Source organism: Asticcacaulis sp. P2_B1, assembly GCF_056404915.1.
Map to the genome: position 1 here is coordinate 170374 of NZ_JBFUDD010000004.1, position 57671 is coordinate 228044.

Consider the following 57671-nt stretch of genomic DNA (forward strand, 5'->3'; position numbering starts at 1 on the left):
GGCGAAGTCATCTATGCCCTGTTTATAGAGAAAGCCCTGGATGCGCTGGCTCAAGACCGGTTCGCGGGCATCCTTGTCCCACCAGCTATAGTCGACGGACCAGTTGCTGGCGACGCGCCAGGCGTCGTAGCCGAATTGACTGGGTTGGCCGTCCCAGCCGATGGCCGGGGTGCCGTCGAACAGGCTGCGGTCGGGCGCCAAACCGGTCTCCGGCCCGGTCACCTCGGTGAAAAAGTCGCGGCTGACGTCGGCGGCGCGCGCCCAGAAGGCACGGTCCTCGACCGGTCCCCAGCGCGCCCACAGCTCGTAAAAGGCCGGCAGGTGATAGGAAGCGTCGCTGCCCGGGATGTTGGTTTCGGGGACGAAACGCACCATGGCGTGGTCTTCGTCGACCATCGGGCCGACCGTGACGGTGTGCGGGCTATGGCTGGGATGGTAAGGCGGCCAGGGCTTGCCGTCCTTGGCGGCCTGGGCAGCGGCCGTGCGATTATTCGGGCTGGGCCAGGGTTGGTCGGGCTCGACGAAGGGCGGGTCTTCGGGGTGGATGCGGAAGGGCGTAGTGCCGGTCAGGAGCGCATGGTGGCGCATGCCGCGCAATATCTTGTCGGCTTCGGCCTGATAATCATAGATTCCCTGGCCGTTACCCCAGCGGTGAGCGGCGAAATAGAGGGCCATGACGAAATATTCTTCGCCGTCGGGGGCGGCGCCGGTGGCGCGCGGGCTGCCGTCCGTCCCCATCGACCAGGCGAAATAGCCAAGCGACGGGTTTTGCGGATCGGTGGTCAGCATATAGGTGTGGGCCCAGTTCCACAGGGCGTCGAATTCACGCTTCTTGTCCAACTGCACGGCGATCATCATGCCGTAGCTCATGCCTTCGCTGCGGGCATCGTTGTTGGCCCAGTCGGTAACATAGGCCAGGGTGCCGTCGGCATTGGCGCCGGTTTCGAAATAGATGCGCTGTTCCTGGCCGTCGCCGTGGAACAATTGTTGGAAGGCCGTGTCGATACGGGCCTTGGTTTCGGCCGGGGTGTGGCCGAGGCGCTCATTGAACAGGTTATGGTAGGTATGGGTTTTGTAAGCGCCGGCGCCGTCGCCGGGGAAACTGGTGGGTTGGGCGTTGGTTGGGGCGCAAAACAGTGCGGTCAGGAGCGCAAAGGTAGCGCTAACATTGATAGTTAGGCGGATTTTGGTTGGCATATGAGTCGCTCCGGTCCCTGAAATGGCGCCCTATTGCGGGTTAAATCCCGCCTTGGCGGCGGCGCCCTGCCCTTTCATGGCATAAAATGGTCCGTACCGACAGCCTTGTCTGTAACCCGCGGCGCCTTTCGGACGTATTCAGACACGGTTAAAGGTGGCTTGGAGCGGACAAATGGACGAAAAATTGGCTTTCCGGCGGGCCGCTGCGACCGATTTCGCCGCCGTACTGAACCTGGCTTGCCAATTGGCCAGCCATATCGAGGCGGATGCGCCTGCCCTGTCGCCGCGGCAGTTCGAACAGTTTTATCTGGCCTCAGGCGCGCCGATGCAATTGCTGCTGGCCGTCGCCGGTACGCGCGTTTTGGGGATGGTGTCATGGATACTGACCCATGAGCTCTACAGCGCCGAGGCACGGGCCTATATCAGCGATCTGGTCATCGATCCGTCGGCGCGCGGTCGTGGTGTCGGCGCGGCATTGATGGGCGAAGTCGCGGCCCGGGCCGGAGCAAAGGGCGCGGTCAAGCTAGGTTGGGAGGTATGGCGGCACAACGCTACGGCCAAGGCTTTTTACGCACGCATCGGCGGTCATGTCGACGATGAAGCCTTGCCGTACGTGATGCGTATGGAGGGCGCCAGATGATCCCGCCCGTCGAAGCGCGGCACGACCTGACTGCGGACGAGATCGACGCAATCGAAGACCGGCTTTACGACCACAACAGCCTGGCGACAGGACGACGCGATGCGCAGGGCCTTGGCTTCGTCATCCGCGATGCAACCGGCCGGATTACCGGCATTGCGGCAGGCTATTCCTGGTCGGGCATCGCGGAATTGAAACAGATGTGGGTCGAAGCTGACAGTCGCGGCCGCGGTTACGGTCGGGTCCTGCTCGAGGCTTTCGAGACGGAGGCCCGGTCCCGTGGTGTGGGGCGTATCTGGGTGGCCAGTCATGACTTTCAGGCGCCGGGCATGTATGAAAAAGCGGGCTTTACGCGGATGGCGGCCTTCGATGGCTGGCCTGAAGGGCATGTTAATGTCATCCTTTGCAAGGTGCTGGACGACCAGGTAAATCGGCCCCTTGCACCGTCGCCGGGTTGACGGCAAAACGTTCGGCAACACGTCAGGAGCTCCCATGACCATCTCAGCCCGACTTATCGTCTTCGAAGGCAGCGTTTCGGACCGCAATCCGCGCGGGATCGGCGGCGCCAAAGCGCTGGGGGCAGCCATCGCGGCGCAATATCCGGTGCAAGCCGTGCCGGTGGGCGAGGCGCCGTACAGCTATGCCACGGATTGGACGGCGGCTTTAGAGGCCGGTGGAGAGGATCTTCGCCGGTTGGCGGAAGCGTTGGATCGCGTTCAAGGCGCCGGCCAGACGTCGATCCTGACCGCGGCGCGCTGTGCCGCTTCGGTCGCCACCTTGCCGGTCATCGCCCGGCACCATCCCGACGCGGCTATCGTGTGGTTCGACGCCCATGCCGACAGCAATACGCCGGCTTCTTCGAGCACGGGTTATCTCGGCGGCATGGTGTTGTCGGGCGCCGCCGGTTTGTGGGACAGCGGTCACGGCAGCGGGTTGGACATGGGCAATGTCATCCTGGTCGGGGCGCGGGATATCGATCCGTATGAACAGGCGCTGATCGATGCCGGCCGGATTGGGCATATCGCGGTCGGGCCGGATACGGCGGCCGAGTTGGAGGCGATGATCGCCGGCCGTCCGGTCTATATCCACCTGGATTGCGACGTGCTGGAACCGGGTTTGGTGCCGACCGAATATACGGCGCCCGACGGTTTGACGTTCGAGGGTTTAGGGGCATGTATGGAGGTTCTGGCGCGCGGCGAGGTTTTGGGGCTGGAAATCGCCGAGTTCGAGGGCGATGACGGCGAGGCATTGCTGGACGGCCTGCAACCGTTGCTGTCGCGGCTTGTCGGCGCTGCGCCAAATGGGGGATGATATGCGGGTATTGTATGGACTTGTCGCGCTGACTTTCGCAAGTTGGGCCGGTATGGCGACGGCGGCGACCTGTCCGGCGGACCTTAGACTGGCCGTGCTGGTTGCGCATGCGCCCTATATCTTGACGGGTGCGCCGCAGGTAACACCGGACCAGGTCGCGGCTGTCAAGGAAGACTATCTCGATATGCCTGTAAGGGACATTGCCTGGATAAAGGGTGGGCCGTCCCCGGCGCCGGTCGTTGTGCGGTCCTATATTGCCGATGACAATGTGCCGACCAAAGCCGACCTCGACGATGCCGCCGGCCGGCCGTCGCTCATGTTCCTCGTCCGTCCCGAAAGCGATGTTCAGCAACGCTTCTATTTTGCGGGGAACGACTCCTTGCAGCCGATAACACCGGACAATGTGGACGCCGCGCGGAGCGAAATTGCCCGCCAGGCTACCGTCCTGGCAGCGTGGCAGCCAGATACGGCTTTGCCGCATTATGCCGAGGTGCAGCAATTGATTACGCAGTTGGCTGCGATCAGGACCTTGGACAAGGATGCTTACGACAGGCAGCAGGCCGTTTTCGCCAAGCTGGAGGCGCTCGGCATGGATGCTGTTCCGGCCATCATTGCGCAAATGGACGACCGGCGCAAATTGGCAGACCCGGCTATGGCATTGGTCAATACGTCCCCCGATGCCTTCGAACCACAACGCCTCTACGGACCCGACACCATCGTCGATGCTCTCGCCGCGGTGCTCAATCAGATCACCTGGGACAGCTTCAATTTTATCTATAACGGCGGTTCGGACCGCGAACGCGACGAGGCCGTGGCCGGTTGGCGGATCTATGCGAGTATGCTGAGGTGTCCGGGTGTGGCGAAGCCGTAAAGGCGGCGCTTTGCGTCAGTCCCAGTCTTTCAAGCTTTGCAGGCGTTCGGGCGGAGGATTGGCCTTGGCTTCGGCGGCCTTGACCTTTCGGCCCTTCAAGGCGAAAAGATCGACGACCATGCAGATAAGTTGCGGACCTGCATAAAGCGCACCGGCGCCCCAGGCCAGAGGGCCGCCATTGGCAAAGCCGAAGGCCGCGACGACCCACATAATGGCCAGGGAGACAGCGTGGGCGATCAGGATGCGTTCCAGGTTATCGCCCATGCCCTTACATATCCAAAGCACAAGGCGGCTAATCAGGGCTGTAGCTATCAGCGCGCCCGCGAACCATGCCATGTTGTTTCCCCCTTAGTTTCGGTGGATTACTGAAGCAGGTTTTTCGGACGAGTCAATTACGGCCAACGACGGAAGGAATATATGCAATTAGTAAGGCGCCACCGAAACGCTCCACCAAGGCGGTGCCTTTACCCAAGCCGCGCGGGACACCCCATTGGATATCCCGCGCGCCGGCCAACCTAAAGTTTGCCCTCGGCAAGTAGCTCGCGCGTCCGCTTCAGCGTCGACATCAGCGCCGCCTTGTAGCCGTTATCACTGTCGAACAGCGTCTGTTCCGCCTGTTCTTCCGGGCCTCCGGGTTGCTTGTCGCGCAGGCCGAGGAAGCAGTAGAACCGGAGTTGCAGCGTGCCGTTCGTGTCTTCGAACAGTTCGTTGATAATGGCGCCTTCGCGTGGCCCGGTCGCCTGGAAGAAGGTCACCTTGCTTTCGGGCTCGAAGGTGATGATTTCGCGCAGGTCCGTCCCCGCGATGGTGGCCTCGCGCACGATGTGCGTCGCGCTTTCCTCGACGACATCGCAGCGGGTGCACAGATTGGGCGGCAGAAACAGGCGGGCGTCGCGGGCCTTCCATACCAGCCCGGCCCACACTTGCGAACGGGTGAGAGGCGCCTGGCCTTCCGGATTGACCGGGACGATTGCTGTTGAATAGATCATGGTCTTGGTCCTTTTTTGCGGTTGAGCATCTGTTCCGGTCAGGCCGGCTGATTGGCCGCCTCGGCGATTTGGCTCGCGAAGGCACGGTAGGCATGCAGCGGGCGGCCCAGCAGTTGGGTGAGCCGGTCGCGGTCACCGGCTTCCGGGATCATGCCGTCGGTGGCAAAGCGCTCCGCCATCAGACGCATTTCATAGGCCATCCACTTCGGCATGAAGGTCGCCAGGTTCTGTTCGAAGCCCGACGGATCGTCACCGCCGTAGGCGACCGGGCGATCCAGGACTTCAGACCATAGGCTCGCGATATCCGAACCGGTCAGTGTGTCGGGTCCGACCAGGTTGATCGTATCGATCGGCAGGCCTGCAGGGGCCCTTTCGCGGCGGATCAGTTCTATGGCGGCGACCTCCGCGATGTCCCGGGCGTCAACCATGGCCACGCCTTTGCCGCCGATCGGCATGGGATAGACGCCATAATTCAAAATGACGTCCTTGATCATGTGGTCGTTGTCGATGAAATAGGCCGGACGCAGGATGGTGGCATTAAACCCCATCTGTTCGAGCATGCGCTCCGCGCCGGCCTTGACCGCGAAGTGCGGCACGTTCACGAACCTGTCGCTGTGGATGACCGAGACATAAACCACGCGGTCGACACCCATTTCCTTGGCAATATTGAGGGTGATGAGCGCCTGGGTGAACTCGTCGGCCGCCACCGCGTTCAGGAGAAAGAGGGCCGAAACGCCCTGGAAAGCCTTGCGAAGCGAGTCGATGTCGAGCAGGTCGCCTTGCACGACCTCCACACCGGCCGCAAAATTGGCCTTCTGAGGATCCCGGACGAGGGCGCGCACAGTGGCGCCGCGCGCCAGAAGTTGATCGACGACCTGACGGCCAACGCGGCCGGTAGCGCCTGTAACAAGAATAGTCATTGGAAAGTCTCCATTTCAAAGTTGCTGACACCCCGTCATTTAATGGTTCACACATGATCCGATAGGCGATATATTTGGACACATCGTCTCATGGATGGAACACATGGATCTGCTGGCGCTCGCTGATTTCAACCTTGTCGCCAAGCACGGCGGGTTCGGACGGGCAGCACGAGCGGCCGGGCGCCCGAAGGCCACCCTGTCGCGCCGGGTCGCCGACCTGGAAAGCAGTCTTGGTTTGCGGCTGTTCGAACGCGGCGGCCGCACGCTGAAACTGACCGAGGAAGGACGGCAGCTTTTCGAGAGAACGGCCGCCCTGTTGACCGACCTCGACGAGACAGCGGTCGCTATCGCCTCGGGCGGCGACCGCCCCCGCGGCAGACTGCGTATAAGCGCGCCGCTGCTGTTCTCACAAACCGCGATGGGTAAGCTTGCCGCCAAATTCGCGCTGAAATATCCGGAAGTCCAACTGGAAGTCACGACCGAGGATAGAGTCGTGGATATGGTCGAGGAAGGATACGACCTGGTCATCAGGGTCAATCCGAGCCCGGATGAAAGCCTTGTGGGCCGGGTCTTTCTTCGTGATCGTCAGGTCGTCGTAGCCAGCCCGGATCTGCCGCGACCGGCGCATAACCAACCCGTCCCGGCCATCCTACGCGGCTTGGGGCCGCAGTCGAATATTTGGGACGTGATAACCGCAACCGGCCCGTCTAAACTGCCGGTCAATCCGGTGATACGCATGTCGGGGATGATCATGGTCAGGGACGCGGTACGCGCGGGCGCCGGCATCGCCCGCCTTCCCATCTCTCTCGTGAGCCAGGATATAGACAGCGGAAGGCTCGTCCACTGGGGCGATGCCGACTTGCCGGAAATTGCCCTGTGGACCTTATACCCGTCGCGGCGGCTTCTAAGCTCACGTGTCTCGGCTTTCCTGGACCATTTAAGAGAGTCATTTCCTCACGGCACACCCGAGGAATTGGCGGCATTCCTGGAGGAGTAACAAAAGCTCGCGTTTCAGGAGATAGGGTATTTCAGGTGCTGGCGAACGGCCCTTCAAAGAGATCGACGACCAAGCAGATAGGTTGCGGACCGGCATTGAGTGCGCCGGCGCCCCAGACCAGCCCCCCACATCCCACGCAATGGCCAGGGAGACAGCGTGGGCAGTCAGAATGCGCTCCAGATTATAGCCAACGCCTTTGCATTTCCAAAGCATAAGGCGATTATCCCCCGGCATGGCGTTGGTGGATCAGTATACCGGCTTGAGGGATCGTAAGAAGGTCCGGCGTCTGTGGGCGGGATGGAGAGACGGCACACGCATCGATATCCTGTTCAAGCCCAGCGGCGATTTCGGTGAAGGGGCTCAGTACGAGGACTATTGGGGCCGCTACGAGCTTGTGGTGTGGCTGCCCAAGGGCTGATTGGTCCACGAACAAAGGCAGGGCCCTGATCCGCTCTGAAGCGGCAGCGCCTTTGGCGGAAACAGGTGCTTCCGCAGCGGATTCGCGCTATCAGGAAGGTTGGGCCGTACGCCAACCCAGGAGATACCATGAAAATCCTGATCCTCCCGTGTCTTGCTCTGAGTTTTGCGTTGATGGGCGCGGCGCCCGCGCCGGAAGCCAAGTGGGAGCCCATCTTCGACGGCAAGACGCTGAACGGATGGACGCCGAAGATCGCCGGCCACGCGGTGGGCGAGGACCCGCTGCACACCTTTGTCGTTGAGGATGGTGTCATCCGGGTCTCGTATGCCAATTACAACAACAAGTTCGGCGCGGAATACGGCCATCTGTTCTGGAAAGAGCCGCTGCACGCCTATCGCATTCGCTTCGAATACCGCCTGTTCGGCGACGCCTTGCCGGATGTCAAAGTATGGGAGGTCAGCAATTCGGGCGTAATGATTCATGCCCAGGCGCCCGAAACCATGCGCCGCGAACAGGCCTTTCCCGTCAGCCTGGAATTTCAAATCCTGGGCGTTCCGCGTCCCGAGCAAGAGCCGACCGGCAATCTCTGCACCCCGGGCACGACCGTCGTGGTCGACGGCAAGCGCGACCCGCGCCACTGCATTCTGTCGTCTTCACCGCTGCTGCCGGTGGGGCAGTGGACGCAGGGTGAAATCGAGGTTCTGCCCAGCGGCGAGATCACTCATTTCGTCGACGGCAAGGCGGTATTGCACTATTCCGCGGCCGAGTTGGACCCGGAAGACAACGACGCCAAGCCCTTGATCGCCGCGGCAGGTGGCGCGCTTCAACTGGGTCAGGGCTATATCGCGCTGCAGGCGGAAGGCCAGCAGATCGAGTTCCGCAATATAGAGCTGCAGCGGCTCGATTGAGCGGCGTTCCAGTTTGATCCGGGATATGACTTACTGATAACAGATGGGCCATGACCCAAAAGCACTCACGACGTAGTTCTTCCCATCCGTGGATCGATGCGGTTTGGCAGACCGTGTGTCTGACAGACGGCGTCTACCGGGCGACACCCGATGGGTCGTGGGACCTCATTTACAGGGTGACTCCCGATGGGCCACCCGTTATCTTCCTGACCGGACAGGGCAAGGAACCCATCGACGTGCCTTATGTTGCCGGCGAGCACGCCGTTGTCATCTCATTCGCCGCCCATGTCTATGTCACGCAGGACAAGCCGACGCCGGCCAATGGCGGGTTGCGATTTCTGCCGATGGGCGAGGACAGTTTTGTGCTTCATGGCGTGGAACTGCCCTTGCCGAGCTTTCTCAACGCCGAACAACTCACCGATAAGATGTTGGAAGCCAATCTGCTGCAATCCGACGACCTGGTCGCCAAGGCCTTTACCGCACAGCCAAAGGCCGCGTCGAAGCGATCCGTCCAGGCACATTTCAAGAGGGTCACCGGCATCACCCAACAGGATTTTCAGTTGATCCGCCGTGCGCAGGAGGCTGTGCGGCGGCTGAAGGCCGGTGACAAGCCGGCGGCCGTTGCGGCCGAGCTCGGTTTTACGGACCAGCCGCACATGGTCAAATCCATCAAAAAAATCATGGGGTCCCTGCCTTCGAATCTCGAGGCCGTTCACAAGATCTGACATCTCCCCCTGGTCAAGCTGCGACCATCGGCATGCCCCAGAAGTGCGCCAGTCGGGCGATCTCGGCATCAAGGCGCGTTGTCGCGGGTAGGTCCGCTTCGGAGGCGGCTTCAAGCGTGACGCGGCCGGATTTTGCTCCGAGGGTCTTTTTCCATGAACCGGCGAGACGACCGTTCAGCAGGATGGTGGGGCCGAAAAGGTTGAGCGCCGGGTCCGGCGCGCCGGGGCGAAGATCGTAGGCGGAGCGATCCTTATAGCCGACGAGGATTTCATCGAAGGGCGACAAGAGGCGCAGCACATCACCGTCGGGAAATGGGCCGGGCTGGCTTTCGGCGTGCGACAGGTACGGCATGCCATTGAACATGCGCTCAACTAACACCTCGCCCGCCAACCGGATGGCTTCACGCGCCACGGTCAGGGTAAGGCCTGACCACCAGGCGAAATCCGCTTCCGTGGCGGGACCGTGGCTGCGGAAATAGCGTTCCGCCAGGGTCTTCAGCGCCATATCGCGGTCGGGCGTATTGGACTTTGCCGGCGCCAGCCAGTCGTCCAGGAGCGCGAAGGTCGGTTGTTTGCCGCGGTGCTTGGCGAAGCAGATCAAACCCGATTGGGCCCAGAAGTTGAGAATCTGAATCCCCACGCCGTCGGCTGTTGCGATTCCGTCCTGCTCGAGCCCTGCATAGATTTCGGGCCTGGTCAGGGGACCGTTGCTCAAGATGGATTCGAGTGCCTTGCGGGCATGATCGAGGGTCGTTTGACCGTGGCCAAGTCCACGCAGAAGCGAGCGGACGCGGTCGTTTTCGCGGGCACCGGTCAGGTCGAGCATCCAGCGCAGATCGGCGGCCGGCACGAAGTGGATCGTGCCGCGCATGGGCCAGGTACGGATAATCTGCTTGTCCGCGATGGCGCGGGTGACGTCTTCGGCGGTCAAGCCCGGCGATCGCTGGCCGATGGCCCATAGAGACGCGCCGAAATCCTGAGCCTGGACCGCGCCGAACCACTCGACGACCTGGGCCGCGGAGGCCGGCGGGGCACCGGTCAGGCGTTGGTGACGGCAGCGTATTTGGGCAATATCAGATGACATTTGTGGCCTTTGCGGCGGTGATCCGAGCGGACTACCTCTAGCAAGTTTTGGGGTGACGAGCAGCAGATGATCTATCCCCTGATGGTCGAAAAGAACAAGCGCAGGTCGGCCACCAGCACGTCGGGCAATTCCATCGCCGGGAAATGACCGCCATCGGAACGGGAGGTCCAGTGGGTCAGCGCGTTTTGCGGATCCAGAAGCGGGCGTGTCAGGTCGTCGGCGTTGAACGCGATCACCCCCTTCGGCGTGCTTGTCTGCGCACCCCAACCCATGGCCCTGAAGCTCTCCCAGATGGCATGGGCCGATCCCGCGCCTCCGCCGCCGAACCAGTAGGTCGAGGCGATGGCCAGGAACTGGTCGAGGTCGACCGCGTCTTCGATGAGCGCCTTATCCGGATCGGTCCAGGCCGCGAATTTTTCCGCAATCCAGGCGAGCTGACCCGTTGGGGAATCATGAAGCGCAAAGCCGAGCGTTTTGGGTCGCGACGATTGAATCGCGAGATAGCCGTTGCGGTTATCCATGCCGGCAAATCGCTGGGCAAGGTCGGCTTTCTGCGCGTCGCTCAGGTCGCTTCGCGCCAAGGCGGCGTCCTTCATGAAGGAGGCGACGGCGACGGCCGTGTCGCTGTCCGTTCCGGTATGCAGGCCGATGACACGCCCCGCGGCGAGGGTATCAAGCTGGCCCGCGACGCCGGCACCCATGTCGGTGCCATGAACGGCAAAACGGTCGTAGCCGAGGGCCGAGACAAGCGAGAGGGTCGCCTGGGCTACCTTGGCCATGTTCCAGCCGGGGGTCGTGGCGGCCGGCGACAGCCCGAAACCCGGCATGGTCGGCGCGATCACATGGAAAGCGTCGGAAGCCTTGCCGCCATGGGCGACAGGATCCGCCAGCGCGTCAAAAATCTTCAGATATTCCAGTCCACAGCTCGGCCAGCCGTGCAGCAGGACAAGCGGTACTGCATCGGGTTCGGGCGAACGGATGTGGAAGGCGTGGATGTCCTGGTGGTCGTGCGTGAAGAGAACCTGGTCGAAGCGATTGATGGCCGCCTCATGTTTGGCCCAATCGAATGCCGCCCACCGGTCGGCGAGTTGATGAAGATAGCTGCCGGGAATGCCGCGTTCCCAGCTATCGCCGTCGGGCTCAACCGGCCACCGTGCGCGTTGAAGGCGGGTCTTCAGGTCGGCAAGCTGGTCTTCCGGAATCGAAAGGCGGAAGGGTGCGGGCTTTGTCATGGCCATGGTCTCCTGGGTATGGGCCGATGAGGCGCCGGCGCCGGTCAGGAAGGCCGTCACGGCCAGGGAGCTGGTAAATTGGCGGCGGTTCATCGGGCTCTGGCTTCTGTTGCGATGAACAGACTATAGAGCCCGAGATGCCGGGTTTATTGTAAAAATACGCAGAGTTTGCCGGTCGAGAAGCCTGGGCGAGATTTGGGGGCGGCTCAGTTGGGACGGGCACGGCGAAGGTTATCGAGCGCCCAGGCGCCGGGGCCGGCAAAGGCCAGGTAGAGGAAGATGAAACAGAACAGGATGGCGGGCTCGCCCATATTAAGGGCCGGCCAGAAGCCCGACGGGGCATGGGCCATCCAGTAGGCGGCGGCCATCTCGCCCGATGCGATGAAGGCGGCGACACGGGTGAAATAACCGAAGGTCAACAGCAGGCCGGTGATCGCCTCGATTGCGCCGGCGGCGAGCATGATGGCGGGCAAGGGATAGGCTACCCCAGGGATCGCCGCGGGGAATTGGAAGAACTTCATGGTCGCGTGTTCGAGAAACAGCAGGGCTGTCACGATCCGCAAAACGGCCAGGACGCTCGGCGTCCACTTTTCGATGTTTGACATGGTCTTGCTCCTGATGGGGGGGGTCAATGGGCAGGTGGATGGGCGGGAGAGCTGCCGAAGCGGAAGCTGGAGGCGGTCAGCCCGCCGAACAGATCGGTCTGGTGATAGGTGACGGCGCCCGGTTCGTCCTCGGCCGCGCCGACGGCGACCATCAACGGGATGAGGTGGTCTTCGCGCGGGTGGGCGGCGCGGGCGAAGGGCGCCTGCTCCCACTCGAGCAGGCGCTGGGTGCGGGCATCGGGCGCCCCCTGGACGAGCGTCTCCTGAAGCCAGGCGTCGAAACGGCGGGAGGGTTCATAGCCGCCCGGGCCGCGAATTTCCCGCAGGTTATGATAGCTGAGGCCGCTGCCGACGATCAGGATGCCCTCATCGCGCAAGGGCGCCAGCGCCCTGCCGACGGCAAGGTGCAGCGCGGGATCGTAGCCGGCGTCGAGAGACAGCTGGACGACGGGAATATCTTCGTCGGGATAGAGCGGCTTCATGATGCTGAACGTGCCGTGGTCGAAACCGCGGGCGGGATCTCGCTGCGCCGGAAGGCCCGCCGCGTGCAAAAGCTGCTCCACGCGCTCGGCAAGTTCCGGCGAGCCCGGCGCGGCATAGGTGATGTGGTAGAGGTATTCCGGAAAGCCGACATAGTCGAAGGTCATGCCCGGCCTGGCGCCGGACGAGACGGTGAAGCCCTCGCCTTCCCAATGGCCCGATATCACCAGGATGGCCTTGGGCGCGTTGCCGAGCTCGGTCCGCATGTCGACCAGCGACTGCTCGAGCCGGTCGAAATTGCGGCGGAATTCGCCGGTCGTGTACGGCCATGGACCGCCGCCGTGGCTGATGAAGTAGGTCGGGAGGCGAGAATGAGTCACCGGTTTGGTCCTTGCAGGGCAGCGGGAAGATACGTTGACCGCACAATCGACCTTTCCCGCATGTTGATCAACGTGCCTTACATTGATGGACCATTTCCTATATGTTGATGATTCATGGACACCTTAACCAGCCTGCGGGTCTTCTGCGCCGTGGCCGAGCTCAAAAGCTTCACGGCCGCGGCAGAGCAGCTTGACCTGTCGCCGGCGATGGCGAGCAAACATGTGATGCGCCTGGAAAGCCGGCTGGGTACGCGATTGTTCAACCGGACGAGTCGCCACGTCAGCATGACCGAAACCGGTACGCTGTATTTCAATCAAACCCGGCAGATGCTCGAAGGGCTCGACGAGGTCGAAGCGGCCATCAGCCAGGTTACGGGAACGCCGCGCGGCACGTTAAAGCTCAGCGCTCCGGTGTGGATCGCCAATACCCTGGTCGCGCGCATGCTGGCCGAATATCATCAACGCTATCCGGATGTGTGCCTGGACATGGATTTCAGCGGCCGGATCGTCAATCTCGTCGACGAGGGCTTCGACCTGGCCCTGCGAGCGACGGCGCCGGAAAGACTCGATCCCGGCCTTATCGCGCGCCCCCTGACCAAGATCGTTTTTCATCTCGTGGCTTCGCCCGCCTATCTGTTGCGCACCGGCCGGCCGGCGGCGCCAGGCGATCTCAATGGCCACGCCTTGCTGTTGTATAGCGGTATGAATTCCAGCGGCAGCTTGAGCGTCGACGGTCCGAACGGTCCGGAAACAGTGAAATTCAGGCCGGTGATGCGCAGCGAGAACGAGACCATGCTGCATATGGCGGCGCTGGAGGGCATGGGGCTGGTTTTTCTGCCGGAACTGATGATCCAGCCGGATATCGCCGCGGGGCGGCTGGAGACGGTGCTGCCCGGCAAGGTGAACTTCACGGCGACGCTCCACGCCGTCTATCCCAGCCGGAAATATCTTTCCGCCAAGGTCCGCACCTTTATAGATTTCCTGTCGTCGCGACCGAACCTGGGCCCGGAGACCGACGGCGTGTGATGGCGCGGGCACGATCCATGAACTACCAGATGATGGCGCCCAGCAGGCCCGGATCGGTCACCGTGGCGTTCAATACGGTGATGATATTGCCGCCGCCAAGGTCGATGGTGACGTCGGCGCCGGATTGAAGCAGGACAGCTGTCAATTGGGCGTGGTAGGGGCTGAGGTCGATCAGATCGCCTTCCGCAGCGGAAAAGTCGGTGATGACGTCGGCGCCGCTGCCCAGGCCGAACATGAAGGAGTCGCCGCCCGCGCCGCCGGTCAAGTGGTTGGCGCCGCTATTGCTCATCAGGGTATTGCCGCGGCTGTTGCCGATGGCGTCGATATTGCCGGTCCCCGTCAGGCCCAGGCCTTCGACATTGTTGCCAAGGGTAAAGCTGATCGAACTGAAGACTGTGTCGGTGCCCGAATTGGTGTATTCGGTGACCGTGTCGCCGGCATTGTCGACATAAAAGATATCATCACCCTTACCGCCGCGCATGTTATCAGCGCCTTTGCCGCCATCGATAACATCATTGCCGTCGGCGCCGCCCAGGGTGTTATTACCGGCGTTGCCGGTGATGTGATTGTCCAACGCATTGCCTGTGCCGAAACGAATACCGGTGCCGGTGAGGATCAGGTTCTCGATGTTGGCGCCTAAGGTGTAGGTGCCGTTGATCGCAACCGTATCATTGCCGGAATTGCCGTATTCAGTGACGACGTCGAGCTTGTTGTCGACATAGTAGCGGTCGTCGCCCTGGCCGCCCTTCATGGTGTCGCCGCCCTTGCCGCCATCGAGCGTATCATTGCCCAAACCGCCGCCCAGGCTGTCATTGCCCTCGCCGCCGATCAGCTTGTTATTGCCGTCATTGCCGATAAGGGTGTTGTTCAGGGTATTCCCCGTGCCGGCGGTGTTACCGGTGCCGGTCAGGGTCAGTTTTTCGACATAGGCACCCAGGGTATAGGTGCGTGCGCTGATGACCGTGTCGCTGCCGCCGCCGTTTAGCTCGGTCACGACATCGCTCGAGCTGTCGACATAGTAGGTGTCGTTGCCGGCCCCGCCGGCCATCTTGTCAGCGCCGGCGCCACCGTCCAATGTGTCGGCGCCAAGACCGCCCAGGAGGGTATCCCTGCCGCCGCCGCCGTTCAGGGCATTGTTGCCGCTGTTGCCGGCGAGGATATTGGCCAGGTCGTTGCCGGTGCCGTCGATATTGTCGCTGCCGGTCAGGGTGAGGTTTTCCAAGGCTGTCTCGGGATCGGCCACTACCAGCGTATAGCTGACCGTAGCCTCGACTACATCGAGGCCCCCATTGTCGAAGATGCCGTCATTGATGCTGTCAACTATGTAGGTATCGTTGCCCAGGCCACCGTTGATAAAATCGTCGCCAGCGCCGCCGTCCAGGACGTTGTCGCCGTCGCCGCCCGACAGGGTATTGTCCAGAGCATTACCGGTCAGGGCGAGATTGCCGGTACCGATGATGACGGCATTCTCGACATTTTCGCTCAGGACATAGCTGATGTATGTACCGACGTTATCGTCGCCGCCGTCGGCGATCTCGACCACGACATCGCCGGCATTGTCGATCGTGTAGGTATCATGGCCATTGCCACCGGCCATGGTGTCGGCGCCTTCGCCGCCGTCCATCGCATTATTACCGTCGTTGCCGGTCAACACATTCGCGCCGGCATTGCCAACCAAATGCATGCCGGTCGCGCCGGTTCCCGCCGTCAGGGTGAGATCGTCCGTCCCCATCAAGATGGCGGTTTCGATGGCGGCAGCGGCGACAAGGTTGACGGAACTATATTCGGTGTCAAAGCCGCTGTCCGACAGCAATTCGGTAACGCTATCGTCGACACTGTCGACATAATAGACGTCGCTGCCGTCGCCACCTATCATCGTGTCGCCACCGCCGCGGCCGTTCATGACATCGCTGCCGCCGAGGCCGACCAGGGTGTTGGCGTTGTCGTCGCCGTAGAGGATGTCGGCTTGGTTGGTACCGTCGATTTTTTCGACGCCGGAAAGCGTGTCGCTGCCGAAGCCGGTCGCCGAACCGGCGACGAGATCGACGGTGACGCCGTTATAGGAGGCCGAGTAGTCGACTTCGTCGAAGCCCACGMCGCCATCGATGACGTCATTGCCGAGGCCGCCGTCGATCAGGTCATCGCCCGTCCAGCCGCTGAGATGGTCGTTACCGTCGAGGCCGGCCATGATATCGTCATTGACGCTGCCGACGATGGTGTCGTCGTAATAGCTGCCGAGGACGGCTTCGACATTGGTCGCCTTGATATAGTTGAAACCGCTGACCGGCATACCCATCGAGACATTGGCGCCGGAAAAGCCGTAGGTGGAAAAATCGAGGACATCGTTGCCCGTGCCGCCGTCGATCGTGGTCGATCCGGCCACGCCGACAAAATAGAACAGGTCGTCGCCGCTGCCGCCGTTGCCGGTGTCGCCGGCGTCGATGGCGATCAGGTCGCTGCCGCCGCCGCCCGACAAGGTATCGATTCCGTCATTCCCGAACATGCCGTCGTCGCCGTCCCCGCCCGTCAGGCTGTCATTACCGGCGCCGCCATCGACGAATTGCCCGTCGACGTGGATGGTATCGCTGAAGTCCGTACCGTCGACCTCAAGCAGGAAAGCGTCGGACAAGGGATTGAGGATGTCGAGGTGGGCATAATCGATGCCGGCCGGTATGTCGGTGACCGTGGCGACCAGGACATTTTGGGCGTTGTAGATATCGATATGGTCGACACTGCCGGTGAAGGTGGTGGTCCCGCCGGTTCCCGTTACTTGCGTAAAGCTGCCGACCGGATAGATATTGGCGTACCAGCCGCTGAGGCCGTCTATCGCCTTGCCATTGACCGTGACGACGCCGGTCGTAAATGTCGTGTAATAGCCGCTCAGCAGGCTTTCGATAAGGCCGGTCGCGTCTTCGTCAAAGGTCGTTGAACCTTCCATGATCCAGGTCGTCATGGCATCCCCCCCAGGTTGTCTGTGTCAGATAACAATGTCTCAAGACTAACATATGACAGCGCTGCAACAAGATGCAAAATACGCGCCAAACGCTATATTTCTTTGGCTTCGTGTCGATTGAAACGATTTTACGTTACGCCGTTCCTGAGACCTAGCGGAACAGGCTGAGGATGTAGGAAGAGGACTGGTTGGCGATGGACAGGGCCTGGATGGCCAGCTGCTGCTTGATCTGCAGGGCCTGGAGCTTGGTGCTCTCGCGGGCCATGTCGGCATCGACCAGTTTGCCGACTCCCGCTTCAATCGAGTCCTGGAGCTTGCCGATAAAGGTCAGGTGGCCGTCGAGGGCCTTCGAGCCGGTGCCGAGTTTGGCCAGGGCCGCCGAGACGTTGTTGATCGAGGAATCGAGCGTCGTCAGCAGGTTGGCCGCCGAGGTGGCGGTGGCGAAGTCGGCCATGGCCCCCAGCGTCACGATGGAGCCGCCCAGGGACATGTTTTCGGCGGCGACGGTCATCCGGCTGGTGCCCTCGGCATTGGCCAGGGCGGAGATGGACGAACGCGAGCCGTTGAGCAGATTGACGCCGTTGAAGCTGGCATTGGACAGAGTCTTGGTGATCTGGTCGCGGATCGAGGTGAAGTCGGAGCGCAAGGCGCTGCGGGCGGTGGTATCCAGCGAGGTGTCCGACGCCGCCAGGGCCTTTTCCTTGAGCTCGCTCAACAGGTCCGAAACCGAGCTGCCGGCGGCCATGGCGATATCGATGACCGACGAGCCGCGCGACAGCGACGCCTTGACGGAATCGAGCGACCTGACGGTGGCACGCTGCGACTGGGCGATGGCCCAAGCGGCACCGTCGTCCTTGGCGCTGGACACTTTCAGGCCGGTGGAGATACGATTTTGTGTCGTGCGGAGGTCTGCCGAGATGGCGTTCAGGTTTTGCAGAGCGATCATCGCTCCGATATTGGTATTGACGGACGCCATTGTTTTTGCGCCTCCTATGGGACGCTTCGCCGACATTCTGTCGGGCGGCCGCACTGACGGCAAAGGCCAGTGTGGCACAACAAGGCTAATGGTCCTTGAACGCGGAAAAATATAGTTGGGCCGGATTTGCCGCCTATATAGTCGGACAAAATGAAAATAGTGACGTCCTTTTGTCAGACCTGAAAATAGCGACAATTTTGTGGACGTTGTAGCGTGCAGGCCGGTATTTATATATGGAAATCGCTGCTATGCGGGTGTTGCATGGTGAAAAAGCCGAGGCAGGGCAAAAGCCAATCATCATACTATTTCGCTCTTGCCGGGGTTAAAATTCGGTGTTAAACCGCTTTTTGTCTGAGTAAAAAAGCGCAAAAATTGCACCAGACACAGGGAGAGACCGGCCATTAGGCCGCTGCTCACAACGAAAAAGTTAACTGAGGGTTCGCACGTGAGCGGCATCGCCATCAAGAACGTCAGCAAGGCCTATGGCGCCGTCCAGGTATTGGACGACATCTCGCTGAGCATTGCATCCAATGAATTCATCGCCTTTTTGGGGCCGTCGGGCTGCGGCAAGTCGACCCTGCTGCGCATGATCGCCGGCCTGGAAGAAGTCGATGCCGGCGAGATCCATATCGGCGACCGGCGCGTCGATACCTTGCCGCCGGGCGCCCGCGGGGTGGCCATGGTGTTCCAGCATTATGCCCTTTATCCTCACATGACGATCGCCGACAATATGGCGTTTGGTTTGCGCAATATCGGCGTTGCGAAGGATGAGATCGCGCGGCGCATCGACGAGGCGGCGCGGATTCTGGAGTTGCAGGATTATTTGGGACGGAAACCGGGTGAGTTGTCCGGCGGACAGAAACAGCGGGTGGCGATCGGCCGGGCCATCGTCAAAAATCCCGAGCTGTTTTTGTTCGATGAGCCTCTGTCGAACCTGGATGCGGCGCTGCGGATGCGGACGCGGCTTGAGCTGGCGCAACTGAGGCGGCGGTTGAAAGCGACGATGATTTTGGTGACCCACGATCAGGTCGAGGCCATGACTTTGGCGGACAGGATCGTGGTCATGAAGGACCGCAAGATCCAGCAGGTCGGCACGCCGATGGAGATCTATAGCCGGCCGAATAATGTCTTTGTCGCCGGGTTTGTCGGCTCGCCGCCGATGAATATTTTGAAGGCGGAGATTGTTGAGGAAAAGGGTTTTGCTGTTGCCAGGCTGGGCGATGGGGCGGAGATTCGCACGGCTGTGAAGATGGCTGGGTTGCCGGCGTCGGCGCATTGGCGTGTGGGGCTGCGGCCGGAGAGTGTCAGCGTAGCGGCCGAGGGGGATTTGACCGCGCATGTCGAATTCGTCGAGCGTTTGGGCGAACGGACCTTGGTTTACACCAAGCTGAAGGACGGCACAGCGGTGACCGCCGAGGACGAAGGTTCGAGCCGGGTTGCCATGGGCGATACGGTCAGTTTGAAAGTCGACGGAAAGGCGGCGCATCTGTTTGACGGCGAAGGCTTGGGCTTTCACGCGGATGGCGTGGCATGAATATGTGTTTTGCGGCTAAGGGCTGTGGCCCCCTCCGTCGCGGACTTCGCGCTGATGAAGCGCGAGCGCCGCGCCCAACGCTGGCGAAAGCTGTACTTTCGCTGGCGCTATACCCCCGCTACGCCCTGCGGGCTTGCAAGGGAGGAGAATGTTAGATGGCCGCCCTTCCCATGCGCAAAAAGAAGGCCGAGTGGAGTAACGCGCTGTTCGTGGCGCCGTTTGTGGCTGTTTATCTGTGTTTGTTGATTTACCCGCTGATCGCCGGGATGGGGTTGAGCCTGTTCAAGGCCGACTTGTTCGGCGGCAAGGTGTTTGTCGGCTTTGAGAATTTTGCGCGTTTGCTGCGCGATCCGGTGTTTTTGCAGGCCGTGGCCAATACGTTCGGATTCGTATTGCTGACCGTGCCGCCGCTGACGGTCATTCCGTTGGTGCTGGCCTTGCTGCTGAACCGGCAGACGCGGGTGGCGGCGTTTTTCCGCGGCGTGTTCTTCTCGTCGTCGGTCTTGTCGGTGACGATCGTCACCCTGATCTGGCGCATGATATTGATGCCCGACGGCGGCTTTATCGCCAATGTGCGGGCGATGTTCGGTCTTCCGCCCATACCGTTTCTCAGCGATCCCAATCTCGTCATGGTGTCGATGGCGATTATCACCGTTTGGTGGTGCCTGGGCCTGCCGATGATGCTGTACCTGTCGGCCCTGCAGCAGGTGCCGAAGGATATCTATGAGGCGGCGGCTCTGGACAACAGTTCGTGGTTGCGCATCCTGTGGTCGATCACCCTGCCCTCCGTCAGCCGGACCGTGATCCTGGTGGCGATCTTCGAGGTCGTGCTGCAGTTCCAATTGTTCGGGCAACCGCAACTGATCACCCAGGGCGGGCCCAATGGCGCGTCGCGGCCGATCGTGTTGTTTATCTTCGAGGTCGGGTTCCGGCGCTGGGATATTGGTTATGCCGCGGCGGCGTCGCAGATTCTGTTCGCCATCATATTGATCGCCACCATGGTGCAATATTTCGTCACCCGCAAAGGGGCCGCCCGATGAGCCCGGCCAACTCCAAGCGTTTGAGCGACGCCGGCGTGCTGATCGCCCTGATCGTGCTGGGCCTGATCATGCTGGTGCCGCTGATCTGGACCGTCGTCTTGTCGTTGAAGTCGAACGGCGATTTGCTGCGCAGCACGGCCAATGCCTTTCATGCGCCCTATACCGGCGAAAATTACAGCGCCATCGTGCAGAACAGCCAGGTTTTCCACTGGCTGATGAACTCGGTCATCGTCTCGGGTTTAACGACTCTGGGCGTGCTAGTGCTGTCGTCCCTGGCCGGTTATGGCTTTGCACGTCTGGATTTTCCGGGGCGCGACAAGCTGTTCCTGTTCGTGTTGTTCGGGTTGGCTATCCCTGAGCAGGCGGTGATTATTACGCGGCATCAGCTGTTCAGCGCGCTGCATCTGCACAATTCCTATCCGGGTTTGATCCTGCCCGGGTTGGCGGCGCCGTTCGGGGTCTTCCTGATGACGCAGTATTTCCGCGCCATTCCGAAGGAACTCGATGAGGCTGCCATGCTGGACAACGCCTCGCGCTTGAAAATCTTTTGGAAGGTGTTGCTGCCGCTCACTCTGCCGGCGCAGGCGACCTTGGGGATTTTCACCTTTTTGTCGAGCTGGAACGACTATTGGTGGCCACTGATTTCGGCGACGCGATCGGAGATGTTTACTTTGACGGTCGGTTTGGCGTCGTCGCAGATCAATTTCGCCCAGACCTCGGGTTTGGGGTATCTGATGACCCAGGCGGTGTTTGCCTCGGTGCCGATCCTGATCGTCTACGTCATCTTCCAGAAGTATATCGTGCGCGCGGTATCGGGAGCAGCGGTACGATGAGCTGGACGGGCAAGAAAGAAAGACACCCCCCCACCAACGCGCAAGGGCGCGTCGGTCCCCCTCCCCGCGCAAGGGGCGCAGGGAGGCATAAGATTATTATGTTTCTGGCGTTATTGGCCTTGGCCGGGTGTCAACCGAAGGACAATTACACCCACATTACCGTGCAGCGCATATTCGGCGAGTGCCGGGCCAATATTCCGGTTGGCCAAAAGCCGCTGCGCAATGCCGACGGCGAGTGCGAGATCATCACCGGGCTGCTGGACGCGTTCCAGAAGGAAAATCCCGACATCAAGCTGAAGGTCAATATCGCGGCGTGGCCGGGCTACGACCAGTTGTCGGCCGAATATGCCGCCAATGATCCGCCCGACATCACCACCATGCATATGTCGGCCATGCCGGACTATGAGAAGCGCGGGCTGATCGTGCCGCTGGATGCCGAATTTGCGGCCAACGGCATCAACCCGGCCGACTTCACGCCGGCGGCGCGCAAGGGCGTCACCTTGTATGACAAGAATGGTGACGGTCATGTCTACGGCATGCCGTTCGATAACTGGACGCAGCTGTGGCACATCAATACAGCTTTGTTCGCCAAGGCCGGGCTGATGAAGGACGGTGAGCCGATCCTGCCCCATTCACCGGAAGAGTTCATCGCCCAGGCGCGGCAGTTCAAGCAACGCACCGGTCTGCCCTATGTCATTCAGGCGACATCGAACGAGCAGGCCTCCTATACGCGCAACCTCTATACCTATCTGATGGACCAGCACGCGGCCTTTTTCAACGACCCGAAACATATCCACCTCGATACCCCGGAGGCGCGGCGCGTCGTCGACCTGTTCCGGCAATTGTACACCGAAAACCTGATGACGCACGACCAGGACTATCCGGCGGCGATGGCGGCGTTTTTGAACGGCAAGGGCGGTACAGTCCAGGTCGGGACGTGGATGATCGGGGCGTTTAGTTCCGAGGCCGAGACCGAAGGCCGGCCGCTTTATCACGCCTATACCGTCAAGCCCTACCCGATGCTGTTCGGTTCAGCTCAGACGGCCTATGTCGACGGCCACGCCTGGGTGATGCCGAAGCGCGAGCGCACGCCGGCTGAGACGGCGGCCGTCTTGCGGCTGATGAAGTTCCTGCAACAGCACGATTACGACTGGTCGCGGTCGGGCCATTTGCCCAGCCAGATCCCCGTGGCAATCAGCGCGCAATATCTCGCCCTGCCCCACCGCAAGGACATTATAGCCTTAAGCGCCGACGGTCAGACCTTGCCGGCGGGCGTGCAGCGCCAGTTCGCCATTTCCGACATTATCGGCGACGAGCTGGCCTCGGCCGAGACCGGCCACAAGACGACCGAACAGGCGTTGAAAGACGCCGAGAACCGCATCAACGACCTTCTTTTCCATCTTCTCTGAGATCGCACCATGACCCTCAAAGCCACATTGATCGCCGACCGCGATTTCGTCATTGCCCCATTGGACCGCCGCATCTTCGGCACCTTCGTCGAACATATGGGCCGCTGCGTCTATGGCGGCATCTATGAGCCCGGCCATCCGACCGCCGACGAGAACGGCTTCCGCGGCGATGTCATGGCCTTGACGCGGGAATTGGGCGTGACGATCGTGCGCTATCCCGGCGGCAATTTCCTCAGCGGCTATGATTGGGAAGACGGTGTCGGGCCGAAGGCGGATCGTCCAGTCAAGCTCGACCTGGCCTGGCATTCGACCGAAACCAATGAGTTCGGCACCAACGAGTTCATCACCTGGTGTAAGCAGGCCGAGGTCGAGCCGATGTTCGCCGTCAATCTGGGGACGCGCGGGCCCGACGAGGCGCGTCACTTCCTCGAATATTGCAACCATCCCGGCGGCACCTATTACTCAGACTTAAGAGCGTCGCACGGTTTTCCCGAGCCGCACGACATCAAGTTCTGGTGCCTGGGCAATGAAATGGACGGGCCGTGGCAGACCTGCGCCAAGACGGCGCAGGAATATGGCCGCATCGCCCAGGAAACCGGCAAGGTGATGAAGTGGGTAGATCCGTCGATCACGCTCGCCGCCTGCGGGTCGTCGCAACGCGCCATGGCCACCTATGCCGCCTGGGAATATGAGGTGCTGGACACCTGTTTCGACCAGGTCGACTTCATCTCCCTGCACGCCTATTTCCGCAATGACGGCAACGATATCAAGGAGTTCTTGTCGGAGATCGACAATCTCGACTTCTTTATCAAGGAGATCACCGCGGTCGCCGATGCGGTCGCCGCCAAGCGCCGTTCGAAGAAGCGCATCATGCTGTCGCTCGACGAATGGAATGTCTGGTACAAGGCGCATACGCCCGAGGACGTCAAGAAGCCGGGCTGGCCCAAGGCCCCGCCCCTGCTCGAGGAAATCTACAATTTCGAGGATGCCCTGGTCGTCGGCGGCGCGCTCATCGTCATGATGAACAATGCCGATCGGGTCAAGGCCGCCTGCCTCGCGCAGCTGGTCAATGTCATCGGGCCGATCTTTACCGAGACCGGCGGGCCGGCGTGGCGCCAGACCATCTTCCATCCGATCGCCGATGCGACGCGTCTGGGCCATGGCGAGGTGTTGCGGTTGAAGGTCGATACCACGACGTTCGAGACCAAGGCGCATGGCGAGGTCCCGCACCTGCTGGCGACGGCGATCTTCAATGCGGAGACAGGCGCGGTCAGTCTGTTTGCTTTGAATCGTTCGGCGGATCAGGCGATGGATCTGGCTTTGGACCTGCGCGGTTTGGGCCAGGGTTTGACGATTGCGGCGAGCACGGAACTGCATGAAGGCGACCTGAAGAAGGTCAATTCCAAGGACGCGCCGGATGCCGTCGCGCCGCGCGCCAATGAATCGGCGAAGATTTCGGGCACGTCGTTTACGGCGCAACTGAAGCCTTTGTCGTGGAATGTGTTCGCGCTGACGGCATCTTAGATGCTCAATCGCCGCATGGCTCGCCGCACGAGCGGCGGCGGGCAGTCGCCCTTGCCGGTTTCGCTATCGCGGACCCGGAGGCGTTCAACATCTCCTGAAATTGTTGCGCAAATAAACGTTGAAGCGCCCCTTCCCGAAGACAGGAAGGGGCATTTTATATTTGTCCTACTAAAACTTCCCGAAGTGCCTGTAATCATATGATTATTGCCCAGCCACGAAAGTACCATAGGTATTTTTTTCACATTTGAAATTACTTATTTCAACTTTCTTTTTATTATTTCAATAACTTATCTCAATGTTGCGGATTTGCGACATAAGTACAATAAATCAGACAAAAAGATGATTTCTGTGTCGCGACTCCCTTGACTCAAATCTTTTGTCGGACAATATGGCCGTATAGAGTTCAGCCTATCAACGAACCGAAGCTAGGGAGATTAAATAATGACTGACATGTCGTCAGGGTCGCGTCGCGGCCGCACAGCTAAATTCACCAAATTATGCCTGACGGCGGCGGTTTCCGCCTTCGCACTCGGTATGGGCGCTCAAGGCGCTTTCGCGCAAAATGTCGCGCCGGCGGCGTCTACGACTGGCGATGAAACGGTCGTCGTTGTCACCGGCCAACGCAAAGCCGCGCAAAGCGCTCAGCAGATCAAACGCCGCAGTGATGTCGTCGTCGACACCATGGTCGCTGAAGACGCCGGCAAGCTCCCCGACAACAATGTCGCCGACGCCCTGGCGCGGGTGACCGGCGTCCAAATTCGCCGCGATTCCGGTGAAGCCAATTCCGTGCTGATCCGCGGCCTGCCGAATATCGTCACCCTGCTCAACGGGCGTGAAATGTTCACCACCACCGGTCGTTACGTTGCCCTCGCCGACGTGCCGGTCAACATGATCCAGCGCGTCGACGTCTACAAGTCCAACGGCGCCAGCCAGATCGAAGGCGGCATTGCCGGCACGATCGACGTCCGCACCCGCCGTCCCTTCGATCAAAAGGGCCTGCAGTTCAACGCGAACGTACGCGCTCAATACAATGACAAAGCGGGCGCCTACGACCCCAATCTCGGCGCCACGGTTTCCAATACCTGGGATACGAGCCACGGCCAGTTCGGCGCACTGCTGGGGCTGTCCTACACCCGCAGCCACTTCCATGAAGAGCGCGCCTTCAACGTCGAGTCGGTGGACCAGACAGGCTCCTTCCCTGCAGGCACCCTGCCGTCGGGCCTGACCAGCATCAAGGCGCCGTTCGTTATGGGCTATATTCCCATCACCGGCGACCGCCGCCGTACTTCGGCCAATGTCGCCTTGCAATGGCGGCCGAATGAAGACACGGACGTCTATTTCGAAGGTTTCGCGACCGAATACAAAAACGACTTCGAGCTCGATTTCTTCGTCGGCCTGCCGCTGCTGGGCGACGGCAATATCTCGGCAACCGTCTATCCGGGCACCAATATCCTCAAGACCCTGACCAACCACAACGTCTTCACTATCACCTCGACTCAGGCCAATCGCCAGAAGTCGTTCACGACGCAATTCGCTGTCGGCGGCACTCACCGCATGGGTAATTGGAAAGCATCGACCGACCTGGCTGTGACCGACTCGACCTTCGATTACGAAAATCCGATCCTCGATACCGCTGTGATCGTTCCTCTGGTGAAGGTTGACACCAACCACAACGGCACGGCTCAGCTCGATTACGGCGGCCCGGGCTTCGACATCAAGTCGAGCAATGGCTTCTTCCTCGCCAACTGGTTCGACAATTACGGTCATGACAAGGGCAAGAGCGTCGACTGGAGCGGCGATCTGACCTACTTGCCGGACGAAGACATCACACTGAAGGAATTCAAAGCCGGCGTCCGTTTCGCCGACCGGACAGCCGAGCACATCAACCAGTTCATCGGCGGCTACGGCGGGCCGAACACGCCCACCAATGTCGTCGACGTACCGGGTCTGGCCGGCCTGTCGGAGCCGATGGCTTCGGGTGGTCCCGACTATATCATGACGCAGTGGGCGACGCCGTCCGCCGACTTCCTGCTCAACCATACCGGCACCATCCGCAAGATCTTCACGGGTACCGAAGACGCCAAGCCTCTGGATCCGGGGTCGTTCTTCTCGGTCAAGGAAAAGACTTCTGCCGTTTACTGGCAAGTCAAGGCCGGCGGCGATATGGGCGCCGTGCCCTGGTCCGCCCTGATCGGTGTCCGCCTGGTCAACACGCGGGAAATCCTGAAGGGCAACCTGTCGCAGGATACTGACCCGAACCATCCTGGCCTGGAATACACACCGATCGATCGTGAGACCGAGGCCACCAACCTGCTGCCCAGCCTCAACGTCAAGTTTAACCTGACGCCCGACGTGGTCGCGCGCTTTGCTGCGGGCCGCACCCTGACGCGTCCGAACTTCGGCGATCTCAATCCCGGTGTTTCGCTGTCGACTGTCGTATCCAACACCACCGGCCTGACCGGCGGCGGCGGCAACCCCAATCTGCGTCCGTTCACCTCTAACAATTACGACCTGGCTTTGGAATGGTATTTCGCCGCTGACGGTTTCCTGACGGCGACGGCTTTCGATCGCGAATTCAAGGGTTATATCCAGCCCTTCTATGGCAACGAAACCTTCGGCGGTCTGAACTACCGTGTGACCCGCCCCGGCAACACCGGTGACGGCCACGTCAACGGCCTGGAAGTCGGCTACCAGCAGTTCTACGACTTCCTGCCCGGCATCTTCAGCGGCCTGGGCCTGCAAGCCAACGTCACCTATATGAAGGGCCAGACAACAGCCTTCTCGACGGTGCAGAACGCGTTCATCAACCGTCCGATCGCCGGTTTGTCGACCCTGTCCTATAACCTGATCGCCCTGTACGAAAAGGGTCCGTGGTCCGCCCGCGTCGCCTATAACTGGCGCGACAAGTTCCAGGATACGCGCGAATTTACGCCGACCTACGACCTTTGGGTCGCCAAGACGGCCCAAATGGACGCCCAGGTTTCCTACAAACTGAATTCGAACGTCACCTTTACCCTTGAAGGCATCAACCTGCTCGATACCAATTTCAAGGACTATTTCGTCGACCCGCTCCATCCCGAGCTGACCGGCTACTTCCCGCGCGATACCCGCCGTTACGACAAGACGATCCTGCTCGGCTTCCGTTACAAGATGTAATCGCCATTCCGCTCAACTGACCTAACTGGGGCGCTGTCGCATATCAAAAGCGTCAGCGCCCTCTTTTATTCGCTACAACCGAGCTTGTGCCATGTGGACTCGACGAAGATTCAGCAAACTGACCCTGGGGGCAGTAACGGGCGCCGGTTTGATGACCGCCACGCCATGGACCTCTCTGGCGGAGAGCGGCGCCTCCCTCAATGACCGGCTGACCGGCGACGTGGCGCCCGTCCACGACCCCTGCATCATCGAAGACAAGGCGGGAGGCTTTCACCTGTTCACCACCAGCCAAATGTCCGAAGGCAAGGGGCTGATCCATTGGCGTACATCTCCCGACCTGGTGACGTGGACATTCAAGGGTGCGGTGCTACAGGCTTTCCCCGACTGGGTCATGGAGGCGGTACCGGGCACGAAGGGAATTTGGGCGCCTGACATCAGTTATGTCGGCGGACGCTACTATCTCTATTACTCAGCCTCTACTTTCGGCTCCAACCATTCCGTCATTGGCCTGCTGACCACGCCGACGCTCGACACCTCAGCTCCGGACTTTGCCTGGAAGGACGAGGGTCTGGTCATCGCTTCCGATACCAAGGACGATTACAACGCCATCGACCCCAACCACATCATCGACGAAAACGGCCGCCACTGGCTGACGTTCGGCAGTTTCTGGACCGGTATCAAGTTGATCGAACTCGACCCGGCATCCGGCAAACAAAGGGATGCGAAAGCAGAGCCCAAGGCCATTGCGCGCCGGCGCGATCCAGGCGCCATCGAGGCCCCCTTCATCCGGCGCAAGGGCGAGTATTATTATCTCTTTGCCGCCTACGACTTTTGCTGTCGCGGCGCCAATAGCAGCTATTACACCTGCTGCGGCCGTTCCGCGGCGATTGATGGTCCCTATCGCGACCGCGATGGCCGCAAGATGTTGAACGAGGGAGGAACCGTGGTGCTGCATGCCGACCTCGATCCATTGAAACGCTTCAAGGGCCCGGGCGGCGCGTCGGTGCTGCAATCCGGGAGTAAGGAGATCGTCGTGTATCACGCCTATGACGCACAAAGGAACGGCATGCCGACCTTGCGCATGCAGGTCCTGGCATGGACAGCCGATGGCTGGCCGGTGGCCGTATGACCCAGCCGCATCTCACGGTCGTCAGCCAGGTCGAGCCGCTGATTTCGGAGGCGCCGAACATGGTCATGCCGGGGTCGCAAGGGCGGCTGCACGGCGCCATGGCGCATCGCCTGGGGGTCGAGATCCTAAAGGGCATCTATCCATCGGGCTCGGTCCTGCCCAATGAGATCGATAACAGCGAATCCCTGCATATTTCCCGCTCGGCCTATCGCGAGGCCATCCGCATCCTGGCGGCCAAGGGCATGGTCGAAAGCCGGCCGAAACTGGGGACGCGGGTGACCGAGCGCAGCCGGTGGAACATCTTGGATCCCGAGGTTCTGGGCTGGATGTTCGAGACAGAACCGTCGGAGAGCTTTATCAAGGGTTTGTTCGAGCTGCGGCTGATCACCGAGCCGGCGGCGGCCGAACTGGCGGCCAAACGGCGGACCGAGGCCCAGGTTGAGGCCATGGATCGGGCGCTGCTGATCATGGCGCGGGAGACCCTGGCGACCGATGCCGGGCGCCAGGCCGATCTCGATTTCCACTCGACCCTGATCCAGGCGACGGGCAATGAAGCCCTGGCGTCGCTCAGCAGTTCCATCGAGGCGGCGGTGTCGTGGTCGACGCGCTTCAAGCAGCGCCATGGGCCGTTGCCGCGCGATCCGGTGCCGGAACATCGTCGAGTTCTCGAAGCCATTGCGCGCGGGGATACCGGGGCGGCGCGATGGTGCATGGAGTCGCTGGTGCGGATGGCGCTGGAAGATACGCAGCGGAGCATGTAGGGTCGGTCAGGATACAGGGTACAGGTATGGAGATCATGGCGGCGCAGGCACCAACAACGGACAAGATTGTACCCTGGCTGGCCCTGGCGTTTGGTTTGGGCACCTTGACCGCTTTCGCCATGATCATGCTGGCATTCCGCCTCTATGTCAGCATCACGCATCCCTATTGGATAGGCTTGACGCTCCTGGGACTGGTGTGCCTGTCGACCTTGCTTTACCGAAATCGCGGCAAGGTAAGGCCCTCCATGACGGTCAATGTGTTGGTTTTCTCGGGTCAGGTGGCCTTCTTTACAGTGGGCGCCCTGGCGACATTCTATGTTTTGATGTCGTTTTATCCCCCGAACTTTCAGTGATCTGACGACGCCCGTCGGTATCTCGCTATACCGGAAGAAGCGTTGGGTATAAGGCTTGGCGAAGTCTAAGCATCCAAGCCCGGAGGCATCCATGTACGAAATCGAACGCAAGTTTCTGATCTGCCGGCCGCTGGCGGAGGTGGTGGCCGGAGCCGAACGCAGCCGCATCGAGCAATGCTATCTGCCGGGCACGGGTGACTGGGCGATACGGGCGCGCAAGCGGGTTTCGGACAGCGGGACAGTCTATCTCTTGACCATGAAGAAGCGCCAAAGCGATCGCACCAATGTCGAGCTCGAAACGGCGGTAGCGGAGGCGATGTACGCGCAGATCGAAAGCGTCTGTGGGCACGATCCCCTGGCCAAGAACCGCTATATTGTCGGCCGGTGGGAGATCGACGAGTTCCTCAATCCTGAGCTGGAGGGTTTGATCGTCGCCGAGATCGAGCTCGGTTCGGAGAACGAGGCCATCGACATGCCGGACTGGCTCGGCGAAGAGGTCACCGGCCGATACGAATATGCTAATGCCTCGATTGCTCGACGCCTCGGTGCGGTTGCGGCCTGATTTTCAAGCGAGTTCCCATGCCCTCCATCAAGATCACCCCCTTCGGTACCCTGAAAGACGGCACGCCGGTCAAGGCCGTCGAGCTCCATAATGGCGTGGCCACCGCGCGTATCATCACCTTTGGCGCGACCTTGCAGGCCCTGATGGCGCCCGGCCGCGACGGGATATTGGCCGATATCGTGCTGGGACATGACGATCCGCAGGGTTACGAGGCGTCGGCTGTCTATCTTGGCGCCACGGTCGGCCGCTATGCCAACCGTATCCGTGACGGGCGGTTTAGTCTGGATGGCAAGGACTATGTTCTGGCGCGGAATAACGGACCGAACGCCCTGCACGGTGGCGTCAAGGGCTTCGACAAGGCGATCTGGACGATAGGCGCCAGCCGCGCCGACGCCAGCCATGCGGCGGTGACCTTCGGCCATGTCAGCCCCGACAGCGACGAAGGCTATCCCGGCACTTTGACGGTGGCGGTGACCTATAGCCTGGGCAGCGATAACGCCCTGACGATCAGCTATGAGGCGACGACGGACGCGGCGACCGTGATCAACCTGACCAACCACGCCTTGTTCAACCTGGCCGGCCACGGCAGCGCATTGGATGCTGAATTGGTTTTGGCGTGCGACGCCTATACGCCGGTCGATGAGACCTTGATACCGACGGGTGAGCTACGGGATGTGAGCGACACGCCGTTCGATTTTCGCACCGGTGCGGTGATCGACGACCGGGTGCGCATGGGCGATACTCAGATTCGCATCGGCCGTGGTTTCGATCATAATTTCGCAGTCAATGGCGGCGTAACGGCCGAGCCCAAGCCGGTGGTCGATATGGTGCATCATGCATCGGGTCGGGGCTTGCGGATATTGACCACCGAGCCGGGTATCCAGGTCTATTCGGGCAATTTTCTCGACGGCACGATCATGGGTAAGGGCGGCCGGATGTTGCGCCAGGGCGACGGGATTGCTTTCGAGGCGCAGCATTTTCCGGATTCGCCGAACCAGGGTGCATTTCCGAGCACGGTGTTGCGGCCCGGGAACGTGTATCGCCAGGTGACGGTGCATCAGTTGTATGTGGAGTGATGGCTGAAGCGCTTGGAAGCCATGCAGAAAGAAAGTACCCCTCACCCGGCAGGCTGAAGCCTGCCACCCTCTCCCCTTAAAAGGGGCGAGGGGAAGGAAAGAGAGCTTGTCGCTAAGGCTTAGGCCTTCTTCTTGCCGGTGCCGGTGGTCGGAGTCAGCGAACCATTGGCAAACAGAGGGGTCGCTGCCGTCGACGCCACGGCCTTGTCGGCCTTGGGTTTGCGAACTTCCTTGTTGCTCTTCTTCTGACCTTTGGCCATGGGTTTTCCAGTGCAAATATGAGTGCGGCCCGATCCTTATCACGCCACACCCAATTCACAGCATGGTTTATGGCGCCACGCTCTGCCACATCTGGCGCGCCGGGCCGTCGGGGTCGTTCTCGACGTAACAGTCGACATCGATCAGCATGACCGGGCGGGTCTGCGTATCGTAGCGCGGCCATGCCGGCGCGCCCGGCGCCGAGGGGACGCTGTCGCGGGCGAAGCTGGTCCAGAAGGCGCTGGTATTGGCCGAAGCCTCCTTGACGCCGGGGCCATCTCCTTGCAGACCCGACAGATCGTAATTGAAGAATTTCAGGGCAATTTCGGTGGCGTGGCCGGCCTTCAGGGTAGTTGTCGTGCCGGCGATGGGGAAGTTCGATTCATAGTCGTCGCGATAACGATAGACCGGCGCCGGCTGGGCGGCCTTGCGATCGGCGCAGGTCGCCGTACCATTGCCGAACCAGCGGTCCGAGGCGATGGCGATATAGAGGTCGCTCGCTGAGGCTGAGGGTTTCATTTGCCGGTAGCTCGCGTAGATTCGGTCGGCATCGCCGGCGAATTCCTGGCTCAGACGTGCTTTCAGGGCGGCATCGTTCATGGTGAAGGTGTCGGGCCGGCCCATATTGAAGAAGGTGGCTTCGTCGCGATTGTGCCCGATCAGCAACGGGATATCGGCGGACAGGGGCGCGGCCACCGGGTCGAAGGGATGGACCGGCAGGACCGTGCCGTCGACGACGGGGGCGAAACTGCCCGGTTGTTCGGCGTTCCAATGGGCTTCGTGCAGGCGGCCGTAATCCGGCGTCGTGCCGGTAAAGTGGTCCGACGGCACGATCAGAGGGCCTGCGCCCCGTTCGACCGCCATCTGCATGTCGACAAAGGCTTGGCCGGGGACATCGGCCAACTTGTGGAGCTCCGTTGGGGCGATGCCGAGGCCTTTGAGGACGCGGCGGGCGGTTTCGGTGGCGGCATCACGTGTCATGCGACGCGGCGCGGCGCCGCTTTCGATGCTGCATTTGTGGAACAGGCCGTGGGCCGCCGGCATGGCAAGCAAGGTGCCGGCCTTGAAGCCGCCGCCGGACTCGCCGAAGATCATGACATTGTCCGGGTCGCCGCCGAAGGCCGCGATATTGGCCTTGACCCAGCGCAGGGACGCGACGATGTCGAGCATGCCGTGATTGCCCGAGGCTGCATAGTCTTCACCGCCCAGCTCGCCAAGGTAGAGATAGCCGAGCAGACCCAGGCGATGATTGCTGGCGACGACGACGACATCGTAGGTGGCCGCCAGGCGCGAACCGTCCTGGGCCGTCGAGCCGGCCGAACCGCTCGAATAACCGCCGCCATGGCAATAGACCATGACCGGGCGTTTCTTGCCGTCGACCGCCGGGGTCCAGACATTGAGAAAGAGGCAGTCCTCGGCATAGGCGGGTTCGTTCTCGCCATAGGTCGATTTGGGCTTTTGCAGCGACGGGGCGCCGAGGTTGGTGGCGTCGCGAACGCCCGTCCACGGCTGGACCGGCGGGGCTTCCTTGAAGCGGTTGGCGCCGGAGACCGAGCCGCCATAGGGGATTCCCTTGAACGACAGGGCACCGCGGCTGGTTCCGCCCTTGAGCTTGCCATCGGCTATTTCGACCTCGACGAAGGGCTCTATTGTTAGAGTCGATTTTGAAACGTCAGCGCGGGTAATGCCGGCGAGGCCGAAAGCCCCCGCCGCCGCGATACCGGATTGCAGCAAACGCCGGCGATTGAATGTGACCATGGTAGCCTCCCACATTGCCGCGGTTATCTTGATGTAACCACTGGACCGAGGGCAGTCTGCACCGGATTAACACGGCGAGCCACAGCCAATTTCAGATTTCGTCATCCAGGCCGTCGCGCGGCGGGTTGCAGGCCTTTTTCAGAAAGTCGGTCATCTCGGCGTAACCGTTGTCGCGGTCTGTCACCGTCAACTGGCCGCGGCGTTCGAAGCCGGTATAGATATCATGCGCTTCCTGCCAGGCACCGCACGCCTTGGCGTAGTCGCCGGCATTGTAGAAATTGCCGCCACGGGTCACCAGGGCGGCCGACATGCTGCGCAGGGCGCCCGGCGTATTGCCGGCGCGTTCGACCATCAGACGGTGGGCCGCCAGGACGGAATCGCTGACCTTTTCGGACGGGGCGTATTGCTTCTGGTCGGTGAGGACCTGGGCATAGACCTCGCCGCTCAGGGCCAGCATCTGCAAGGCGCCATTGTCGTTGAGGTCGCGCTGATGCCACGCTTGCGCCATATCAAAGGCTTCGGAGATGGCCGCCCTGGCTTCGGCGTCGCGGTGGTTGGTACGGTGGACGACGGCGCTGTACCACAGGGAGGCGATGAGTTTGCGCACCAGTTTCGGACTACCAGGCTGAGCCTTGAGGAGCTGGCGGTTAACCGCAACGGCGTTCGCCAGGGCCGCCTTGGCTTCCGGCTCCTGCTTCATCTTGTGATAGCTTTCGCCAAGCAGGCGCAGGTTGGAACTGCGGCTCATCAGGACATCGGTGTTGGCTTGCAGATCCGGTTTCAGGCCAGCGTAAAAGGTCTCGGCGCGGACGTGGACGTCGCGGGCGTGAAGATAGTCGTCGTTCCAGCCGTAGCTGTCGCCCTCGGCCTGGATGGCGAGGATATAGGACGCGGCCAGCTTGGCATCGTCAGCGGCGTGCGGTTGCAACAGGGTCTGGGCCTGGATGGCCTGGCGGCGCGCCTCGACGGTTTCGTTATTGTTGTAGAGATTGCTGCCGGACTGTTCGATCAACATGGCGGCGTAGGCGCGGGCGGCCTCGGCATTACCGGGGTTTTCGTCGTGGACGGCCTTCAGCACGGCCTCGCCCTTGGCGAGCAAGGCGTTGGCGTCCTCGTAACGGCCGAGCGAGCTTTCCTGGCCGCCGCCGACGACCTGGGACAGGCGGACAAAGCCCTGGCCGGCCTCGATGCGGACCGCGACGGGGGCGGTCTTGTCGTTGGCCAGGGTGTCGAGATATTGCACGCCGGTGCGCGCCAAAAGCTCGCGCGCCTTGGTGGCGCCCGGTACGGCGCTGACCTCGTCGTAGACGTCGAACAGCAGGGTCTTGGCGATGGCGCGGGTCTGGTCGAAGCGGGCCTCGGCATCGGCGCGCGCCAGCTGGGCGCGGTGGTTGGCGTTGAGAACAAGACCGAAGGCCGCGATCAGGATGACGGCGCCGAGGCCGGCGGCAGCGGTGCTGTAGCGGTGACGGCGGACGAACTTGCCGAAGACATAGCCACGGCCGGCCTTCACCGCGCTGAGCGGATACCCCTTGCGGTAGGCGTCGATATCGCCGGCCAGGGCGTCGGCCGTCGGATAGCGGTCGGCCGGCAGTTGCGCGGTGGCGCGGGTGATGACGGCGCGCAGCTCGGCGCCGGCTTCGGGGGCAAGGCGCTCGAGGATACGGCCGAGCGAATAGATGTCGGCGGCGGTCGTGACCTCGGTGCTGATCAAGCGTTCCGGTGCGGCATAGCCGGGCGTCAGGCTGAGATTGGCGGTCGCCGGCGACAAGGACGCCGCGGTATCGCCGATGGCATCGGCCGGTTTGGCAATGCCGAAGTCTATCAGCTTGACCACGCCGTCATGGGTGACCAGGATGTTGGACGGCGTCAGGTCGCGGTGGACGATCAGGCTGCGGTGGGCGAAGGCGACGGCGCGGCAAATGTCGCCGAACAGGGCCAGACGCCGATCGAGGGACGGTGCATTGGCCTCGGTCCAGGCGAACAGCGGCAGGCCGTCGATCCATTCCATGATGATATAGGGCGCGCCGGTCGTGGTTTCGCCGCCGTCATAAAGCTGGGTGATATTGGCGTGCGACAGCTGGGCCAGGATTTGGCGTTCGCGGCGGAAGCGCTCGATCAGGGACTCCGACAACAGGCCGGCCTTGATGATCTTGATGGCGACGACGTGGGCGAAATCGCCGGTGGCGCGCTCGCCACGATAGACCGAGCCCATGCCGCCACGCCCGATCAGGCCGGTGATGCGATAGGCGCCGATGCGCTCCGGTTCAGCTTCGGGCTCGATATTGTCGGCCKCCGTGCCGGTTTTCAGGTTGATGTCGGAATCGGCTGTCGCCATGGCCAGGAGACGCTTGCGCACGCCGGGCTTGCCGCGCGTGGCGGCGGCGATCCAGGCTGCGCGCTCGGCTTCGGGCACGTCGAGGAGCTCTTCGAAAAGGGCAATGGCCTCACGTTCGGCATCAACACTGGATGTCTTTTCAGGCATGGTCCACCGGATGGGCGATCGCGTCGGCCAGCCAGGCGCGGGCCGCAAGCCAGCGCCGCTTGACCGTGGCTTCGGACAAACCGCTCACCACGGCAATGTCTTCGATCGTCATGCCGCCGAAATAGCGCATCTCCACCAGTTCCATCAGTCCCTCATCTATCGCTTTCAATCTGATTAGCGCGCTTTCGAGGGAATTCAGGTCAAGGCGTTGTGCGCCGTGAACGCGGGTGGTCAGTTCGACCTTGTGGTGGTGGCGTTTGTCGCTGAGCTTGCCGCGGGCATAATCGATCAGGATGTTGCGCATCATGCGCGAGGCCAGGGCGATCAGGTGGGCGCGGTCGCCGAAATCGACGCGTTCGATCTGCATCAGGCGCAACACGGTTTCGTTGATGAGATCACCGGTCGATAAAGAGGAATTATGCTCCCGGCGCAGGCGGGCCGCCGCGATCTGGCTTAGCTCCGGATGGAGACGGCCGATCAACCGGTCGCGCGCGCCGGCATCGCCATCGCGCCACTGCCCCATCAGGACCCGGGTTTCAGGTTCTTCGTACATGGTTACCCCACCGCTTTCAGGCTTGCGACAATTTAGAACACGGTTTTGCGGAATTGTCGAAATCAAACTGAGCCGTTTTGGCACGGCATTGCGCTGAGTGGGATGAAGGACCTCAGAATGCGATCCAGTCAGAAGTGATGATTTTCTAAGGGTTCTGAAGAAAATTGAGCGGAGGTTTCCTTGATGGCACTTCCGGCGACGCAACAGCCTTATCCCAACGGTCATAAAGAATGACCGTTGGGATAAGGCTGTTTAGCTCAAACGGCTAACGTCGCCGCCGATGGTTCCTCGCAACTGGATTAGGTGTCCCCTCGGCGGGCGCTTTGCCTGCAGTCAGCGATGAATGACATAGGCTCATTCGCTGCTGGTATTAATTCATCATGCCGCCGGGGCCACCGCCCCCGCCGCCTTGCCATTGACCACCACCGCCCTGGCCGCCGCCGTCGCGGCCGCCCCATTGGCCGCGCCCGCCCTGCCAGTTGCCATGGTCGCCCTGTTGCTGACCATTCTGACCGGCGGACGGACCGCCCAACAGGTAGACCAGGCCGACAAAGATCGACGGGCCGCCGAAGCCGCGGGTGATGACGCTGTGGACCGTGTCTGAGTCGGCGACCATCTTGAACTTGCCGCTGCGGAACGGATCGTTGACGGTGACGACAGCCGAGGTCTTCAGGTTAAACTGGTGGCGATAGGAAAAATTGCCCATCTGGAACGGCGCGCGGTAACCCTGGCCGGTCAGTTGCTTGCCCGAGCTGAAATAGCTGAACTGAACGCGGTCCTTCATCGTCGCCTGATAGTCGAAGCTGATACGGCCGCTGAGCGAGGTGGCATCGGTCTTGCCGGTGCTGGGCGTTGTCAGCTCGGTCTGGGCCAGGTTGCCATTGAGGCTGAGATTGAGCTTTTGCCCGATCTTGCCATTATAGTTGAACTCCAGGCCATCGGCATGGCCCGAGCCTTCATTGGCCTTGGTCGTCAGGACGACGCCGTTGCCGATAAAGGTGCTGAGTTGGGTGATGACGTCGCGGTTGTCGCGATAATAGCCGCGAATCTGATAGCTGGTCGCACCGCCGTTATATTCGTAACCCAGTTCGTAGCTGTCGGTTTCTTGCGGCTTCAGGTTGGCATTGCCCGCGGTGACGTTCTGCGAGTCGATATAGACGACCGACGGATTGAGGTCCTGGGCCTGGGGGCGCTGCAGACGATGCGAGTAGGAAAAGCGCAGCTTGGCCGTGTCGGTCAGGCTGTAGGCGGCGAAGAAGCTGGGGTTGGCCTTGGTATAGTAGATATGGCCGTGGCTCAGGGTATTGAATTCGTGGGTCGTCAGGTCGAGGGCTTCGACACGCAGGCCGCCCATAACGACCAGCTTGCTGCCGATCGGCGCCTGATAGGTCAGGTAGGCGGCGTTGAGGACCTGCTTATAGGCAAAGTCGCTGTTGAGCGTGGCATTCGAGGTATAGCCGACCGTACCGGTGGCGATATTTTCGAAGTGATTGTCGTCATAGGTCGTCTGCCAGCCGGTCGACAACTGGGCATTGCCGACATTGCGGGCATAGTCGACGCTGAAGACGCCGTTGCGGGTATCGGACTGCGAGGCGGTGATGTAATCCGGCGTGGCGTCGGTGGGCAGGACCAGGGTCGAGATGGTGTGGCTCTTGTTGTCGCCGGCGGCCGAACTGACGCGCAGGTCGACCTTGAGGGTCTCGGCCGGCTGATCGCCCTTGTGGTCCCAGCGGATGTCGGCGGAGTTGTCGTTGCGGACGGATGAACCGTCGACCTTTTGCGTATAGTCGCCGAAGATCGAGCTGTCATAGTTTTCGCTGGAATGATTTTCCGACTCGCGGTGGGCGTAGCCGAACTGGCCGCTGACGCTGTCATTATCGTTGATGGTGTAGTCGATGCCGCCGGTAACCTGGCCGCTGTCATTGCTGCTGTCGGAATCGCTGTCCTGGACGGTATGGCTGGTGCCGCCGCCTGAAAGCGGGTGATCGACGGTGGAATGGCCGCGGCCGTTTCGGACGTCGTGACGGAAGTTCATGGCGCCAGACAATGTCATCTTGCCGGAATTGCGCGCGACCGACAGCGAACCGTTATAGCGGCCTTCCGAGCCGATATTTGCGATGGCAGCGCCCGACGTACCCGGGCGGCGGTTCTTTTTCATGACCAGGTTGATGATGCCGCCGGTGCCTTCGGAGCCGAACTGGGCGCCGGGATTGGTCATGACCTCGACCGAGTCGATGTCGCCCGACGACATGGATTGCAGGGTGGCGGCGCGGTTGTCGCCCTGCATCATGGCCGAGGGCTTGCCGTCGATCATGACCTGGACATTGGAGTTGCCGCGCAGGGTGACGCTGCCGTTCGGATCGACATTGACCGACGGCACCTTGTTGAGGGCGTCGGAAGCGGTACCCGAGGCGCTGTCGATGTTCTGGGTGTTGTCATAGACCTGGCGGTCGATGCGGTTCTGGTTCTTCTTGCCCTGGACGGTGACGGTCGTGGTCGTCTTGTCGTCGCTCGACGTTGTCGAGTCCTGGCTTTGCGTTGTGGAAGTCGTGGTTTGCGTCGTTTGGGTTTGCGCCTGAGTCGTTTGCGGCGTTGTCGTCTGCGCCGTTGTTGTTTGGGCTTGGGCAGCGCCGGCGCCGATCAGGCCCAGCAGCATCAGGCCGTAAATGCCGGTCATGGCCTGAGTGCGGCCGTTAGGAAATTTCATCGTTGTGACTGCCTTAAAGGTAGGACTTGGGAAGGTAGAATTTGGGAAAAACGTAAAACAGGTGCGTGGCGCATTATCCACAGTGGTCAGGCTTAGCAAGAGGCCACGCGGTAGCTCTTGCCCTATTGTCTGAGAATTCGCCCGAGTGCGTCCTTTGCGACGCACGCAGACTCATCTTGACTCTGAGGAAATTTGGGAACAAAAAGAGAACATCTACTTTATTCAGGATGTGAAAACCCCCGCCCGTGTCATGCCCGTCTTGCCTCATACCCCCCTTAACGAACTGCGTGCGCGAATCCGTCGCCTCGAAAGCGACAGCGGACACAGTCATGGCGTTTTGCCGTTCGGTGTGGCCGAAATAGACCACCATCTGCCCGATGGCGGCCTGGCATTGGGCGCGTTGCACGAAATGGCGGGCAGTGGTCAGGGTACGGTCGACGGCGCCGCGGCGGCCCTGTTCGCCGCCGGCATCGCCGCCAGAACGCCGGGTCAGGTGTTGTGGTGCGTGTCGCGGCCCGACCTGTTCGCCCCGGCCCTGACCCAGGCGGGACTGACGCCCGACCGGATTATCTATGTCGAGGCCGGGGACGACGCCGGCGTGCTGGCCTGTTTCGAGGAAGGTTTGCGCCACGGCAGTCTGGGCGCCGTGGTGGCCGAGGTGGCGAAACTGTCGATGACGGCGTCGCGGCGGCTGCAATTGGCGGCGGAAAGCGGGGGGACGCTCGGTTTGGCGGTCCGGCGATGGCGGCGCGAAAAGGACGCGCGCGATTTCGGCGAACCGACCGCCGCGGTGACACGATGGCGGGTCGGCGCCCTGCCCTCCGCGCCCTTGCCGGTGGAGGGTGTCGGGCCGGCAAGATGGAAGTTGGAACTGCTGCGTTGCCGCGGCGGTGAACGTGCAGAATTTCACGTGGAGTACAGATATGAGGGTCACATCGCTCTATTTTCCGACTTGGGCGACGGATCGTTTGCGCCGAAGCGACGCCTCGCTTCCTGACGCGCCCTTGGTCCTGGTCGGGCGCGACGGCAATCGCCGCGTCGTCACTGCCGCCAACGACCTAGCCCTGATGCTGGGGCTGCGCGTCGGCATGCCGCTGGCCAAGGCCCAGGTTCTGGTCCGCGGTCTGGTGGTGCGCGACGCCGAGCCCGAACGCGACGCCGAAGCGCTCGAAAAGCTGGCGGTATGGGCCTTGCGCCACTACGCGCCGATCGCCGCCGCCGATCATCCGGACGGATTGGTCATCGATGTAACCGGCGCCGCCCATCTGCACGGCGGCGAGACGGCCATGCTAGAGGGCATGATCGCCGCCTGTGCCGGTTTCGGGGTAACGGCGCGGGCGGCGATTGCCGCCACCTGGGGTGCGGCCCATGCGGTCGCGCGTTTTACCAAGGGACCGGTGACCATCGTGCCGCCGGGCGGGACCGCCGAGGTTATGGTCGGACTACCTTTGGCGGCGCTGCGACTGCCGGCGGGGACGGTCCATAGTTTGCGGGTGCTGGGTTTCGAACATATCGGTGAGGTGTCGGCGCAGCCGCGGGCGCCACTGACCTTGCGCTATGGGCCGGAGCTGGGCCGGCGCCTTGATCAGGCGTTCGGACGGCTGTCGGAACCGATCGATCCGGTACGTACGCCCGATGTGTGTGAGGTCAGGCGGGTCTTCGCCGAGCCGATCGGAGCGGCGGAAACCATTGCCAAATATACCGGCAAGCTGGTGGTACAGATGTGCGACCTGCTGGAAAGCAAGGGTTTGGGCGCCAAGCGGCTCGACCTGGTATTTTACCGCGTCGACAATCGCATCGAAGCCGTCAGGGTCGGCACGGCACGGCCGGTGCGCGACGTTAAACGCCTGACGCGCCTGCTGTGCGACAAGATCGAGACCGTCGATCCGGGCTTCGGCATCGAAATCATGCGGCTGACCGCCACCCTGGCCGAACCGATCAACCCGAAACAAGCGACATCTTTTGAGAACGACAACAGAGCCGATGTCGGCGACCTAGTCGATATCCTCAGCAACCGGCTGGGTGCCAGCCATGTCTATCGCGTGTCGTCGGTGCAAAGCGATGTGCCGGAACGTTGTGTGCACCATACGGCGCCGGCGCAGGGGGAAAGCGCGCCGTCATGGGTGGCGCACTGGCCCAGGCCGTTGCGGCTGCTCGACCGCCCCGAGCCGATCAGCACCATGAACCTGCTGCCCGACTATCCGCCGAAGCAGTTTGTGTGGCGCGGCGGCCGGCGCAAGGTTATCCGCGCCGACGGCCCCGAGCGTATCTTCGGCGAATGGTGGCGGCGCGATGCTGAAATCAACGCCGTGCGCGACTATTTCCGCGTCGAGGACGATGGCGGCGAGCGCTTCTGGATCTACCGCGCCGGCGACGGAGAGGACCGGACGACAGGGAGTCACGACTGGTTTTTGCACGGCATATTCGCATGAGCTATGCCGAGCTTCAGGTCACGACGCATTTTTCGTTCCTGCGCGGCGCGAGTTCGCCCGACGAGCTGTTCGACCGGGCGCGCGAATTGGAACTGGAGGCGGTCGCCATCACCGACCGCAATTCGCTGGCCGGGATCGTGCGCGCCTTTGCCGCCGCACGGCGGACAGGGGTGCGCCTGGTCGTCGGCTGCCGGCTGGATCTGTTGGATGGCATGTCGATCATGGTCTACCCGACCGACAAGGATGCCTATGCCCGGCTGTGCCGCTTGCTATCGGCCGGCAAGCGCCGCGGCGGCAAGGGCAAGTGTCATCTCGACTGGGCCGATGTCGAGGCGTGGCAGGAGGGCCTGATCGCGGTTTTGGTGCCCGACATGGTGGATGATATGACGGCGCTGCATCTGCGGCGGTTGCGCGACACCTTCGGCGACCGCGCCTATATGGCCTTGAGTTTGCGGCGGCGGCCCAACGACGCCATGCGGCTGCATGAGCTGAATAACCTGGCGGTGCGTATGAAGGTGCCGACGATCGTCACCAATGACGTGCTGTTCCATGTGCCGGATCGCCGCATATTGCAGGACGTCGTCACCTGCATCCGCCATAACTGCACGATCGACGATGCCGGTTTTCGCCGCGAACGCCATGCCGACCGCTATCTCAAGCCGCCGCAGGAGATGCAACGCCTGTTCAAACGCTATCCCGAGGCGGTGGCGCGGACGCTCGACATCGTCGCGCGCTGCCGTTTCGACATGGGCGAACTTCAGTATCAGTATCCGGACGAGCGCAGCCATCCTGGCATTCCGGCGCAGGAGACACTGGAAAAATTCACCTGGCGCGGCGCTGCCGAGCGCTATCCCGCCGGCGTGCCGGACAAGGTGGTCAAGCAGGTCAGGAAGGAACTGGCCCTGATCGACAAACTCAACTACGCCCCCTATTTCCTAACCGTCCACGATATCGTCGCCTATGCGCGCAGCCAGGATATATTGTGCCAGGGCCGCGGTTCGGCGGCCAACAGCGCCGTCTGCTATGTACTCGGGGTCACGGCTGTCGATCCGATGGAGCACGACCTCCTGTTCGAACGCTTCATCTCCGAGAACCGCAACGAACCGCCCGATATCGATGTCGATTTCGAGCACGAACGGCGCGAACAGGTGTTGCAATGGGTGTTCGAAACCTATGGCCGCGACCACGCCGCCCTGTGTTCGACCGTGGTGCAGTACCGCACCAAGGGGGCCTTGCGCGATGTCGGCAAGGTCATGGGGCTGTCGGAAGACCTGATCAAGACGCTCTCGCAGCAGTACCGTCACTGGGCCAGCGATATCGACGACAAGCATCTTGAGGACCTGGGGCTCAATCTCAAGACGCGACGGGTGCGGCTGGCCATTGCGGTGGCGCGGCAATTGTTGGCGGCCAAGACGCCGCGCCACCTGTCGCAACACCCCGGCGGTTTTGTGCTGACGCGCGACCGACTGGACAACATCGTGCCGATCGAGCCGGCGGCCATGGTCGATCGCCAAGTCGTCGAATGGGACAAGGACGATATCGACATTCTGAAATTTATGAAGGTCGATTGCCTGGCGCTTGGCATGCTGACATGCATGAAGCGGTCGTTCGACATGTTACACGATTGCAAGGGCATAGACTGGGACCTAGCCGATATTCCGCAGGGCGACGAACCGACCTATGACATGATCTGCAAGGCCGATACGATCGGGGTTTTCCAGATCGAAAGCCGGGCGCAAATGTCGATGCTCCCACGCTTGAAACCACGCAAATTCTACGACCTGGCGATCGAGGTTGCCATCGTGCGGCCGGGCCCAATCCAGGGTGACATGGTGCATCCCTATCTGCGCCGGCGCGATGGTCTTGAACCCGAAGAATTCCCTAGCGAGGAACTGCGCGAAATTCTCGGGCGTACCCATGGCGTGCCGCTGTTCCAGGAGCACGCCATGAAGGTGGCCGTCCATTGCGCCGGTTTTTCGAACGACGAGGCTGATGACGTTCGCCGTAGTCTGGCGACATTCAAGCGCACCGGCGGGGTGGCCAATTTCCGCGAGCAGATGCTGAACGGCATGGCCAAACGCGGCTATACAGCAGAATTTTCCCAACGTCTGGTCAAACAATTGGAAGGCTTCGGCTCTTACGGATTCCCGGAAAGCCATGCAATTTCATTTGCCCTCATCGCCTACGCTTCCAGTTGGATGAAATGCCACCATCCGGAGATCTTCTGCGCTGCCCTGCTCAATTCCCAGCCCATGGGCTTCTATGCCCCGGCGCAATTGGTGCGCGACGCGCGCAACCACGGTGTTGAGGTCCGGCCTGTCTGCGTCAACCGCTCGGACTGGGATTGCACCCTGGAACATATCGGCAGCGGCCAGTTTGCCGTGCGGCTGGGATTCCGCATGGTCAGCGGTTTTCAGAAAGGCCTAGCCGAGCAGATCATGACGCGGTGCGACCGGCCCTTTACCTCGATCGACGATATGTGGCGGCGCGCCGATGTGCCGATCACCGCCCTGGTCAGATTAGCCGAGGCCGATGCGTTCAATGAGGCCCTGAAAGTGTCGCGCCGCGATGCCTTGTGGAAACTGAAAGGCCTGCGCGACAAGCCCTTGCCCTTGTTCGATGGTTTAAAAGAGGCCGAGGTCATCGAGCCCGCCGTCGCCTTGCGCCGCATGACCGCCGGCCGCGAGGTCGTCGAGGATTACGACCATGTCGGGCTGTCGCTGAAAAACCATCCCATCAGTTTCCTGCGGGCGGACCTGCAGGCGCGCGGCATCAAGACGTGCAAGGACGCCACGGCGCTTCCCGACAAGAGATGGACACAACTGGCCGGCATGGTGCTGGTGCGGCAAAGGCCTGGCACGGCCGCTGGCGTCACCTTTATTACGTTGGAGGACGAGACCGGCACCGCCAATATCGTGGTGTGGGAAAAGATCTACGAGCAGTTCCGCACCATCGTCCTGACCTCGCGCATGATGCTAATTTCAGGACAAATCCAGAGCGCAAGCGGCGTCGTTCACCTGGTAGCGCGCCATATTGCCGACCTGTCGGCGGAACTGGCCAGCGTCGGTGAGCGCGACAGCTTCCCGCTACCGCACAATCGCGGCGACGAATTCTATCACGGCCAACCCGGGCCGGACGATCCGCGCACGCGCGCCAGGCGCCCGGCCTTATTGGAGGACGCTGGCGGCATCCGCATCAAGTCGCGGGATTTTCATTGAGAGTCAGGTGCAATACTGGTCCCATTTGTGTGACGCCGTGTCCCACATGTCGTTCAGAGCCTGATCATAGTCGCGCAACTGCTGCAATTCGTCTTCGCGCGTCGCTTCGTCGAGCCCCTCGTCGGTCCTGACCGTCTTCATGATAGGCCCGAGCAACAACGACGCCTGGAAGCTGTCGGTTTGCAGGGCTTCCAGGGCGGCGCAGGCGGTTTTCAGGTCACCGTCCTCCAAGGCTTGGGTGGCCGTGTCAGCCTCCGCGCTGGCGGCTGACTGATAGTAGAGAAACTGCTCGACGGGATCTCCGTTGCGATCGGCTTGCAGGTCCTGGGCAGTGGCGCCCGTAGCGAATAGGGCGAAGGCGGGCAATGCAGCCGCAAGTCTGGATTTCATCGTGCACCTCCCCGGTATGAGGCGCTTATAGCACAAAAAGAACGTCGTTATAATTACAAACGCCGTAAGGCCCGCGGCGTGTCGCGAGACTTACGGAGAAAAGATCAGACGGCGTCGTCCTCGGCCAGGGTACGAACCAGTTCCATCACCTTGCGGCGGTGCTTGGCGTTGGCGATGCGCGGGAAGGCGTCGGCCAGTTCAATGCCTTCGGCCGTCATCAGGAAGCCGTTCACGGTTTGCTCGGCCTGCGATTCCTTTGTGGTGCCACCAGCCGCAGGATCGCCATAGCCTTCGAAGAAATAGGCCACGGGCACTTTCAGTGTGCGGCCGATTTCGAAAAGTTTCGAAGCGCTGATGCGGTTCGTGCCGCGCTCGTATTTCTGCACCTGCTGGAAGGTCAAGCCGATGGCGTCGGCGAGGTCGCTTTGGCTTAGGTTGAGGAATTTCCGTCTCATCCGCACACGCCCACCTACATGGATGTCGACGGGATTGGTCTCACTGATTACGCTTTTCATGCTACTCACTGCAAACGATTGTTACTTAAGCTTGTATACCACGACCAGGCTTAATCGTTCACTAAAACAACTTTTTGGTGTACACATTATTTTGAAGCGCGTGCGAGAAGAATGAGACGCGATCGGAGGAATTGCGTGAGCGCAGCGGCGTCGCGCGCCCGCATCTGTCGCGCCGAACGCATGCGTTCGTATGGCCACGAGGCAGCCATAACGCAAAAAGCCTCCCGACTGGGAGGCTTTTTGAAGAAATGGCGCACTCGGAGCGATTCGAACGCCCGACCCTCAGATTCGTAGTCTGATGCTCTATCCAGCTGAGCTACGAGTGCATTTCTTTTTCTGTGCCGAAAACAAAGCGGTCCTCAGCAAGGCGCGGACATTTAGTTGACCTCGACAGCAAAGGCAAGCGCTGATCGACACTTTTTCGCCCCGCACTGATGATTTTTTGTTGATCGCCTCTGCGAGACCGCGCTCTAACTGCCTATATATCCGCCGAACCTATGTCCAGGAGTACCGCATGTCCCGACTGTCCGTGAAACTTCTCCCCCTCATGACAGTCATAGCGGTCGTGGCCTCAGGCGCGCAGGCCCGCCCCCACCCCGTCAAGGTTCACCCCATCATCGCCGCCGCCGAACCGCTGGCCGCCCAGGCCGGGATGGACGTGCTGAAACGCGGGGGGACCGCGGCCGACGCCGCCGTGGCCATCCAGGCCATGCTGGGCTTGGTCGAACCCCAAAGCTCGGGCTTGGGCGGCGGCAGCTTCATGCTCTATTACGACGCCCAAACGGGCCAGATCAGCGATTATAATGGCCGCGAAACGGCGCCGGCCGGGGCCACGCCCGACATGTTCATGGGCGACGACGGCGCACCTTTGGCGTTCAGGGATGCCGTTGTGTCCGGCCGCGCCACCGGTGTGCCCGGCGCCATGTTCATGCTGGACCAGGCGCAGAAGGATCATGGCAAACTGCCGTGGAACAGCCTGTTCGATGCGGCCATCGCCCAGGCGGACAACGGTTTCGCTATTACCAGGCGGCTGGGCAATTATCTGCAAAACGTCGACTTTGCCGAAAAGCATACGCCTGACTTTATCGCCTATCTCGGCGACGGCCAGGGCGGGTTTCATCGCACCGGCGACACCATCGTCAACAAGGCTTATGCCGCGACCCTGCGTGCCTTTGCCGCCCGGCGCAGCGACGTCTTCCGCGATGGACCGATCGCCGAAGCCCTGGTCGCCAAGACGCATGAGGCGCCTTTGGGCGGCACCATGACCCTGGCCGACCTGCAGGCCTATAAGGTGAAGGTGACGACCAGCCCCATCTACAAGACCGGCGGCAACTATACGAGCAAGCCTTTATGCGTGCCCTACCACATCTATATCGTCTGCTCGACCAACGCGCCCTCCGGCGGGATCGCCCTGTTGCAGGGCTTGCGCATCGCCGAGGCCCAGCCTCTGGCGGCCTGGGGTGTCCACGACCCGCGGTCGTGGCAGGTATTGATCGAGGCGGAGCGATTGATGTATGCCGACCGCGATCGCTACGAAGGCGATACGCCCGAATTTACGGCCATGGAAAACGGCTATCTCAACAGCAACTATACCTTGTCGCGGTCGGCTCAGATCAAGATCGGCACGGCCAATCCGGCGCCTAAGGCCGGCACGCCGCCACAAAGCGTCAGCCCCGGGGTCGATGCGACGATCGAGCCCGGCGGGACCAGCCATTTCGTCGTCCGTGACAGTTACGGCAACTTCCTCAGCATGACGACGACGGTCGAAAGCTTCTTCGGCACCGGACGTATGGTCGGCGGCTTTTTCCTCAATAACCAGCTGACCGATTTTTCGTTCAGTCCCGTTATGCCCGACGGCCAGCCCGCGGCCAACAGCGTCGCGTCGGGCAAGCACCCGCGGTCATCAATGGCGCCGGTCATCGTTTTCGACAGCTCGGGCAAGACCGTGATCGCTGCCATCGGTTCGCCCGGCGGATCGTCCATCCCTTCTTATAATCTCAAAGTCCTGATCGCCGTGCTGGATTGGCATATGCCCATGCAGGACGCCATCAACCTGCCCAACGTCGTGGCCCGCGGCGACTCGATCCGTATCGAGCAGGGCTTGATGGAGCCGAAGATTTGGGACGGCTTGACAGCCATGGGCTACACCCTGACGCCGATGACCGGTGAAGAGTCGGGACTGAACTCCATCCTGCGCGACAAGGATGGCAGCTTCGGCGGCGGCGCCGACTTGCGCCGTGAAGGCGTCGTGATGAAGGCACATTGATGAGGAATATTGTCGTTCTTACCGGCGCCGGCATATCGGCTGAGTCGGGCGTGCCGACTTTTCGCGCCTCGGACGGGCTGTGGTGCGGCCACCGCGTCGAAGCTGTCGCCACGCCGAAAGGCTTTGCCGCAAATCCGGCCTTGGTCCAGGACTTCTATAATGAGCGGCGGCGCCAGTTGCGGGACGTCGAGCCAAATGCGGCGCATCATGCCCTGGCCCGGTTGGCGGCGGAATGGCCGGGCGATGCCCTGATCGTGACGCAGAATGTCGATGATCTGCATGACCGCGCGCATACGGCGGTTGGGGCAGCGCCTGTGTTGCATATGCATGGCGAGTTGCTGAAGGCCCGCCAAGTGGTCACAGAGGAGGTGCGCGAGTGGTCGACGGATATTCCCGTCGAGTCGGACCTGCGGCCACACATCGTCTGGTTCGGAGAGATGCCGCTGGAGATGGACAGGATCGAACAGGCACTAAGAAAATGTAGCCTGTTTTTGTCGATCGGGACCTCGGGCAACGTCTATCCGGCAGCGGGGTTTGTTTCTGCCGCCAAGCGCGCCGGCGCCCATACGGTCGAGCTTAATCTGGAGCCATCCATGGGGCATAGTCTGTTCGACGAGAAGATATTGGGACCGGCCACGCAGGTCGTGCCGGCGTATGTGGAGCATCTTTTGTCGCAATAATGGCGACAAACTTGATCATTTATGCGACATAATGTACCTTATGGCATCAGGAGATTGTCATGGGCTATGATCGTATCAACACCCGTCTGTCCGGGCCATTGTCGGATTTCGTCGCCCGTATGGTCGGTGAAGACGGATCTTATGAGACGCCAAGCGAATATGTTCGCGATCTGATCCGCCGCGATATGGAAAAGCACGAAGACGAAGCGCAGGCAGCGTTTGAAGCCAAGATTTTGCGCGGCTATCAGGACTATGCCGAGGGACGTTACATCGTCTCGACAGGTAATTTCAAAGACGACATGGCTTTGTATGAAAAGCGAAAAGCCAAAGGCTGGAAATAGTGGCCGGTGATTTTCTGCTGATGGCGGAAGCCTTGGCAAATTTGCAGGATATTGAACGGCATTCACTTCAAACCTGGGGCAAGGACCGGACCGAGCGGTACCTTGCCGATCTTTACGGAACATTGGCCAAGCTGGCGAAAGCACCGGACAGAGACCAAAGTCGTTATGCTCGCAGCGTCCCTTTACGCATGGTCGCAGCGCAGGAACATTTCATAGTTTTCGACGTTATAAATGACGATGTCATCGTCATTACCCTGCTGCATCAGTCAAGCCATGTCGAAAAGCGTCTGGCTTCCCAAAGCAAGCGTTTCAAGGCGGCCTTGGCCGAATTTTCCCGAGGATTGTGACTACGGCTTTAGCGGCAATCGCACTTCGAACGTCGTACCGTCGGCGCCGGAGCTGACCAGGCGGACATCGCCGCCATGTATCTGGGCCAGTTCGCGGGCGATGGCGAGGCCGAGGCCGGAACCGCCCGGCGTGTTGGACGAGGTGAAGGGCTGGAACAGCTTTTCACGCGTCTTTTCGGGGATACCCGGGCCATTGTCGCTGACGATCAGCAGAACCTCCTCCGTCGTCTTGATGGCGGTCAGGGATACCCTGCCGCGCGCCTTGCGATTGGGCTGGAGCTCGATCGCCTGACGGGCATTGCGCATCAGATTGACCAGCAGACGGTGCAGCTGTTCCGGGTCGGCTTCGAGGAAAAAGCCCTTGGCGAGTTTGAGGGTAAAACGCACCGGTTCGGTCGCCTGGGGTGTCAAGCCCAGGCCGGCGTCTTCGGCGGCGGCCTCGGCCAGGTCTTTCAAACGGACGATCTGGATCGCCGGGGCGTGTTCGTCGGACTTGCCGTAGGTCAGGACGTTTTGCGCCAGGGACAGGGCGCGGTCGAGCGCGCGTTCGAGGCGCGGCAGGGCCTTGGCGACGGTCGGATCGGCGGAATTGGCCAGGCGGTCGGACGCCATCTGGGCCGAGGTCAGCATGTTGCGCAGGTCGTGATTGATCTTGCTGACGGCCTGGCCGAGCGCCGCCAACCGCGCGCGCGAACGCAGGGCCTGGCGCACCTCTTCCTGCATCGAGGCCAGTTCGCGTTCGATATGGCCGATTTCGTCAAGGCGGCCGGACGGCTGCGCCACGGCCTGGGCGTCTTCGGGATTGGCCTTGAAGCGGACGATGCCGCGGGTCAGGTTCTGGATCGGGCGGACGATAAAGGCCGACAAGGCGGCGAAAACCAGGATACCGGCGGCAAGCGAGATGCTGAGCGAGACGCGCAGCATGCTGAGGAGGCTGGTCTTGAGATAGGTCTTGAGCGGTTCGGCCGGCACGACGATCTCGATCAGTTGCCCCGAACGCACCTTGGGCTGGGCCTCGAGATGGATCAGCCGGTCGGGACTGCCGAGCAGGGTCTGCCATGGCGCCGCGAGATAGGCGAGGTCACCGCCGATATTCTTGTGCGACTCGCGCATGTCGAGGATCTTGTCGGGGATGACGATATTGGGGTCGGGATCGCGGACGACATAGTCACGATTGCCCTTGTTCTGAATCGCCAGGAAATAGACGCCGGCGCTGTTGAGCAATTTGGGCGCCAGATCGCTGCGCACGGCGTTCTTGGGGGAGGCGTCGATGGCCAGGGAGACGTTCTCCGCCTTGCGTACGCTATCGGTCAGCCAGCGTTCCTGGTCCGAGGCGAGCGACGGCACCAGGATGACGACCTCGACGATCATGACGAAGACGGCGGTGAGGATAAGGAGTTGCCCGGACAGGCTGAGGACGAATTTGCGCGCGGCCGTCAGGCCCAGCATGCCGTATTTCAGCGAGAAGGCGCCAGCGGCACTGAGCGCCCTGGCCAGGCGTTCGGCATAGAAGCCGTCACGCGGCCGCGTCACGCCGCCAACCTTCGGCGTCCCGCCCTTTGCCGGCGTGGCTTTGACAAGCCTGTCGTTCGATTTGCCCTGATCAAACACAGTGTGCTACCGCCATTCCAAATCACCAGTTCCATATATAGTGTAAATATGGCGAAAAGGGTGTAAATATCCCAAACCATTCTGAAATGAAGTTGACAAGGGACGATACGTGGACTATCGACGCCCCTCTTTATGAATTCCGGCGCCTTCGGGGTGCCCCCTAACCTATTCCGGAGCCCACCATGGGAACGAAACGCACCTATCAGCCGAGCCGCCTCGTGCGTAAGCGCCGCCACGGTTACCGCACGCGCATGGCCACCAAGAACGGTCAAAAGATCGTTGCACGCCGCCGCGCCAAGGGCCGCAAGCGTCTGACGGCCTAATCCGGCCGCGCAAGCGACTCAAAATCGATATTTGAGACAAGCCCTTAACTCGTTTAAGGGCTTTTCTTGTATTTACGCCCAGCTTTCCCACATATCCCCCACATGATTCATCTCACCCACCGCGCCGATTTCTTGAAGGCCGCCAAGTCTGCCTACCAGGCGAAGCCCGCCGTGGTGGTGCAGGCACGCGCCCGCGACGATGAGAACGAGACGATCCGGCTGGGTTTTACCGCCACCAAGAAGATCGGCAACGCCGTTGCACGTAACCGCGCCAAGCGCCGGCTGCGCGAGGCGGCGCGCGCCCTGGTGCCGGAACTCGGCCTGCCCGGCCACGACTATGTATTGATCGCCCGCGCCACGACAGGCACCGCGTCATGGCAGGGTTTACTTGACGATGTCAAAGCCGCCCTGATAAGGCTGGCGCGCGCCAAACGCTGACCTTTTTTATGTCCCCTGGAATAAAGACCGTTCGATGAACAACACCGACGACAACAAGAATATGATCTATTTCCTGTTAGCCAGCATGGTCTTGCTGTTCGGCTATCAGTATTTCGTCATGGGGCCCCAACAAAAGAAGGCGGAAGCGGCCCGCGCCGTCGCCGTTGCGGCTGCGTCTTCGTCCTCGGTCGCCGCGGTGGCGGCCGGCCTGCCCGTCGGCAGCACCGGCACACTGACGCGCGAGCAGGCTCTGGCGCGGTCGCCGCGCGTGCCAATCGACACGCCATCATTGAAGGGCAGCATCGCCCTGCGGGGCGGCTTGATCGATGATCTCTACCTAGTCAAATATCACGAGACGGTTGACCCTAAGTCGCCTCCTGTTGAACTGCTACGCCCAGCCTTGGGCGAACATGCATTCTATGTCCTGTCGGGATTTGTCGGCCAGAACCTGCCCAATATGCCGACCGTTGACTCGCTGTGGACCCTAACATCCGGCACTGTGCTCAGCCCCGGCAAGCCGATCGTGCTCAGCTATGATAATGGCGCCGGCCTGCGCTTCCAGCGTACCCTCAGCATCGATGATAATTACATGATAACCGAGGATGACCAGATCGCCAATGCGTCGGGTCAGCCGGCCGTCATTGCGCCGTCGAGCTATGTTATCCGCCATGATATGCCGGTCGAGGCCGGCAAGTCGGCCTATGTTCACGAAGGCAGCATGGCGACGTTGTCGAAATCCATGGCACCTGCCTCGTTGAAGGACTACACCACCCAATCGTACAGCTACAAGGATCTGGCCAAGCCAAAGGGCGCCAAGGCGCTGAACATGCAGCCTTCAGTCGGCGGATGGTTCGGCATTACCGACAAATATTGGATGGCCGCCGTAATCCCGGATCAAAAGCAAGCGGTCAATTTCACCACGAATGCCAACCTGAAGGATAGCAAGCCGACCTTCCAAGCTGGCTATGTCGACCACGGCTTCCGGATAGCGCCCGGCGCCGTGTGGAAGGGTCAGTCGCGTATCTTTGCCGGCGCCAAGCTACACGACAATCTCGACGCCTATCAAAAGTCCGGCATCCCGCGGTTCGGGTGGGCCATGGACTGGGGCACCCTCAACTTTATCACTATCCCCTTCTATCTACTGCTTGCCTGGCTTTATAAGATGCTTGGCAATTTCGGTCTCGCCATCCTGGCCCTGACCGTCATCGTCAAGATCGTCTTCTATCCGTTGGCGCACAAGTCCTACGAATCGATGACGAAAATGAAGCATGTGCAGCAGCATCTGCAGCCGAAGCTGGACGCCATCAAGAAGCGCTATCCGGACGACCAGCAGAAGCAGCAGGAAGCCACCATGGCGCTGTACCAGGAAGAGAAGGTCAATCCGATGGCCGGCCTTTCGGGCTGTTTACCCATGCTGCTGCAGATCCCGGTCTTTATCTGCCTGGTCAAGGTGCTGCAAATGGGCATCGAACTGCGCCACGCGCCGTTCTTCGGCTGGATCACCGACCTGTCGGCGCCGGATCCTTTGACCATTATCAACCTGTTCGGCCTGTTGCCCTTCGATCCGGCCACCGTGCCGATGATCGGCGGCATCCTTTCGGGGCCGCTGCACATCGGTCCGATGGCCATCCTCTACGGCATCAGCATGTGGGCTAGCCAGCAAATGACGCCGATGGTCGGGGTCGACCCGATGCAGAAGAAGATGATGGCCTTCATGCCGTTGATGATGGTGTTCTTCTTCTCGCAACTGGCCATCGGTTTGATGGTCTATTACCTGTGGAACAACATCCTGACCATGTTGCAGCAGTACAGCATCATGCGCCGCCTGAAGGTCGAAAACCCGGTCGATGACCTGATCGCCAAGTTGACGGGCAAGACCGACGACAAGAAGAAGGCCGCGTGACCGACGCTCCCAAAAATGCCAAGCCGGAGCCGCTGAAGGTAGAAGTCACCTATAGCGACGAGCAGCTGGAAGCCGCACGCGTCCTGTTCGCCCGCCCGGTCGCCTTCATGATGGGCGCCGTTTCGGTGGATGGCCTGCCGCCCGGCGACCTGCCCGAAGTCGCCTTTGCCGGCCGCTCCAATGTCGGCAAATCGTCGTTGATCAATGCCCTGGTCGGGCAAAAGCACCTGGCGCGGGCCTCGAACGAGCCCGGCCGGACGCGCGAGGTTAACTTCTTCGTGCTGAATGAGACCCTGCGCCTGGTCGACTTGCCGGGCTATGGCTGGGCGCGCGCCTCGAAGACGACGGTCAAGAAGTTCCAGAACCTGGGCCGCGATTATCTGCGCGGACGCCCGGGCCTGATGCGTTGCTACCTGCTGATCGATGCGCGGCATGGTCTGAAAGACGTCGACAAGGAACCGATGGATGCGCTCGACAAGGCGGCCGTCAGCTACCAGATCGTCCTGACCAAGGCCGACAAGATCAAGCCGGCCGAACTGGCCAAGGTTATCGCCAGCGCCCAGGCGGCTATCCGTAAGCGTCCGGCCGCTCACCCGGTCGTGCTGGCGACGTCTTCGGAAAAAGGTTTCGGCATTCCCGAACTGCGCGCCGAAATCATGCAGGTCACCAACGTTACGCTGTAATTTTACACAGCACATGATAATCTGACGGCTCCTTTAAGCGAGGATGACCGTCATGGGACTCGAAGCCGTCAGCGAATTAAGCGTCAATGGCCAAACCGTCGCCGTCAAGGCGCTGCTGGAAAGCCGCGAATTGATTCTGCGCGGGGCTGTCAAAAAGACCCTTGCTATCAACGATCTCGCCAATCCCCACGCCGCCGGCGATCAGCTGGTGTTCGAGCACGAGGGCACGGCCTACACGCTCACCCTGCCCGCCGGTCAGGCCGGTAAGTGGCTGAAGAAACTGACGACGGCGCCGCCGACCCTGGCGGAGAAGCTGGGGGTCGGTGCAACGCACAAGGCGCTGGTGTGGGGCCGGGTCGACGACGCGGCGGTCAATGAGGCGCTGCTGGGCGCCGTCACCGCCGACTATGTCGAAGCCACCCAGGCCATCGCCATTGTCCATACGCCGGACGAGCTGGGCGACGCACTGGGGGAACTGACCCAGACCATGAGCCACGCACCTATCTGGATCGTCTATCCCAAGGGCGCCAAGTCGACCCTCCCGGAATCGGCCGTGCGGGCGCACCTGGCGTCGCTCGGCTATGTCGATACCAAGGTCAGTTCGGTATCGGACAAACTGACGGCGGCGCGGTTTTCGCCGCGCCGGACCGTGCTGCCGAAGACCTGATCACCAGACGATATGTCCGCTCAGGTCCGACACCTGGGTATTCTGGACAGTGATGTTATTGCCGCCGCCAAGATTGATGATGGTGTCGTTGCCAAGCTGGATCAGAATGGCGTCGTTTTCCGTGCCCAGGGTATAGCTGTGGATATTGATCCGGTCGTTTTCGCCGGCGTGGAAGTCGGTGATGATGTCGGCCCCGCTGCCGGTGCTGAAATAGAAGGCGTCCGTCCCGCCGCCGCCGGTCAGGGTGTCGTGGCCGACGCCGCCGATCAGTCGGTTGTCGGCATTGCTGCCGATCAGGACGTTGTCGAGGCTGTTGCCTGTCGCCAGATAGGCCGTGCCGGTCAGGGTCAGGTTCTCGATCGCCTGGCCGACCAGGCTGAAGGAGATGGCGGAATAAACCTGATCGGTGCCTTCACCGCTGAGTTCGACGATGGTGTCGCTGACATCGCGGATGTAGTAGGTATCGTTGCCCTTCCCGCCGTCAAGGTTATCGCCGCCGCCCATGCCGTCGAGGATATCATTGCCGAGGCCGCCGGTCAGGGTATTGGCGCCGCTGTTGCCGAACAGGCTGTTGTCGAGGCTGTTACCCGTGGCATTGATGGCGTCGGTCCCGGTCAGATCGAGCTCTTCAACGAAACTGCCGGCCAGGCTGTAACTGACACTGGCAAAGACGACGTCGCTGCCCTCGCCGGAATTTTCCTTCACGACGTCGAGTGTATTATCGACGACGAACTGATCGTTGCCGGCACCGCCAATCATGGTATCGGCACCGCCAAGGCCGTCCAATATGTCATCACCACCGCCGCCGGTCAGGCTATTGGCGCTGCTATTGCCGACCAGATAATTCGCCTGGCTGTTGCCGGTCACATTGAGATTGTCTGTCCCCAGCAGGATCACTTTCTCGACGAAGGCGCTGCCCATGGTGTAATTGACGTAGGAGAAGACGGTGTCGTAGCCCTGGTTGGAAAGTTCGGTGACCGTATCGCCCGCGTTGACGAGATAGTAGTTGTCGTCGCCGACGCCACCGATCAGGCTGTCGCCGACACCGGTGCCTCCGGTCAGTGTGTCGTTGCCGCCGAGACCGGTCAATACGTTATGTCCCGAATTGCCACGCAGGACGTTGTCCTGCTGGTTGCCGGTGCCGTTGATATCAGCGGTGCCCGTCAGGTTCAGCGTCTCGACAAAGGCGCCGTAGAGGTTAAAGCTGGCCGAGGCATTGACCGTGTCATTGCCCTGACCGCTGATGTCCGCGATCGTGTCGCCGACATTGTCGACATAATAGGTGTCGTCACCGTTGCCACCGGTCATGGTGTCTGCGCCGGTGCCGCCATCCAGCGTATCGGTGCCGCCGCCGCCAATCAGGATGTCGCTGCCGATGCCGCCATTGAGCGTGTCATCGCCGTTGCCGCCGTTTAACGTGTCGTTGCTGCCGTCCGGGGCGAGGTTATGGCCGGTAATGCTGATATTCAGATCATAGCTGGCGCCCACCGGGACAACGCCATGGGTGTTCGAATTGGAAACCCAATTTGCAACTTCAATATAGTAGGTGCCTGGCGTCGTGAAACTGTAACTCAAATAGGAATCGTTCTGGGTGACGCTGCCCGTCCCCCCGCTCGTAATCAACGACTGGTCGTTTTCCTTCAGCAGGGTGCCCGCAGAATTGTACAAACGAATCCAGGTGTCGATGCCGATGCTCCGGTCGATATCGAAAGCGGCGGTGCCCGCCGCGTCGACGGTAAAACTGTACATGTGCCAGGTGCCGTCGCCGACCGACTTGACGGTGGCATGCTGCACGGTCGTCGAGGCGACGATGTCCGGATTGGACGACAAACTGAAGGCATTGCGCGGGATTTCCAGCGCATTGGCGATGACGTCATGCAGCGGCAGGCTGGCATCCATCACGACGGGCGTGCCGAGCAGCGTGCCTTCGCCATTCAGAATGTCGGCACCGTCGTTACCGGTCAGGATGTTGTCACCCATATTGCCGGTGATAGTGTTGTCGCTGATATTGCCGGTGCCAGCCAGATTGCCGCGGCCCGTCAGGGTCAGGTTTTCGACATTGGCTGACAGCGTATAGTCAACCGAACTGGTGACATTATCCGTGCCGTTGCCTGCGGTTTCGACGATAACGTCACCGATATTTTGCACCACATAGCGATCGTTGCCGGCACCTCCGGTCAGGATGTTGATGCCATCATTGCCGGTCAGGATATTGTCGTCTGCCGTGCCGGCGGCATTTAGGTCGGCGCTGCCCAAGAGAGTGGCGTTTTCAAAATTGCTGTAATTGGCGATGTCGAGAGAGAAGGCAGCGGCAACCGTATCGTTCCCCTCGCCAACATTTTCCGAGAAAATGTCTCCTGCGTCGATGAAATAGGTGTCGTCGCCGATACCTCCGACCAGGGTATCATTACCGGCGCCACCGTCCAGCCAGTCATTGCCCGATCCACCCGTCAGGTGATTGTCGAGCTGATTACCCAGCATGTGGTCATTCCCCGAACCGCCGATGGCGTTGTCAATCAAGGACTGGGTATTGCCGTCATACAGCAGGGCATTGGCGACATTGCCCGGGGCATAGTTGACGTGGTGCGAATAGGCACGGTTATTGGCCAATTGTGCCGCATTGAAGGTTGACCAGCCGCCGGCGCGCAAATCGACGCTCTGGTCACCGGTGAAGTTGCTGAAATCATAGGTGTCGTTGCCGTTGCCGTCCCACACAGTCCGGAAAACGACCGCGCTGGAGGGCGCGCCTTGGCTGACGCCATCGATGAACATTTCCCCTGTGGACTCGGAGAAGGTGTAGACATTGTCGCCGGCGTTTGTCGTAAAGTTGGCGCCATAGAGATATTGCAGTGCGGCAATGTCGCTCTGCATATAGGTTTGCGGCTGGTTGAACTGATCGCCTTCGAACAGGTCGGGATTCCCTGGATCGCTGTAATAGGTCATCAGTGACCAGGCCTGACCGTCATGATTGATCGGCAAGGCCGCCGTACCGTAGAAGGGACCGGGACCG

51 protein-coding genes and 1 tRNA gene (2 of these 52 only partly in view) are annotated in these 57671 nt (G+C 61.2%); 32 read left to right on the top strand and 20 right to left on the bottom strand.

The window, feature by feature from the left end; translation table 11 throughout:
* Positions 1–1197 carry the 5' portion of a family 8 glycosyl hydrolase gene (locus AC1DX3_RS12705; RefSeq protein ID WP_476989670.1) on the bottom strand. The gene continues 237 nt to the left of window position 1, outside the view, so 1197 of the gene's 1434 nt are visible here — the first part of the coding sequence; its start codon is at positions 1195–1197; the stop codon falls past the left edge of the window.
* 172 nt (positions 1198–1369) lie between these two features.
* On the opposite strand from AC1DX3_RS12705, the gene AC1DX3_RS12710 reads away from it, so the two are divergent.
* The 4 genes from AC1DX3_RS12710 to AC1DX3_RS12725 are packed head-to-tail and all read left to right on the top strand — an operon-like array spanning position 1370 to position 4016.
* On the top strand, positions 1370–1837 hold the full coding sequence (locus AC1DX3_RS12710) for a GNAT family N-acetyltransferase (RefSeq protein ID WP_476989671.1): 468 nt from the start codon (positions 1370–1372) through the stop codon (positions 1835–1837).
* Complete coding sequence (locus tag AC1DX3_RS12715; protein WP_476989672.1) at positions 1834–2292, top strand: GNAT family N-acetyltransferase; 459 nt, start codon at positions 1834–1836, stop codon at positions 2290–2292. The genes AC1DX3_RS12710 and AC1DX3_RS12715 overlap by 4 nt, the downstream gene beginning before the upstream one ends.
* Before the next feature lie 34 nt (positions 2293–2326).
* Positions 2327–3145 (top strand): arginase family protein, encoded by an 819-nt coding sequence (locus AC1DX3_RS12720; RefSeq protein ID WP_476989673.1) that lies wholly within the window; start codon positions 2327–2329, stop codon positions 3143–3145.
* A gap of 1 nt (position 3146) precedes the next feature.
* Positions 3147–4016 (top strand): hypothetical protein, encoded by an 870-nt coding sequence (locus AC1DX3_RS12725; RefSeq protein WP_476989674.1) that lies wholly within the window; start codon positions 3147–3149, stop codon positions 4014–4016.
* A 15-nt stretch (positions 4017–4031) separates the two neighbouring features.
* Here AC1DX3_RS12725 and AC1DX3_RS12730 read toward each other — a convergent pair whose 3' ends face one another.
* From AC1DX3_RS12730 to AC1DX3_RS12740, 3 genes are all read right to left on the bottom strand, one after another.
* Positions 4032–4280, bottom strand: coding sequence for a hypothetical protein (locus tag AC1DX3_RS12730; RefSeq protein WP_476989675.1), 249 nt, complete (start codon positions 4278–4280; stop codon positions 4032–4034).
* Positions 4281–4531: 251 nt separating this feature from the next.
* Positions 4532–5005, bottom strand: a complete 474-nt coding sequence (locus AC1DX3_RS12735) for an AtaL-like protein (RefSeq protein ID WP_476989676.1) — start codon at positions 5003–5005, stop codon at positions 4532–4534.
* 38 nt (positions 5006–5043) lie between these two features.
* Entirely contained in the window at positions 5044–5925 is an 882-nt protein-coding gene (locus AC1DX3_RS12740; protein WP_476989677.1) for an SDR family oxidoreductase, read from the bottom strand.
* A gap of 103 nt (positions 5926–6028) precedes the next feature.
* On the opposite strand from AC1DX3_RS12740, the gene AC1DX3_RS12745 reads away from it, so the two are divergent.
* The 4 genes from AC1DX3_RS12745 to AC1DX3_RS12760 all read left to right on the top strand — a co-directional run bounded on the left by AC1DX3_RS12745 (position 6029) and on the right by AC1DX3_RS12760 (position 8973).
* Positions 6029–6922, top strand: a complete 894-nt coding sequence (locus tag AC1DX3_RS12745; protein WP_476989678.1) for a LysR family transcriptional regulator — start codon at positions 6029–6031, stop codon at positions 6920–6922.
* A 232-nt stretch (positions 6923–7154) separates the two neighbouring features.
* Entirely contained in the window at positions 7155–7340 is a 186-nt protein-coding gene (locus AC1DX3_RS12750) for a hypothetical protein (RefSeq protein ID WP_476989679.1), read from the top strand.
* Positions 7341–7468: 128 nt separating this feature from the next.
* A complete protein-coding gene (locus AC1DX3_RS12755; RefSeq protein ID WP_476989680.1) occupies positions 7469–8248 on the top strand; it encodes a 3-keto-disaccharide hydrolase in 780 nt (259 codons plus the stop codon).
* A gap of 50 nt (positions 8249–8298) precedes the next feature.
* On the top strand, positions 8299–8973 hold the full coding sequence (locus AC1DX3_RS12760) for a helix-turn-helix domain-containing protein (RefSeq protein ID WP_476989681.1): 675 nt from the start codon (positions 8299–8301) through the stop codon (positions 8971–8973).
* 13 nt (positions 8974–8986) lie between these two features.
* Here AC1DX3_RS12760 and AC1DX3_RS12765 read toward each other — a convergent pair whose 3' ends face one another.
* The 4 genes from AC1DX3_RS12765 to AC1DX3_RS12780 all read right to left on the bottom strand — a co-directional run bounded on the left by AC1DX3_RS12765 (position 8987) and on the right by AC1DX3_RS12780 (position 12754).
* Entirely contained in the window at positions 8987–10057 is a 1071-nt protein-coding gene (locus AC1DX3_RS12765) for a winged helix DNA-binding domain-containing protein (RefSeq protein ID WP_476989682.1), read from the bottom strand.
* Positions 10058–10128: 71 nt separating this feature from the next.
* Complete coding sequence (locus AC1DX3_RS12770; RefSeq protein WP_476989683.1) at positions 10129–11382, bottom strand: epoxide hydrolase family protein; 1254 nt, start codon at positions 11380–11382, stop codon at positions 10129–10131.
* A gap of 113 nt (positions 11383–11495) precedes the next feature.
* Positions 11496–11894: a DoxX family protein gene (locus AC1DX3_RS12775; protein ID WP_476989684.1), complete on the bottom strand. Its 399-nt coding sequence runs from the start codon at positions 11892–11894 to the stop codon at positions 11496–11498.
* Positions 11895–11917: 23 nt separating this feature from the next.
* Positions 11918–12754: a DODA-type extradiol aromatic ring-opening family dioxygenase gene (locus tag AC1DX3_RS12780; RefSeq protein ID WP_476989685.1), complete on the bottom strand. Its 837-nt coding sequence runs from the start codon at positions 12752–12754 to the stop codon at positions 11918–11920.
* 114 nt (positions 12755–12868) lie between these two features.
* On the opposite strand from AC1DX3_RS12780, the gene AC1DX3_RS12785 reads away from it, so the two are divergent.
* Positions 12869–13780, top strand: a complete 912-nt coding sequence (locus AC1DX3_RS12785; protein ID WP_476989686.1) for a LysR family transcriptional regulator — start codon at positions 12869–12871, stop codon at positions 13778–13780.
* 22 nt (positions 13781–13802) lie between these two features.
* Here the strand turns inward: AC1DX3_RS12785 and AC1DX3_RS12790 are convergent, their stop codons facing one another.
* Both AC1DX3_RS12790 and AC1DX3_RS12795 read right to left on the bottom strand, forming a co-directional pair.
* Complete coding sequence (locus AC1DX3_RS12790) at positions 13803–16733, bottom strand: beta strand repeat-containing protein (protein ID WP_476989687.1); 2931 nt, start codon at positions 16731–16733, stop codon at positions 13803–13805.
* A gap of 151 nt (positions 16734–16884) precedes the next feature.
* Complete coding sequence (locus AC1DX3_RS12795) at positions 16885–17709, bottom strand: flagellin (RefSeq protein ID WP_476989688.1); 825 nt, start codon at positions 17707–17709, stop codon at positions 16885–16887.
* 445 nt (positions 17710–18154) lie between these two features.
* Here AC1DX3_RS12795 and AC1DX3_RS12800 point away from each other — a divergent pair, with 445 nt between their 5' ends.
* From AC1DX3_RS12800 to AC1DX3_RS12850, 11 genes are all read left to right on the top strand, one after another.
* Positions 18155–19243, top strand: coding sequence for an ABC transporter ATP-binding protein (locus tag AC1DX3_RS12800; RefSeq protein ID WP_476989689.1), 1089 nt, complete (start codon positions 18155–18157; stop codon positions 19241–19243).
* Positions 19244–19398: 155 nt separating this feature from the next.
* A complete protein-coding gene (locus AC1DX3_RS12805; protein ID WP_476989690.1) occupies positions 19399–20283 on the top strand; it encodes a carbohydrate ABC transporter permease in 885 nt (294 codons plus the stop codon).
* Positions 20280–21116: a carbohydrate ABC transporter permease gene (locus AC1DX3_RS12810; RefSeq protein ID WP_476989691.1), complete on the top strand. Its 837-nt coding sequence runs from the start codon at positions 20280–20282 to the stop codon at positions 21114–21116. Before AC1DX3_RS12805 ends, AC1DX3_RS12810 begins: the two co-directional genes overlap by 4 nt.
* A 98-nt stretch (positions 21117–21214) precedes the next feature.
* Positions 21215–22525 carry an ABC transporter substrate-binding protein gene (locus AC1DX3_RS12815; RefSeq protein ID WP_476989692.1) on the top strand — a complete coding sequence of 437 codons (1311 nt, stop codon included), beginning with the start codon at positions 21215–21217 and terminating at the stop codon, positions 22523–22525.
* A gap of 9 nt (positions 22526–22534) precedes the next feature.
* A complete protein-coding gene (arfA, locus tag AC1DX3_RS12820) occupies positions 22535–24049 on the top strand; it encodes an arabinosylfuranosidase ArfA (RefSeq protein WP_476989693.1) in 1515 nt (504 codons plus the stop codon).
* 441 nt (positions 24050–24490) lie between these two features.
* Positions 24491–27205, top strand: coding sequence for a TonB-dependent receptor (locus AC1DX3_RS12825; protein WP_476989694.1), 2715 nt, complete (start codon positions 24491–24493; stop codon positions 27203–27205).
* Positions 27206–27296: 91 nt separating this feature from the next.
* Positions 27297–28334 carry an arabinan endo-1,5-alpha-L-arabinosidase gene (locus AC1DX3_RS12830; RefSeq protein WP_476989695.1) on the top strand — a complete coding sequence of 346 codons (1038 nt, stop codon included), beginning with the start codon at positions 27297–27299 and terminating at the stop codon, positions 28332–28334.
* Between the two features lie 59 nt (positions 28335–28393).
* A complete protein-coding gene (locus AC1DX3_RS12835) occupies positions 28394–29095 on the top strand; it encodes a FadR/GntR family transcriptional regulator (RefSeq protein ID WP_476989803.1) in 702 nt (233 codons plus the stop codon).
* Between the two features lie 26 nt (positions 29096–29121).
* Positions 29122–29448, top strand: a complete 327-nt coding sequence (locus AC1DX3_RS12840; protein WP_476989696.1) for a hypothetical protein — start codon at positions 29122–29124, stop codon at positions 29446–29448.
* A gap of 91 nt (positions 29449–29539) precedes the next feature.
* Positions 29540–30010, top strand: a complete 471-nt coding sequence (locus AC1DX3_RS12845) for a CYTH domain-containing protein (RefSeq protein ID WP_476989697.1) — start codon at positions 29540–29542, stop codon at positions 30008–30010.
* A 17-nt stretch (positions 30011–30027) separates the two neighbouring features.
* A complete protein-coding gene (locus tag AC1DX3_RS12850) occupies positions 30028–31086 on the top strand; it encodes an aldose epimerase family protein (RefSeq protein WP_476989698.1) in 1059 nt (352 codons plus the stop codon).
* 119 nt (positions 31087–31205) lie between these two features.
* On the opposite strand, the gene AC1DX3_RS12855 is transcribed toward AC1DX3_RS12850, so the two are convergent.
* The 5 genes from AC1DX3_RS12855 to AC1DX3_RS12875 all read right to left on the bottom strand — a co-directional run bounded on the left by AC1DX3_RS12855 (position 31206) and on the right by AC1DX3_RS12875 (position 38847).
* Positions 31206–31346 (bottom strand): hypothetical protein, encoded by a 141-nt coding sequence (locus AC1DX3_RS12855; protein WP_476989807.1) that lies wholly within the window; start codon positions 31344–31346, stop codon positions 31206–31208.
* A 67-nt stretch (positions 31347–31413) separates the two neighbouring features.
* Positions 31414–33102 (bottom strand): carboxylesterase/lipase family protein, encoded by a 1689-nt coding sequence (locus AC1DX3_RS12860; RefSeq protein ID WP_476989699.1) that lies wholly within the window; start codon positions 33100–33102, stop codon positions 31414–31416.
* Between the two features lie 91 nt (positions 33103–33193).
* Positions 33194–35587 (bottom strand): serine/threonine-protein kinase, encoded by a 2394-nt coding sequence (locus AC1DX3_RS12865; RefSeq protein WP_476989700.1) that lies wholly within the window; start codon positions 35585–35587, stop codon positions 33194–33196.
* Positions 35580–36140 (bottom strand): ECF-type sigma factor, encoded by a 561-nt coding sequence (locus AC1DX3_RS12870; RefSeq protein ID WP_476989701.1) that lies wholly within the window; start codon positions 36138–36140, stop codon positions 35580–35582. Before AC1DX3_RS12870 ends, AC1DX3_RS12865 begins: the two co-directional genes overlap by 8 nt.
* Before the next feature lie 370 nt (positions 36141–36510).
* Positions 36511–38847 (bottom strand): TonB-dependent receptor plug domain-containing protein, encoded by a 2337-nt coding sequence (locus tag AC1DX3_RS12875; protein ID WP_476989702.1) that lies wholly within the window; start codon positions 38845–38847, stop codon positions 36511–36513.
* 250 nt (positions 38848–39097) lie between these two features.
* Here AC1DX3_RS12875 and AC1DX3_RS12880 point away from each other — a divergent pair, with 250 nt between their 5' ends.
* From AC1DX3_RS12880 to AC1DX3_RS12890, 3 genes are read left to right on the top strand one after another with little or no spacing between them, the layout of a single operon-like run.
* Positions 39098–39844: an ImuA family protein gene (locus AC1DX3_RS12880; protein WP_476989703.1), complete on the top strand. Its 747-nt coding sequence runs from the start codon at positions 39098–39100 to the stop codon at positions 39842–39844.
* Complete coding sequence (locus AC1DX3_RS12885; RefSeq protein ID WP_476989704.1) at positions 39771–41279, top strand: DUF6504 family protein; 1509 nt, start codon at positions 39771–39773, stop codon at positions 41277–41279. Before AC1DX3_RS12880 ends, AC1DX3_RS12885 begins: the two co-directional genes overlap by 74 nt.
* A complete protein-coding gene (locus AC1DX3_RS12890) occupies positions 41276–44497 on the top strand; it encodes an error-prone DNA polymerase (protein WP_476989705.1) in 3222 nt (1073 codons plus the stop codon). The genes AC1DX3_RS12885 and AC1DX3_RS12890 overlap by 4 nt, the downstream gene beginning before the upstream one ends.
* A gap of 3 nt (positions 44498–44500) precedes the next feature.
* Here the strand turns inward: AC1DX3_RS12890 and AC1DX3_RS12895 are convergent, their stop codons facing one another.
* The 3 genes from AC1DX3_RS12895 to AC1DX3_RS12905 all read right to left on the bottom strand — a co-directional run bounded on the left by AC1DX3_RS12895 (position 44501) and on the right by AC1DX3_RS12905 (position 45728).
* Positions 44501–44887 carry a hypothetical protein gene (locus AC1DX3_RS12895; protein ID WP_476989706.1) on the bottom strand — a complete coding sequence of 129 codons (387 nt, stop codon included), beginning with the start codon at positions 44885–44887 and terminating at the stop codon, positions 44501–44503.
* A gap of 104 nt (positions 44888–44991) precedes the next feature.
* Positions 44992–45342 carry a helix-turn-helix domain-containing protein gene (locus AC1DX3_RS12900; protein ID WP_476989707.1) on the bottom strand — a complete coding sequence of 117 codons (351 nt, stop codon included), beginning with the start codon at positions 45340–45342 and terminating at the stop codon, positions 44992–44994.
* Positions 45343–45651: 309 nt separating this feature from the next.
* Positions 45652–45728 (bottom strand) — tRNA-Arg (locus AC1DX3_RS12905).
* A 188-nt stretch (positions 45729–45916) separates the two neighbouring features.
* Here AC1DX3_RS12905 and AC1DX3_RS12910 point away from each other — a divergent pair.
* Genes AC1DX3_RS12910 through AC1DX3_RS12925 form a run of 4 tightly spaced genes read left to right on the top strand, consistent with a single transcriptional unit; the run spans position 45917 to position 49036 of the window.
* Positions 45917–47668 carry a gamma-glutamyltransferase family protein gene (locus AC1DX3_RS12910; protein ID WP_476989708.1) on the top strand — a complete coding sequence of 584 codons (1752 nt, stop codon included), beginning with the start codon at positions 45917–45919 and terminating at the stop codon, positions 47666–47668.
* On the top strand, positions 47668–48348 hold the full coding sequence (locus tag AC1DX3_RS12915; RefSeq protein ID WP_476989709.1) for an NAD-dependent deacylase: 681 nt from the start codon (positions 47668–47670) through the stop codon (positions 48346–48348). Before AC1DX3_RS12910 ends, AC1DX3_RS12915 begins: the two co-directional genes overlap by 1 nt.
* A gap of 59 nt (positions 48349–48407) precedes the next feature.
* Positions 48408–48689 carry a ribbon-helix-helix domain-containing protein gene (locus AC1DX3_RS12920; RefSeq protein WP_476989710.1) on the top strand — a complete coding sequence of 94 codons (282 nt, stop codon included), beginning with the start codon at positions 48408–48410 and terminating at the stop codon, positions 48687–48689.
* Complete coding sequence (locus AC1DX3_RS12925) at positions 48689–49036, top strand: type II toxin-antitoxin system RelE/ParE family toxin (protein WP_476989711.1); 348 nt, start codon at positions 48689–48691, stop codon at positions 49034–49036. Before AC1DX3_RS12920 ends, AC1DX3_RS12925 begins: the two co-directional genes overlap by 1 nt.
* Here the strand turns inward: AC1DX3_RS12925 and AC1DX3_RS12930 are convergent, their stop codons facing one another.
* Positions 49037–50647: a sensor histidine kinase gene (locus AC1DX3_RS12930; protein WP_476989712.1), complete on the bottom strand. Its 1611-nt coding sequence runs from the start codon at positions 50645–50647 to the stop codon at positions 49037–49039.
* 182 nt (positions 50648–50829) lie between these two features.
* Here AC1DX3_RS12930 and rpmH point away from each other — a divergent pair, with 182 nt between their 5' ends.
* The 5 genes from rpmH (at position 50830) to AC1DX3_RS12955 (ending at position 54661) form a co-directional block, all read left to right on the top strand.
* Positions 50830–50970, top strand: a complete 141-nt coding sequence (gene rpmH / locus AC1DX3_RS12935; protein ID WP_018080783.1) for a 50S ribosomal protein L34 — start codon at positions 50830–50832, stop codon at positions 50968–50970.
* A gap of 102 nt (positions 50971–51072) precedes the next feature.
* On the top strand, positions 51073–51408 hold the full coding sequence (gene rnpA, locus AC1DX3_RS12940; RefSeq protein ID WP_476989713.1) for a ribonuclease P protein component: 336 nt from the start codon (positions 51073–51075) through the stop codon (positions 51406–51408).
* 34 nt (positions 51409–51442) lie between these two features.
* Positions 51443–53311 carry a membrane protein insertase YidC gene (yidC, locus tag AC1DX3_RS12945; protein ID WP_476989714.1) on the top strand — a complete coding sequence of 623 codons (1869 nt, stop codon included), beginning with the start codon at positions 51443–51445 and terminating at the stop codon, positions 53309–53311.
* Positions 53312–53343: 32 nt separating this feature from the next.
* Positions 53344–53994: a ribosome biogenesis GTP-binding protein YihA/YsxC gene (gene yihA / locus AC1DX3_RS12950; protein ID WP_476989804.1), complete on the top strand. Its 651-nt coding sequence runs from the start codon at positions 53344–53346 to the stop codon at positions 53992–53994.
* A gap of 52 nt (positions 53995–54046) precedes the next feature.
* Positions 54047–54661 carry a hypothetical protein gene (locus AC1DX3_RS12955; RefSeq protein ID WP_476989715.1) on the top strand — a complete coding sequence of 205 codons (615 nt, stop codon included), beginning with the start codon at positions 54047–54049 and terminating at the stop codon, positions 54659–54661.
* On the opposite strand, the gene AC1DX3_RS12960 is transcribed toward AC1DX3_RS12955, so the two are convergent.
* Positions 54662–57671, bottom strand: the 3' portion of a protein-coding gene (locus AC1DX3_RS12960) for a M10 family metallopeptidase C-terminal domain-containing protein (protein ID WP_476989716.1). 839 nt of this gene lie beyond the right edge of the window; 3010 of the gene's 3849 nt are visible here — the last part of the coding sequence; its start codon lies beyond the right edge, outside the window; it ends in the stop codon at positions 54662–54664.

Coding starts and splice junctions, on each gene's coding strand:
- AC1DX3_RS12710 (WP_476989671.1), top strand. CDS start 1,370: ATGGACGAAAAATTGGCTTTCCGGCGGGCCGCTGCGACCGATTTCGCC.
- AC1DX3_RS12715 (WP_476989672.1), top strand. CDS start 1,834: ATGATCCCGCCCGTCGAAGCGCGGCACGACCTGACTGCGGACGAGATC.
- AC1DX3_RS12720 (WP_476989673.1), top strand. CDS start 2,327: ATGACCATCTCAGCCCGACTTATCGTCTTCGAAGGCAGCGTTTCGGAC.
- AC1DX3_RS12725 (WP_476989674.1), top strand. CDS start 3,147: ATGCGGGTATTGTATGGACTTGTCGCGCTGACTTTCGCAAGTTGGGCC.
- AC1DX3_RS12730 (WP_476989675.1), bottom strand. CDS start 4,280: ATGGGCGATAACCTGGAACGCATCCTGATCGCCCACGCTGTCTCCCTG.
- AC1DX3_RS12735 (WP_476989676.1), bottom strand. CDS start 5,005: ATGATCTATTCAACAGCAATCGTCCCGGTCAATCCGGAAGGCCAGGCG.
- AC1DX3_RS12740 (WP_476989677.1), bottom strand. CDS start 5,925: ATGACTATTCTTGTTACAGGCGCTACCGGCCGCGTTGGCCGTCAGGTC.
- AC1DX3_RS12745 (WP_476989678.1), top strand. CDS start 6,029: ATGGATCTGCTGGCGCTCGCTGATTTCAACCTTGTCGCCAAGCACGGC.
- AC1DX3_RS12750 (WP_476989679.1), top strand. CDS start 7,155: ATGGCGTTGGTGGATCAGTATACCGGCTTGAGGGATCGTAAGAAGGTC.
- AC1DX3_RS12755 (WP_476989680.1), top strand. CDS start 7,469: ATGAAAATCCTGATCCTCCCGTGTCTTGCTCTGAGTTTTGCGTTGATG.
- AC1DX3_RS12760 (WP_476989681.1), top strand. CDS start 8,299: ATGACCCAAAAGCACTCACGACGTAGTTCTTCCCATCCGTGGATCGAT.
- AC1DX3_RS12765 (WP_476989682.1), bottom strand. CDS start 10,057: ATGTCATCTGATATTGCCCAAATACGCTGCCGTCACCAACGCCTGACC.
- AC1DX3_RS12770 (WP_476989683.1), bottom strand. CDS start 11,382: ATGAACCGCCGCCAATTTACCAGCTCCCTGGCCGTGACGGCCTTCCTG.
- AC1DX3_RS12775 (WP_476989684.1), bottom strand. CDS start 11,894: ATGTCAAACATCGAAAAGTGGACGCCGAGCGTCCTGGCCGTTTTGCGG.
- AC1DX3_RS12785 (WP_476989686.1), top strand. CDS start 12,869: ATGGACACCTTAACCAGCCTGCGGGTCTTCTGCGCCGTGGCCGAGCTC.
- AC1DX3_RS12795 (WP_476989688.1), bottom strand. CDS start 17,709: ATGGCGTCCGTCAATACCAATATCGGAGCGATGATCGCTCTGCAAAAC.
- AC1DX3_RS12805 (WP_476989690.1), top strand. CDS start 19,399: ATGGCCGCCCTTCCCATGCGCAAAAAGAAGGCCGAGTGGAGTAACGCG.
- AC1DX3_RS12810 (WP_476989691.1), top strand. CDS start 20,280: ATGAGCCCGGCCAACTCCAAGCGTTTGAGCGACGCCGGCGTGCTGATC.
- AC1DX3_RS12815 (WP_476989692.1), top strand. CDS start 21,215: ATGTTTCTGGCGTTATTGGCCTTGGCCGGGTGTCAACCGAAGGACAAT.
- arfA (WP_476989693.1), top strand. CDS start 22,535: ATGACCCTCAAAGCCACATTGATCGCCGACCGCGATTTCGTCATTGCC.
- AC1DX3_RS12825 (WP_476989694.1), top strand. CDS start 24,491: ATGACTGACATGTCGTCAGGGTCGCGTCGCGGCCGCACAGCTAAATTC.
- AC1DX3_RS12830 (WP_476989695.1), top strand. CDS start 27,297: ATGTGGACTCGACGAAGATTCAGCAAACTGACCCTGGGGGCAGTAACG.
- AC1DX3_RS12835 (WP_476989803.1), top strand. CDS start 28,394: ATGGTCATGCCGGGGTCGCAAGGGCGGCTGCACGGCGCCATGGCGCAT.
- AC1DX3_RS12840 (WP_476989696.1), top strand. CDS start 29,122: ATGGAGATCATGGCGGCGCAGGCACCAACAACGGACAAGATTGTACCC.
- AC1DX3_RS12845 (WP_476989697.1), top strand. CDS start 29,540: ATGTACGAAATCGAACGCAAGTTTCTGATCTGCCGGCCGCTGGCGGAG.
- AC1DX3_RS12850 (WP_476989698.1), top strand. CDS start 30,028: ATGCCCTCCATCAAGATCACCCCCTTCGGTACCCTGAAAGACGGCACG.
- AC1DX3_RS12855 (WP_476989807.1), bottom strand. CDS start 31,346: ATGGCCAAAGGTCAGAAGAAGAGCAACAAGGAAGTTCGCAAACCCAAG.
- AC1DX3_RS12860 (WP_476989699.1), bottom strand. CDS start 33,102: ATGGTCACATTCAATCGCCGGCGTTTGCTGCAATCCGGTATCGCGGCG.
- AC1DX3_RS12870 (WP_476989701.1), bottom strand. CDS start 36,140: ATGTACGAAGAACCTGAAACCCGGGTCCTGATGGGGCAGTGGCGCGAT.
- AC1DX3_RS12875 (WP_476989702.1), bottom strand. CDS start 38,847: ATGAAATTTCCTAACGGCCGCACTCAGGCCATGACCGGCATTTACGGC.
- AC1DX3_RS12880 (WP_476989703.1), top strand. CDS start 39,098: ATGCCCGTCTTGCCTCATACCCCCCTTAACGAACTGCGTGCGCGAATC.
- AC1DX3_RS12885 (WP_476989704.1), top strand. CDS start 39,771: ATGAGGGTCACATCGCTCTATTTTCCGACTTGGGCGACGGATCGTTTG.
- AC1DX3_RS12890 (WP_476989705.1), top strand. CDS start 41,276: ATGAGCTATGCCGAGCTTCAGGTCACGACGCATTTTTCGTTCCTGCGC.
- AC1DX3_RS12895 (WP_476989706.1), bottom strand. CDS start 44,887: ATGAAATCCAGACTTGCGGCTGCATTGCCCGCCTTCGCCCTATTCGCT.
- AC1DX3_RS12900 (WP_476989707.1), bottom strand. CDS start 45,342: ATGAGACGGAAATTCCTCAACCTAAGCCAAAGCGACCTCGCCGACGCC.
- AC1DX3_RS12910 (WP_476989708.1), top strand. CDS start 45,917: ATGTCCCGACTGTCCGTGAAACTTCTCCCCCTCATGACAGTCATAGCG.
- AC1DX3_RS12915 (WP_476989709.1), top strand. CDS start 47,668: ATGAGGAATATTGTCGTTCTTACCGGCGCCGGCATATCGGCTGAGTCG.
- AC1DX3_RS12920 (WP_476989710.1), top strand. CDS start 48,408: ATGGGCTATGATCGTATCAACACCCGTCTGTCCGGGCCATTGTCGGAT.
- rpmH (WP_018080783.1), top strand. CDS start 50,830: ATGGGAACGAAACGCACCTATCAGCCGAGCCGCCTCGTGCGTAAGCGC.
- rnpA (WP_476989713.1), top strand. CDS start 51,073: ATGATTCATCTCACCCACCGCGCCGATTTCTTGAAGGCCGCCAAGTCT.
- yidC (WP_476989714.1), top strand. CDS start 51,443: ATGAACAACACCGACGACAACAAGAATATGATCTATTTCCTGTTAGCC.
- AC1DX3_RS12955 (WP_476989715.1), top strand. CDS start 54,047: ATGGGACTCGAAGCCGTCAGCGAATTAAGCGTCAATGGCCAAACCGTC.